Raw genomic sequence first — 57,671 nt, forward strand, 5'->3', positions numbered from 1 at the left:
GCGATAGATATCTTCCTGCTCCAGATCACCGATCGCCTCAGTGAGCTGTGCGCGGCCATCACGAATCAGACAGAGACTGCTCTTTAACTCACCACCGAGCGCCAGAGTAGCGCCTGCACCTTCAAAACCACCGGGCAGATCAATCTGGATGGTGAATGGGCCACTCATCTTCAGCAGATACGCGGTAACTGTTCACCAGCCAACCAGTCTACAACGCGTTGACCACCGAAGCGTGTCTTCATGGTAACCAGATGAGCGTTATCGCTAACCACCTCCCCAATGATGGCGGCATCGCTACCTAACGGATAATTTTGCATCACATTCAGGAGTGCTTCTGCAGATTGAGCCGGACAGATGCAGACCAGCTTGCCTTCATTAGCGATATACAGTGGATCAAGTCCGAGCAGCTCACAGGCACCTCTCACCTCGGCACGCACAGGAATATCCGCCTCCCGGATCTGCATACCGACTGCCGACTGTCTGCTCAGCTCATTGAGTGTGGTGGCCAGGCCACCGCGAGTGGGATCACGCAGACAGTGGATCTCGGGTGCTGCTTCAACCATCGCAGCAACCAGACCATGCAGCGCTGCTGAATCCGACACAATGGTTGTGGCGAACTCCAGTCCCTCGCGGCTGGAGAGAATGGCTGTACCATGATCACCGATATAACCACTGATAAGAATCAGATCACCTGCCTCTGCCCTGTCACCTGAGATCTGAACGTTATCAGGCACAACACCAATACCAGTGGTACTGATAAATACCCCGTCACCTTTGCCGCGTTCCACCACCTTGGTATCACCGGTAATAACCGGCACCCCGGCCTCTCTGCTGGCCGCTGCCATAGAGATTACGATGCTCTCCAGTTCTGCCAGCGCAAAACCCTCTTCGAGAATAAAACTGGCAGAGAGGTAGAGTGGTTTAGCGCCACTCATGGCCACATCATTGATAGTTCCATGCACAGAGAGCGAACCGATATCACCACCGGGGAAAAACAGTGGCGATACCACATGGGCATCGGTGCTCATCACCATGCGCCCTGCCGGAGCTTCAAACTGCGCGCTGTCGTTGCCCTGCTTTAACAGCGCATTATCGAAATGGCGAATAAACAGCTCATCAATTAACGTTGCCGAGACCCTGCCACCACTGCCGTGCGCCATCTCTACTACACCATGTTGGATATCCAGCCGACTCATGCGCCTGTCTCACTTTTAAAGCGGCCATAGCTGTAGTGCGCGGCACATGCACCCTCTGATGAGACCATGCATGCCCCCTTCGGCTCTTCAGGCGTACAGGCTGTAGCAAACAACTTGCACTCGTCAGGATCATTTAGTCCCCTGAGTACCGCCGGGCAGATACAGCCTTTGATATCTGCGGTTGCAATATCGGTGATAGCGAATCGTTTTTCGGCATCAAAATCTGCATACTCTGATCTGATCTGAATGGCACTATCGGGCAGGGCACCCAGCCCTCGCCACTCAAACAGCGGCCGCTGTTCAAACACATTCGCCATCAACGCCTGTGCTTTGCGGTTACCATCGGGAGTTACCGCTCGACTATACTGATTCTCCACCTCGCAACGCCCCGCATTGATCTGACGCACCAGCAACAGTGTTGATTGCATCACATCCAGTGGTTCAAAGCCTGCAATCACGATCGGGATATGGTGGTTATTACAGCAGTCGGCATAAGCGTCACTACCGATAATGGTGCTGACATGTGAAGGGCCGAGGATTCCGTTGATAGAGACCTCACCACTGGCCAGCAGGTGCGACATCGCAGGCGGTGTCTGCACATGATTGCAGTATACTAAAAAATTCTTTAGTCCCTCGGCCTGAGCAATTTGAATAGCCACCGCCGTAGGTGGAGTGGTGGTCTCAAAACCGATGGCAAAGAAAACCACCTGCTGCTCAGGATTGTTGCGCGCAATCGCCAGCGCATCGTTAACAGAGTAGACCATGCGAATATCTGCACCACGCGCCTTTGCCCTGTGCAGAGAGTCCCGCTTACCTGCCGGTACCCGCATCAGATCGGCATAGGTGCAGAGAATAAGCTTCTCAGCCTCGACCAGTTGAATTGCAGCCTCAATACGACCGGCGGGCAACACACAGACCGGGCAACCCGGCCCATGCACATATTTCAGATTCGAAGGCATCAACGCATGCAGACCGAAGCGGAAGATTGCATGTGTATGACCACCACAGAACTCCATCAGACGGTAGTCACGATCCGCCTCAACCTCCTGCTCAATCAGCGCAGCTATTCGGCGCGCCTTCTCGCCATCACGAAACTCATCGACATACTTCATGGCTCAATGGCCTTAAGCTCATCAAACAGCAGCAGGGTCTTCTCCGCCTCATCCGGATCAATGCGCTCCAGTGCATATCCGACATGGACCAGTACATAATCGCCGATCGCGACCTCATCAAGCAGCTGTGTGGAGATCGCTTTGCGGATGCCATCCAGATTGACGATAGCAGAAGAGGCAGCAGCATCCAGAGACTCAACCCGGGCGGGGACAGCAAGACACATTAGCTGTTTTCACCCGGCACGTTGACTCCAGTTTTTGCAATTTCAAGATGTGCTCTGATCCAGCCTAACCACGTCTCCATCCCCTCGCCTGTCGTGGCGGAGAGCTGAATGATCCTGATGCCGGGATTGATACGGCGGGCATAGTCACAGCAGGCAGCAACATCAAAATCGACATAGGGAAGCAGATCGATTTTATTGAGTATCATCAGGCTTGCAGCATGAAACATGTCGGGATATTTCAACGGTTTATCAGCCCCTTCAGTCACCGAGAGGATCACCACCTTGGCCGCTTCACCGAGATCAAATGCTGCCGGACAGACAAGATTGCCAACATTTTCGATAAACAGTGCACTGCCATGCTGCAGCTTCAAATCCTGGACAGCATGTCCAACCATATGGGCGTCCAGATGACACCCTTTGCCGGTATTGATCTGCACAGCTCTGGCACCTGATTTGCGGATACGATCTGCATCCAGAGCTGTTTGCTGGTCACCCTCAATGACGGCAACAGGTGTCTGATCAAGCAGCGCCAAAACCGTTGCGGTCAATAGTGTTGTTTTACCCGAACCCGGGCTGGAAACCAGATTCAGGGACAAGATGCCATGTTCACTGAAATAGCGACGATTGGCATCGGCGTACTGGTTATTTTTACTAAGGATATCCTGCTCAATCTGCACCATACGCGTCTGGCTCAAACCCGGAGCATGTGCACGGGCAGCGCCCTGCCCATAATCATGGTTGTGATCACCATGGCCATCTGCATGGGAGTGGCTGTGCCCCTCTTCATGATGATGGTGGTGATGTTCGTGACCTTCAATGGTTGCTTCGCCTTCACCACAACCGCAAACCGTACACATCAGACCACCTCCAGCTCTTTTATTCGCATCTCTTCACCACCGGAAATCTGCAACCTGTAATCGCCACAGCTTGGGCAGGCATCATAACGCTGTTGAATCTCTACATCTTTTAAACATTTGCTGCACCAGACTCTGGCAGGCAGCTCAAGCAACTCAAGTCTGGCGCCATCAGCCAGCGTGCCCTTCATCACCACATCAAAACTGAAACGCATCGCATCAGGCTCCACACAGGAGAACCTGCCCAGCTCCAGCCATACCGTTTTCACCTGAGAAAAATTCTGTTGTGAGGCGCTATCTTCAATAACCTTCAATAAACTCTCACAGAGAGAGATTTCGTGCATAGCCGTCTACCTCAAATGATGCCGTTGCAAAATTATAGTGCCACAGGCACATCCCGCACAACCCTCCTGTCCATCAAACCTGCCGACAGCATCTCCATGGCAGATGCACATTGTCCGATAACCACGCCAAACAGAGCACTTGAACTAATTTCAAGCGAAGAGGATATTGCGTTATATGAACCGCATTGATCTGATTACAAAAGCAGTCGCCATCATCGTTATCCTGACAACTGCAGGCTGCGTGTCGCTGGGGTCGAAGTTTCAACCCGTTGCGATCGGCGATCAGAGCAAGGCTGTGGTCATCTTTTACCGGCCCGCTGACCTCTGCAATATCACCGACCCGTTCTATATCAGTGCCAACAAAAAAAATGTCGCAGCCCTTGGTAATGATGCCTATACCTCGGTCACCGCTGAACCCGGCAACTACACGATCACCATTACCAATATTGTGACCCGCTTTACCAACTATCATCAGGGCAGAGAGACCTTCGACTTTGAAGCGGGAAAGATCTACTACATCAAATACCATCGCATCTGCAAACTGTTCGCTCCGGACATCAACTTTGTAGATGCGATTGAAGAGAATACAGCTCACAAGGAGCTGGTTCAGATGGGCTACACCAAACCGATGATAGAGAGCCTCTCAAACCCGAATCGATATTGAGGCTGATCAAACAGCAGGCATCAACTGCTTACACTTTCAGCATATCTCCCAGCCACAACTGCAGATTCACACTGTTGAGGCCGATCAACATATTGGCATGTAATATGCTGAATAGGAGGATAGAAAGAAGTGCTTCTTCCTGATATCCCCTTTGAAGCACTGGCCGGGCACCTTTCACTCCCCTCTCCCCTTAAGAGAGGTGCCCGGTTCTCTCTCTGCCCCCCATCTTTTTTCATCGCCATAAAAAAAAGCGACCCATGTTGCCATGGATCGCTTTCAATCAGTTGAAACTGAATTACAGCGCTTTCATCTCAGCAACAGCAGCTTTCGCTTTGTCGCCACATACTTTCTGGTTAGGCATTTTAGACTTGCCGTGTGCAGCTTTGGCAACGTCTTTAGAGGCACAAACCCATGCTTCCAGAGCTGCGTCGTCCCATACTGCGCCAGCAGCCTTCTGAGCCTGCAGGTAAGAGCCGTACTTGAAGCCGTCAACGCCACCCTGGGTGCGACCAGCAACAGTCTTCAGACCTGGGCCAACTTTTTTGGCATCAGAGTCCAGGTGGTGACAAGCTTTACACTTGCCCAGTGCGCTGGCATCAGCAGTAGCTGCCATGCCGCCCATTACGAATGCAGCTGCGGCTGCAACAAATAGTGCTTTTTTCATAAATAAATCCTCCTCTCGAATTTGGAGATGACTTGCTACGCACGCCGCCTCATGGTGTCAACCCTAAGCTTGACAAAAATAAGAGGCAGTGGAAAAGAATCCCCCATAGGGGGGAACTGACCTTCTACGGCTGCAATTCCCCCTGCAAACTGCATTTAAAACTCAACAGATCATCAGCCACATCCACGGTAATGGTGCCACCGGGCATCACTTCAGCACCGATCAGCATGCGCGCCACGGGTGTCTCCAGCTGCTGCTGGATAAAGCGTTTTAACGGGCGGGCACCGTAAACCGGATCATACCCTTCACTACACAGCCAGGCTGTTGCAGCGGCAGTGACATCCAGACCAATCTGCTGTTCATGCAGTCGCAGCCGTAACTCGTTAAGGAAGAGTGCCACCACCTCAGCAATCACCGCTTCACTCAGTGGCTGGAAGAGTACGGTGTCATCCACCCTGTTGAGAAACTCAGGACGGAAGTGGCCGCGCAGTGCCGCCATCACCTGAGTTCGTGCCGACTCGCCAATCACGCCATGACTATCGATACCATCAAGCAGATACTGAGAACCGATATTGCTGGTCATGATAATGATGGTATTCTGAAAATTGACAGTGCGACCATGACTGTCTGTCAGACGACCGTCATCGAGAAGCTGCAGCAGGATATTAAACACATCCGGATGCGCCTTCTCCACCTCATCAAGCAGCAGTACACAGTAGGGTTTACGCCGTACTGCTTCAGTAAGCTGCCCCCCCTCCTCAAATCCGACATAACCCGGAGGTGCTCCGACCAGTCGGGATACTGTATGCCGCTCCATATATTCGGACATATCAATACGCACCATATTATCTTCGGAGTCAAACAGGGATCTGGCCAGTGTACGTGCCAGCTCGGTTTTACCGACACCGGTAGGGCCAAGGAAGAGAAATGAGCCGATCGGACGATGGCGATCACGGATACCGGCGCGTGCACGCAGCACTGCATCGGCGACCGCTTTCACAGCTTCATCCTGCCCGATCACCCGTTCATGCAGGAGCGACTCAAGCTTGAGCAGCTTTTCGCGCTCACCTTCGAGCAGTCTGGTCACAGGAATGCCTGTCCAGCGAGCCACAACCTGAGCAATCTCCTCCTCACTCACCTCTTCGCGCAGCAGTCCATGCGATTGGTGACTACTGGCCTCCAGTGTAGCCAGCTCTTTCTCAAGCTCTGGCAGCGTGCCATAACGCAGTGATGCCACCTTCTCCAGCTCATACTTGCGCTCGGCCGCCTCAATCTCAAAGCGGGTCTGCTCAATCTTCTCACGCAGCTTCTGTACCAGCGTGATCGCCCCCTTCTCCTTCTGCCACTGCGAACGCATCACATCCCGTCGCTCCTGCAGATCAGCCAGCTCCCTGCGCAGCCCTTTCAGCCGCTCGGCACTGGCCGCATCCTTCTCCTTCTTCAGTGCAGTCTCCTCAATCTCCAGGCGCATTGCCCTGCGGCTGATCTCATCAAGTTCAGCAGGCATCGAATCCATCTCTGTGCGGATCGAAGCACACGCCTCATCGACCAGATCAATCGCTTTGTCGGGCAGAAAGCGATCAGAGATATAACGATCGGAGAGGGTTGCCGCAGCCACCAGCGAGGCATCGGCGATACGCACTCCGTGATGCAGCTCAAACCGCTCACGCAGACCACGCAGGATCGAAATGGTATCCTCCACATTGGGCGCATCGACAATAATCGGCTGAAAACGGCGCTCCAGCGCAGCATCCTTCTCAATATAACGGCGATACTCATCCAGTGTGGTGGCACCGATACAGTGCAGTTCACCACGCGCCAGCATCGGCTTGAGCATATTGCCCGCATCACTACTACCTTCTGTTTTACCGGCACCGACAATGGTATGCAGCTCATCAATAAACAGCAGCGTGCGCCCGTCGGACTCCTTGATCTCTTTGAGTACCGCTTTCAGGCGCTCCTCGAACTCACCTCTATATTTGGCTCCGGCCATCAGGGCGGCCATATCCAGTGAGAAGAGTTTGCGATCCTTCAAGCCCTCAGGCACATCGCCGGAGACGATACGTTGCGCCAGCCCTTCGGCAATGGCTGTTTTACCCACACCCGGCTCACCGATAAGCACCGGATTATTCTTGGTTTTGCGCGAGAGAATGCGTACCACTGAACGAATCTCGGTATCGCGGCCGATGACCGGATCGAGTTTTCCGTTTCTGGCCATCTCAACCAGATCGACACCATATTTACTCAGTGCGTCATACTGGGACTCTGGCGAATCGCTGGTGACCCGTTGATGACCACGCACCTTCTCAAGTGCCTGCATGAACTTATCACGTGAAATACCAAATTCTTTAAAGGCCCTGCCCGCATCACTTTTTTCCTGTTCACTGATAAAACCAAGCAGCAGATGTTCAACAGAGATGTACTCATCTTTAAGTTTTTTTGCCTCATCCTCGGCCTGAACAAAAAGTTGCTGCAGGCGTTGCGTGACATAGAGGGTATTGGCCTGCGAAGGGCCGAGTGCCACTTTTGGACGCTTGGAGAGTGAGGCCTGAACCTTGCCTTTAAGAAGATCGATGGCAACGCCACACTGGTCGATCAGGCGGGGAGCTAAACCATCCTTCTGCGCCAACAGCTCAGCCAGCAGATGCTCTCCATCCACCTCCTGATGTGACAGGCGTGTCGCCAGCGACTGCGCCGATGCAATCGCCTCACTCACTTTCCGGGTCATTCTGTTCATATCCATGATTCAACTCCTGCACTGCAACGGAGAACCGTTCGATATTGACCCTATAGGGTTTTAGAGGAGCAAATCCAAGGGTTAGAGAGCGCTTCCATTAACATCGGCCTCACTCACCGCCTGCAGCAATGCTTTGCGAGTGTAGGGTTTTCGCACAAATCCGGCCAAGCCGTGTGCAAACAGACGCTCCGCCGCTTCACATTCGGAAAAACCGCTGCTCAGAAGGATCGGAATCTCCGGATATCTGGCATGCATCATATGGAACGCCTGCTCCCCATCCAGCCTGGGCATGGTCAGATCAAGAATCACCAGGGAGATCTCATCACTGTGCTTCTGCAACAGGTTCAAGCCCATCTCCCCATCATCTGCTGTGATCACCTTCAACCCCTCGCGGTGCAGAATGCGGCTGGCCACCTCCCGCACCGCCGGCTCATCATCAACCAGCAGCACTGTGCCACGCAGCGCCACAGGCAACTCATACTGACCTGTCTGCTCTGCGAGAGACTCTACAACTCCACCTTTCAGTGCCGGGAAATAGATCTTGAAACAGGAGCCTCGCCCCGGCTCACTATACAGTGAGAGAGCCCCCGCATGGCTACGTACAATGCCAAGCAGTGCTGCCAGACCGAGACCACTGCCCATCTCCTTGGTGGTAAAAAAGGGATCGAAAATGCGCTGCTGAGTATCCTTATCCATGCCACAACCGCTATCACAAGCCTCAATGAAGACAAACTCCCCCTCAGCAAGCTTCTCTTTCATGTACATGCGCGAAAAATCACTGCTGCGCAGATAGACGCTACCGGTTCGCAATGTAATGGTACCCGGTTTGCCCTGCATCGCCTCAGAGGCATTGGTCATCAGATTCATCAACATCTGGGTCAGCTGACTCTTGTCGCCGTGCAGATTTGCAAGCCCCTCCTGCAGCTCCAGCTGCAGCTCCACCCGTTTGCCGATCACCGTGCCGAGCAGTTCCGAGACATCGGTAATAAGTGTATTCAGGTTCTGCTCACCCATCGTAAAGCGCCCCTTTCCCGAATAGGCCAACATCTGGCGCACCAGATCAGCCCCCTTTCTCGAAGCCTTGAAAACCTGCTGCAGATAATAACGGATTTCCCCTTCAGCAGGTGCATCAAGCAGCGCCAGTTCTGCATTGCCCATCACCCCGACCAGCAGGTTGTTAAAATCATGGGCGATACCGCCAGCCAGCACACCGACACTCTCCATCTTCTGCGCCTGCTGCAGCTGACTGGTCAACTCTTCCCGCTCCTGCTCGGCCAGCTTGCGTGCATTGATATCACGAAGGTTCCCCTCCACCCCCACAACATTGCCATCTTCATCATAACAGTAGTGCGAATTGGATTCAGCCCAGAAGCGGGAGCCATCCCGGTGTTTCAGGCAAAGTTCATAATGTTCTATGTTACCACCACTATCTGACAACGCCTGAAGATGCTTCTCTCGCCCATCCTCTTCATAATAGAGTTCAGGCGTACGTTTGCCGATCAGGCTGTCGCGATCATAACCCAGGCGTTTGATCGAGGCGGAGACCCAGATCAGCTCTCCCTCCAAATTGACGCGATAGTAGGTATCCTGCATCTGATCAAGGATCTCTTTGTACTCACTGGAGAGCTTCTCCAGCTCACCTGTTCGCCTGAGTATGCCCTGGCGCAGCTGCCGATTGAAGGTGTAGAGAATCAGAATCAAGACAACCAAAAAAGCGATGCCAATCCAGAATCGATGGGGGTAGAGATGATTATTGAGAAGGTGCGTCATTGTTGGTTTGGGCTGGTAGAGAAACCGCTCCCACTCAAGCTTTCCATCTCCAATCGGATAACCCAGAACTTCAAATTCGTCAGCGATTCGTTGCCAGCGTTTGGGGTTTGATAGGCCAACAGGAATCACACTGGCATTCATCAGCGTGATGATCTCCTCTGCCTCAAAGCGAAGGTAGTCACGTGACTTCTGCTGGGAATCATATTTCGCTTTGATCAGTTCTATCACCTCATCAACATGACTTAAGGCATACTCCCAGCCCTTGATCGTGGCGCGATGAAAACCGTCGGCTCGCCCTGCATGCTCCTCCAGCTCCTGCTCAGTGGTCAGTAACGTATCGCCATAGATATCCAGACCGTAATCCTGAGGCCTGAACATGCGATAGTGCACACCCTGCTGATCAAACAGATACGCCTCATTGCTGCTGTAACCGGGCCATGCATCAATCTTGCCGGAGACAAGATCCTCTGCGCGACCGGATGGCAGGTGAATAAAATCCCCTCTGTTGATGGCAAACTTTTTCAGCAGGGCAAACGCCTCTACCTCACGCCGCCCATCCTGCAGCATCACAATCTGCTTACCGCGCAACGCTGCCGGAGAGTTGATATCCGGACGTGTATAGATCACCTGCGCTGTATGTTGAAAAACAGAGGCCAGAACAACGATGGGACTGCCTTCAGCCCTGTCCAGAAGCGCACTGGCATTGCCAACGGCATATTGTGCATGCCCCTCCAGCAACGCCCTGACCGGATTTTTACCCGGGCCTCCCTCAATGAGTTCAACATTCAGCCCCTCATCAGCAAAATACCCCTTTTCAATAGCCATATAGTAACCGGCAAACTGGAACTGATGCTTCCATTTCAGGTGCAAGCCGACAGTTTCAAGACCGCCGTCATGAGCAGAGGCAGGCGCTGCCCAAAGCAATGGCATCATCGACAGAACAATAAGAAGTAACCTCATGGCAAGCAGGTTAGAGGCTGCGAACAGAGACAGCAACGACAACACAACGACCATGACTTCATAGCCACTTAACGATTAGGAAGTTCCACAACAAAAACTGCGACCTTGGCAACCGTTGCAGGATTGGAATTGGCGATCTCAACAATCAGATCATCCGCTCCTTCAGGGTTGTTAAAGCTGGCCTGAAACTCATGGGCACCAACCTTATAGCTACGACGCTGCTGCATCGTCTCTTCACTATCGCCATGTACCCTGACAATGCGAAAGGTCAGTGGTCCGACAGTATCGGAGACCATCGTCACCTCATACAGACCGGAACGGTTCGGCATATCAAAAAACTCACGTGATTTCTGAAATGGTGGCACATTGGCATCACGGTAGTAGAGGTAGTCAGTTTCAGTTGCATAGGTGGGCTGCGCCCCTCCCAACAGAGAGAGACTGAGGCCAAAAATCAGCAAGCCAAACAGCTTCCTCATAACCCCTCCTGAACCTCAATATCATATTTATCACAAAGATAGCGCATCTTATCTTTGGCACGATCGCCAAAACCGAGCCAGCGACCAGCCCTGGCTTTGATGTGGTGGTTGCGCTCCAGTGCCGCCTCAACAAGCTGGCGTTCAAATTCAGCCACTGCCTTCTCGGCGCGAATGCCGCTATCAGGCAACTGCTGAAACCAGAGCTGTAGCGGATCAATATCATCGCTGACAAACTGAGGCCCGGCCAGAGACGGAATCGCTTCAACCACCTCGCCAGAAGCCAGCACAACGGCTCGTTCAATCACGTTTTCAAGCTCCCTGACATTACCCGGCCAGCTGTAGCGGGAGAGCTGTTCAAGCACATCCTCGGAGAAGCCATCCATACGCTTACCACACATCGCAGCCTTGCGCAGCAGAATAGCCTCAGCCAGTTCGGGCAGATCATCAATGTGATCACGCAGCGGGGCAACTGCAATTTCAACCACATGAATACGATAGTAGAGATCATCCCGAAACAGACCTTCTGCCACATTGCGTTCGAGATCCTCACGGGTTGAGCAGATCAGACGCACATCCGAATAGAGAATCGCCTCGCCACCAAGTCGGGAGAATTCACCCGACTCCAACACCCGCAGCAACTTGGCCTGAACCTGTAGCGGCAAACCCGCCACCTCATCAAGAAACAGGGTGCCGCCACTGGCCCGCTCAAACCATCCCAGCTTGCGTTTTCCTGCACCGGAGAATGCTCCCATCTCGTAGCCAAACAGTTCACTCTCCAGCATGTCTGCGCTCATCGCAGCACAGTTGATAGCAATAAAGGGCTGCTCTGACCGGTTGCTAGCCGCATGCAGTTTACGTGCAATCAGCTCCTTGCCCGTGCCGGTCTCACCGCAGATCAACACCGTAGACGGGGCACGGGCTACCTGCTCAATCAAACCCCTGAGCTGCTGCATTACCTCCGACTCTCCCAGCAGATCGGTATTAACCTGACTCTGCAGTGCGCGCTCCATCTCCTGCTCACGCATCGCCTTCCAGCTGGTCTCCATGCTGCGGTCAATGGTGCTCTTCACCTCATCCGGATCAAATGGCTTGCCGAAAAAGTCCAGCGCCCCCAGCTCCTGGGCCCGCACTGCAAAAGCGCGTTCATCATGACCGGTAATCACCACCACAGGTGTATCAGGACTCTCTTTTCTTAATCGTGCCAGATAACCCATGCCGATCTCGGGATTATCCGGTTCCGGCGGCAGCGCCAGATCCAGCACGACAAGATCCACCCGATTGCCCGAGAGCATCTGGTCCGCCCCCTCCAGATCACCCGCCTCAAGAATCTGATATGACTCTTTCAGCAACAGCTTCAAATTCAGTCGATTGATATCGTTATCATCAACGACAAGTACCGTTTGTTTCATAAAAGATGCTCCTTTATCAGTGCATTAACGCTTATTGAGCTTCTCACTAACCCTGCCACAACGGCAGTTGCACAATGAAGGTGGAACCTTTGCCCACCCCTTCACTTTGTGCCGTAATCATTCCACCATGGGCAGTGACGATCCTGCGTGAGAGGTAGAGCCCGACACCCAGCCCGTTGCTCTTGCTGGTCGCAAAAAGCCTGAACAGTCGATTGTTAAGAAATTGAGGTGTCATGCCACAACCCTGATCGCTGATCCGCACTTCAGCCATCGCCTGATGGTCACTGTTTTCTATCACCCTGGTCTCAATGTGTATTGAGCCCTGACGCTGCATCGACTGCACAGCGTTGTCATAGAGGTTCTCAAACACCCCCTGCAGCTGATCACCATCCCCTGCAACAGCAGGCAGACGTTGGTAGTCGTCGGTAATGGTGATCGACTCCGGCCAGAGACGATCTTTCACACTGCGTTGCAGCAGTGCAACCAGATCGATCGGTGTTATCGTGAGATCAACCGGCGCGTTGGGATCATTCATGCGCTGCATCAGCGTCTGCATTCTTCCGGTTACCTTCTTAATCGCCGTCAGCATGCGCGCCACATCCTCCTCATCGAGCTTTCCGGAAGCCAGATGATGGGCAAGAAAGGAGAGATCATGCAGACGGTTTTTCAGATCATGGGAGTGCAGCTGCTTGGTGACTCGCGAGAGTGAGTCAAGCCTGGCCGCTTCAGCCTGCTGATGGGTCAGGCGGGCATGCTCCAGGCTCATGGCTGCGAATTTGGCCAGCGACTCAAGACTGGCGCGCTCCTCACTATCCATAGGCCAGCTATCCACCCTTGGCCCCAGCCAGAGGTAGGCTTCGCCTGTCGCATCGGGCAACTCAAGACAGAGGTCATAGGCCTCATGCCTGCCATCATGGGCAAGTTCATTGACCATCGGTGCATTGGCAGGAAAAGCGTACCAGCCGCCGTCGGGTCGGTTACGTTCGTCCAGTGCCACATAGCGGCGATGACTGACATTATAGATGCGCTCCAGCAGCGCTGATTCAATATCCTGCAACGGCAACTGGGCAAGGTCTCCCGCACCCAGCTGACGAATCGCTGCCAGCATATCGAGCTGATGGCGGAAAAAGAGTCGATCCAGCGCCCGCTGCATCGACTGCACCAGAGGTGCAAAACCGAAAGCTGCGGCAATTGCCGCAATCACCATCGCCCATACCGATACCGGCATACCGGTAACCAGATACACAGCCGACTCGGCCAGCATCAGCACCAGTACAAAGACGGCAATCGCCGCCAGCGTGGCACCGAAATAGGCGAATGAGTGCACCAATCGCCTGAAACTGAATATCAGGCGTAAACGTGACATCGAGGCCTCAGCTTTCAGCAAGCTCCAACCGTTGCCCTTCAAATTCAAAATCAGCCATTGCACAGTGCAGCGCTTGCAGTGATTCGCCGGCAAGCGGCAACAGTGGCAGGCGCAGCTCACTGCCCATCCAGCCCAATGCAGCACATGCAGCCTTCACCGGAATAGGATTGGCCTCAATAAACAACACACGGTTAAGCTCGCGCATGGCAAACTGGGCTTTACGAGCCCGTTGCAGATCACCATCAGCCATCGCCCGGGTTAAAGCCAGCATCGCCTGCGGGGCAATATTGGCGACCACTGAGATCACACCGTGACCACCCATAGCCATAAACGGCATCGTTGTAGCATCATCTCCGGAGTAGAACTCAATGCGCTCACCGCAGGCGGCCATGGTATGGGCCAGCTGCTCCATATTTGCCGTGGCATCCTTGATGCCAACAATATTGGCCACATGCGAAAGCCTGCCAACCGTTTCCGGCAGGATATTGGAGTTGGTGCGTCCGGGCACATTATAAACCAGCTGCGGCAGATGAACGGCATCGGCAACAGCCTTATAGTGGCAGTAGATTCCCTCCTGCGTCGGCTTGTTGTAGTAGGGGGAGATCAACAATGCGGCATCCGCACCGATCGCCTTGGCTGCAGCAGTGAGCTCAATCGATTCAGCAGTATTGTTACTACCGGTTCCGGCAATCACCGGCACACGGCCTGCCACCTGCTCCACCGCCATACGGATGACCTGCTTGTGTTCATCAAAAGAGAGCGTTGCCGCCTCACCTGTTGTGCCGGCAGGAATGACACCATCAACACCAGCCTCGATCTGCCTCTCCAGATGCTCACGGAAAGCCTCTTCATCAATCTTTCCGTTTACGAATGGTGTGACCAGTGCGGTCATCGTACCGTGGAACATGCCTGCCTCCGAATGATGACACCCGAATCAAATGCTTCGCATCCGTTGCCGGGGTCATCGCTATCTGGCTGAACTATAACCGCATCATCTGTTCGAGAAAGGAGATATATTCACCCCCTCATCGTTGCAGCACACTTCAGACGTGCAGAATTATATTCGAAATGTCAGCAATGAAGATATTGAATTTAGTGACTTCAAATATTTATGGGATTCAGGAGCGCTTATCCAACCCCTGATACTCCTCCACTTCAACATAGACCGAAGAGGGGTAAACCGGACCGATATCGACAATTACCCAGGCATCACCACGCAGGCCGAGTTCAACATCAAAGACATCACCCTCTCCGATCATCTCAAGAATCACCTGCGGTAGCGCTACCGGACCAATGCGCTCCTGCATATTATCAAAGTCGAAGAGAATCGAGTCGCTGTTCACAGCAACCACCCGGCCATGCCCCTCAACAAAGCGTGAGAAGCGTTTACTGCGCAGGCGTGGCGAAACACCGCCACCGGAGCGGACAAAATGGAACAGCACACGTGAGAGTCGGGCGACCCTGACTGCATCCGGCGTCACCTCAGCCAGAATCTCTATCAGGTTCAGGTACTCATCATGTTTAAACCAGCCACGCTCGTGACTAAACGAGAGCCACGCCTGCAGGACATCGGAGTAGGCCTGAATAAGTTCAGCATTACTGGTCTCACGCACCGAAAACCAGCCGAGAAAATCGCGCAGATGTTCAGGATCAAGCGCATCCATCGGCAACTGACCGAGATCACTTGTAGGCTCAACATCACCCTCGAGAAGGTCAGCCATATGCTGCTCCAGCCCCTCTTCCCACTCGGCAAAATCGGACTCATCGTTAAATTCCGTGTCCTGAAACAGGTCAGAGTAGTGAATCAGATACTGCGCCAGCATCTCCATGCACTGCTCCTGCGTGGAGTGCACTGCAGAACCGGAGGTAAAGCTGGCAGCCGTGCCCTGAATAAAATCATCCATCGACTCCTGAAGCGTATGTGAACGACTCATACAGGCACCACAAATACTTGAGCTTGGCAGATAATCATGGCTACTCCCTGAGATAGAGGATCACGAGCGAAGGCGAATTGTTGCCCGAAATGCCACAAATAGCTATTGTCCCGGGCCGTTTGAGAAAAGAGTTTCACTCTGGCTGATCCCAATAGAGCCGATGAAAAGTGAGGAACAACCCATGCAAATCAATGTAACCAGCGTCCGTGTTGGCAATATCCTGGAGGTCGACAGCGGCCTGTGGCGCGTCATGAAGACCAACCATGTCACACCCGGTAAAGGTGTAGCCTGCATGCAGCTGGAGATGCGCAATATCGAAACAGGCAACAAAACCAATAAGCGCTTCAACTCTACCGAACGTGTTGAACGCGTAGTCCTCAGCCAGCGCGACATGCAGTACCTCTATGCCGATGGTGACGACTACCACTTCATGGATATGGAGACCTACGACCAGATCACCCTTGATGCGGATATGCTGGAGAATGCCCTCCCCTATCTGCTGCCTGAGATGATGGTTCAGGTTGAGTTTCACGAAGAGCGTCCGTTGAATGTGAAGTTGCCTCAGACTGTGATCCTGGAAGTGGTGGAGTGTGATGCAGCCATTAAAGGCCAGACGGCGACCAGCTCCTATAAACCGGGGCGTCTGGAAACCGGCGCTGCGATTATGGTGCCGCCTTATCTGGAGTCAGGTACACGTGTAAAGGTCAATACCGATAACGGTGAATTCGTCGAACGCGCCTGATCACTGAAAGTATCAACAACAATTAAAACGCGGCCTGTTCAGGGTCGCGTTTTTTTATTTAGGGGGATACACCCTTCACATTTCTCAGCATTCGGCCAAGCACATCACGGGTAAGATGGAACTCCTCCTCACTGATATCACTATAGGCCTGCTTGAGAATCTCCATCAGCTTGGGGCGCAGCTTCTCTGCCGCCTCTACCCCCAGTTCGGTGAGGCTGGCACGCACAACACGGCGATCCACCTCATCGGTGGCGCGCACCACCAGCGCTTTTGCAGCCAGACTATTGAGCAGACGGGTGATCACCGCCTTATCCTTGGCCAGCGTATCAGCCAACTGCTTCTGGGTAAGGCCCGGCTTCTCTTCAGATTGATGGATGATCATCACCACAGCCAGTTCATCGGCAGTAATCGGATAACCGCTGGCGGCACACTGCTCGGCCAGCATCTGGCGAAAAGCGTACATCAGATGATGTACCAGATAACCCAATCCATCTTCAAAACGTTTTGGCATTGCAACAGTCATGGATGAACCATAACCACAAAGGTTGACAATGCCAATAGTTGACATCATCAATATTTTACCAATCATTCATCTTATCTGTCTAATATGCGGTTTTTCATTGAGAAGGGAGTTCCATGCGTCGATCGTTCAACCATGTCATTGTGACCAGTCTGCTATTGACCACAACAGTCATGCCTGTTGCTGCAGAGGAGATGGATCTTAAAGCCGCCATTACGGCAGTCATTGAAAAACATCCGGAGCTTGAAATAAGCCATCTGGATCGACGCATCGCCCAGAGTGACAGCCGTCGTATTGAAGGCATGCTCGACCCTGTCGTCACCGCCCGCATCGGTGCCAGCGAAGAGACCACACCTACAACCAGCAGTTTCCAGCCATCAGAAACAAGGCTCGGGCAGATCTCCGGCAGCATCAGCAAACCGCTGGCCAGTGGTGGTACACTCGGCGTCAACTTCAACTACAACCGCAGCAGTCAGGCCTATGCCCCCTCGCCACTGGCGGCGCAACTCTCAAGCTTTAACCCCGCCTATCGCAACCAGATTAACCTCAACTATCGCCACCCGCTGCTTAAAGGTAATGACCGGCCCGATTACGAACAGTCACTGATCGCCACTCAGGCAGGCGTTCGTGTGGCTGAGATGCAGCAACTGATCACTGCCCGCACGCTGGCGCTGAAAACCACCAATGCATGGTTTCAGCTCAGCTCGGATGATATCAATATCCGCATTGCCGAACAGGCCGTAGAACGGGCAAAAGCACTGCTGAACTATCAGCACACACGTGAAAAGTTCGGACTCATTGAGACTGCGGATCGGCTGCAGGCAGAAGCGCTGCTAGCGGCCCGCAAGACCGACCTGCAACGTGCTCAGGGGCGGCGCGCAGCCAGCCTGAGTAATCTCAACAGACTGATGCTGCGTGCACCCGAGAGTGAAATATCCATCCAGATTGACACAATAAATGATGTTTCAATACCCCCCATGGCTGAGGCAGTCGCCGTGGCTGAGGAGAAACGGGCTGAACTGAAACTTCTGCAAGCGCAGATGGATGCGGCAGAGGCCCAACTCACCATGGCACGCGAAGGCGATAAACTACAGCTCGATCTGATTGCCGAACTGGGAACCCGGGCACTTAGCAACACAGCACCGGCTGCTGCCGCAGGCGGTTTCACCATCAACGATCACTACGCCTCCCTCTCTGTTGAACTGAGTGAAGTCATTGGCCGCAACAGCGCCCGTGCAGCGCTGGAGAAAGCGCTACTTCAACAGCAGCGTGTTGCCGCACAGAGGGTATCCACGCTGGAGCAGATCAGAAGTGATCTATCTACAGCCATCACCTCACTGCGCTCAGGCCGACCTACACTGCTGGCCGCCCGCAAACAGGCAGAAGCTGAGCGCCGCAAGTTCACAGCTGAGATGAAACGCTACCGCGAAGGGCGCTCTGATACCGCCACACTGGTGCAGTTTGAAGGTGAACTACTCACTGCAGAGCTTAATGCCGACCTGCAGGCGCTTACCCTGCAACTGGCCGCCAGACAGCTGCTCTGGGCACAGGGCAATCTTCTGGAATCACTGCATATCGATATCGCTAACGGCAAAGGTTATTAAATCATGAAAAGCATTATCGCCTTTTTCGTTAAACGCGGAGTTCTGGTCAACCTCATCTCCGTCATTCTACTGCTGGGCGGCATCTACTCGGCCATGCAGATGCAGCGCGAGGCATTTCCGAGCATCAATTTCGATGTGATAGCCGTATCCGGTGCCTATCCGGGTGCAGCGCCGCGTGAAGTGGAGCGCCTGATGGTGGCTCCGATTGAGCAGGAGTTAAAAGGCATTGATGGCATCAATGTCATCCGCTCCACCGCTTATTCGGGCACCATGCAGATCACCATCGAGGTTGATCCGAACTTTGAGGATCGCTCCAGGCTTGTCTCTGACATCCAGCAGGCGATCAACCGTGCAGATCTGCCTGTCGATCTGCCTGCCGACCCGATGATCATGGAGGTGAAGTCTGAACAGACACCTGTGCTCACCTTCTCCATCTTCGGTGACTTCGAACCGCTGGCATTGAAACACCTCAGTGCCAAGATTGAAGATGATGTGCGTGATATTCATGGCGTTGCCAACGTCTTTGTTCAGGGCGACCGCAAGGAGGAGATCCGCATCGTCCCTGATCCTGAGAAGATGCGTCGCAGCCGTATCTCCATCCACGATATCATGGCTCTGGTCAGAGGCTGGAATATCAATGCGCCCGGTGGACGCCTGAAAGCAACCGATGGTCAAAGCATTATCCGCATCACCGGTGAATTTCTCTCGGCTGAGGATGCAGGCAATCTGGTACTGCGGGCCAATGAACGCGGTCAGGCGCTCTATCTGAAAGATGTGGCAGAGGTGACCGAAACACTGGAGAGGCCTTATCGCTACGTGGCAGCCAGAGGCGACCCGGCCATCACCATGATTGTGATCAAAAAAGGGGATGCAGATATCATCACACTGGTCGACAAGGTTCGTGCCTATCTCGACACCATCCCGCAAAAATATGGTGAAGAGGTGCATGTCAGCGCCTATAACGATTTCTCCACAATCACCCGGCTCCGACTCGGTGTACTGACCAGCAACGGCACCATCGGACTGGCACTGGTTCTGGTAATGCTGATGCTCTTCCTGCGTCCTGCTGTGGCTCTGACCACTGCATGGGGTCTGCCGATCATCTTCTTTGCCGGTATCGGCCTGCTCTATGCAATGGGTATCACCCTCAATCTACTGGTGATGTTCGGCTTTATTATGGTGCTCGGTCTGATGGTCGATGATGCCATTATTATAGGAGAAAATGCCACCTACCATATGGAGCGTGGCCTCTCCCCCGAACAGGCCGCCATTGAAGGAACCTACGAACTGATGGGGCCGGTAACCGCAACCGTACTCACCACTATCGTAGCCTTTATGCCTCTGCTGTTTATGGATGGCATTATCGGTAAGTTTATTGCCAACATCCCGCTGGTCGTGGTGATCCTGCTCGCCTTCTCGTGGTTTGAAGCGATCTTTATTCTACCCAACCATATTCGCGATGTTGCCAACGCCAACAAACACCCTAAAGAGCGGGTGCTGTTTATCTGGATTACCGCTGCCTACACCTGGTTGCTGGAAAAAGCGGTAAGACTTCGCTACCTGACCATTCTGATCACCATTGCAGCTCTACTCGGAAGCTTCGCTCTGGCAGGCACCATGAAGTTCCAGCTCTTCCCCTCCGGAGCCGAGAGCACATTCTACCTTCGCGTCACCATGCCAACAGGCACCACACTCGAAGAGATGCGAGACAACCTGAAAAAACTCGATAGCGAGGTTCGTAAGCGCATTGATCCGGCCCTCTTGGAAACCACCACGATGATCGCTGGCGAGAATAGTGCCGACCAGCGCGAAGCGCTCAAGCAGATCGGTGATCGCTTCGGCTTTGAACGCATCATCCTGATTCCATTTACCGAACGTACTGTAAAAGCGCACGATGTGATGAGCGTACTGAAAAGTGAAATCCCCCCTCTCTTCCCTAAACTGGATATCAGTTTTGCCATGGAGAGTCCCGGCCCTCCGGTAGGACGCGCTCTGCAGGTTGAGTTAACCGGTGGTGATGAAGCGACCATGACCAGAGTTGCCAAACGGCTGGTTGCGCAACTGCAGACCATCAAGGGTGTCTATGCCGTAGAGAGTGACCTTGAACCGGGAGATCCGGAGGTTCGGATTGTCATGGATCGCAAACTTGCCGCCTATGCCGGAGTTGACCTGGCCACCGCAAGCACCCATATCCGTGCCGCATTTGACGGATTGCGCGTCTCCACCATCAAACGTGGCAAAGAGGAGATTGATGTCACCATTCGCTACCCTGAACAGGCACAGCGCGACATTAACACCCTGATGAAGCTTGAGATCCCCAATCAGCGCGGCGGCCTTATTCCCCTGCACAGGATTGCCCATCTGGAGAGCAGAGAGGGGACAAGCAGTATTCGTCACAAAGATGCCCGGCGTGTGATCAATGTCTCAGCCGAAGTGGACAAGAAAAACATGACCTCAAAAGAGCTCAACGCGATTGTCCTGCAAAGCCGAGAGCAGTGGCTTGCAGATGATGCAGAGGCAGTGCATGTAAATCTTGGTGGAGAGGAGGAGAAAACGCAGGAGTCTGTACGCGGGCTCGCATTCAGCTTCCTGTTTGCACTGCTTGGTATCTTTGCCATTCTGGCCGTGCAGTTTAACCGTGTTGGTTATCCAATCCTTGTCATGCTGGCGATCCCGTTCGGCGTCATCGGTATTGTCGCTGGCTTTTTCCTGCATGGTGCCCCCCTCTCATTCATGGCCATGATGGGTTTTGTGGCATTGACAGGCGTGGTGGTCAACTCATCGCTGGTGATGGCAGTGTTTATTCAGCGCCAGATCAATGATGGCGTCCCCTGGCGCAATGCAATTATGGAGAGCGGCAGACGGCGTCTGCGTGCAGTACTTCTTACCGCCATCACCACTGTTGTGGGTTTGTTGCCAACAGCCTACGGCTGGGGAGGACACGATCCATTTGTTGCACCGATGGCCCTGGCACTCTCCTGGGGACTGATGTTCTCCACAGTGATCACACTCTTCTCCGTACCTGCCGCACTGGGGATTGCTCTGGATATCAAACAGAAAACGGAGCAGCTACTGGGCAAAGAGGTGACGGTAAAGTAATATCACAGAACAGCTTGAACATGTGGCACTGTAAATACCCGAGCGTTTTACTTGTGTATTCTAAATGTTTTTTAATGCCCTGTTCACCGCTCCATCATTGCATCCATGCATAGTTCGTCCTGTCTGGTGTCACCCTCCCCTCCCTCCCCGGCATCAGACACCCTCTATTAGAAAAGGCCCCGCATCAGCGGGGCCTTTTTTCGTTAGCTAAACATAAAAATTTTGCTTTTCACAAGAGGGGCGGGAGATGTCACAGGCATGACGTAAATTGGCCTTATACTTGCTTAGTCGGTTACAGCCAAATGACAGCAATAGATTCGGCCCATCCATCTTTCCCCACTTCCCCACAATGGGTCGGATCTAAAAAGGCCCTGCATACGCAGGGCCTTTTTACTATTACAGCGTTCTAAAGAGAGATCGGTTTAATGATGACCGCCTTCCTCTTCCAGCTCTCTGGCAAAGATGGCGCTGTTTTTACCGATAATACCAAGCAGAATGAATGAGTAGATGAAGGTGGAGAGCATAATCACACCCACCACAATCGCTGTGAACATCTCCATATGCTCAAAGGTAGAGGGGATCATCATCAGCATAACGATAGAGAGACCACCTTTGATTCCGGCAAAGGTGAGCACACCCCACCAGCGGAAATTCACATTGGTCATCTTATCGGTGCGATTGGTAATAAAGGCGAACTTGGCCATCATCGCCGCACGAATCACCGTTGTAGCCAGGAACATCACCATAATTTCGGTTTTATATTTCAGCAGCAGATCCATATCGATCATCTCTGCCATGGCGATAAATAGCATGGTATTGGCAACAATGGCCAGCAGCTGCACATCCTCTTTGGTGCGCATATGGCGATCACGCTCCTCGACTGTCGCCTTGATGGTCTGAATGGCAGTATGAATCAGTGAACGTGAAGTTTTCTCTGATACAGATTCACGCTCCAGCGCCTCCTCCTCCTGCTCAAGACGTTTATCATCATCAACCACAGATTTGGATAGAATATGGTGCACGGTCACTGTAGCAAAAATACAGGCCAGAATACCGGAGAGATGCATATGTGAGTGACCACCGAAGAGGTTCAGAAGCACATAGAAGTGCTCTGAGATCTCAAATGCGCCGTAACCGGTCAGAATCAGGATCAGCAGTTCAGCAATACGATTATCGGTTGTCTTCATCGCCATCAGACCGATATAACCGATCAGCACACCCAGCACAGCCGATCCACCAACCACCACCAGCGAGGTTTGGGCCACATAACCGGCTGTGATCTCGCCGCCATCAAGTGCATAGAGTCCGATAAATACAAATACAATCAGGGCTGTTGCATCATTAAACAGGCTCTCACCCTCACAGAGGATTTTAAGGCGATGAGGCAGCTCAAATTTGGAGAAGATACTAACCACGGAGACAGGGTCGGTAGCCAGCACCATGGCAAATAACATAATAATCGCAGCTGTGGAGAGGTTGTACTGACCAAACAGTGAATCACCAATCAACAGGGCGGTCACCACCGAGAAAGAGACAGCTACTACAGCCAGATAGAAGAGGCTCAGCCCGTGCTCCTTGAGATCCTCCACCTTCAACTCCAGTGAATCCCCAATCAGCAGGATAGGTAGTAACAAAATCACCAGTGCAGCAAAATGTTCAGCATCACCGGTGAGCATAAACAGGTCACCGAAAATAAGGTGGAACACAAAACTCAGGGCAATCAGCCCAACCGGAGAGGGTATTTTCATCTTATCCTCAAGCTGTAACGCCAGATAGAGAATGGCGGCAATCGACAGTACTGTAATAATCATATTCGGGTCCCTCCGTCATGAGTGTAAATTTGATTGAGCAAAAACCAGGCCATTTTCATCCCATTTACCCGCAACAGTTTTGCATTGGCTCAATAAATGCAACAAAAGCGTGCTTCAAGTCTGTGTTCCTGTTCGAATAGGCCTATGCCTGAATCGTCGAAATCATCTGCACCAGAGTCGACTGCCATCAAATGGAAACAGCATCTCATGCTGCAGCCACCGGTTGCACCTGGCGGCTGCATCTGGGTACACGCCTGCTCGGTAGGTGAAGTCGGTTCGGTTGCACCGCTGATCAGGGTGCTGCTGGATAAGGGGCACCATGTGCATCTGACAGTAGTGACTGCAACCGGTTTTGCACATGCCCATCGCCTGCTCGGAGCAGAGATCTCTGTCTCCTATCTGCCATGGGATCTGCCCACCCTGTTCAGCCGTTTTCTACGCAGATTAAAACCTGCCCTGCTGCTACTGGCTGAGACCGAATTCTGGCCGGGCATGTTGCGCGCCTGCCACAAACAGAGGGTGGCGGTAATCGGTATCAATACGCGTATCTCTGACCGCTCCTTCCCGCGCTACCATGCCAGCCGTATTTTCTGGAGATCGGCCTTAAAACCTGTATCACTGTTTCTGGCTCAGAGTGATATTGATGCCGAGCGGCTGATCGCGATGGGTGTTGATCGTGAAAAGGTTCGCGTTGCAGGCAACCTCAAATACGCCATCACAGCCCCCGCAGTTGATGCGACCCAACTGCGTAAGCAACTTGATCCCGGCGCCAGTCGTCCGATCCTGCTGGTAGCCAGCACACATGAGAAAGAGGATGAGAAGATTCTCGATATGTGGCCGGCATGGCACGCCTGCTGCCCCGATCTGTTATTGGTCATTGTGCCGCGCCATCCGCAGCGCTTTGATCAGGTGGCAGAGAAAATCAGCGCGCGCGGATTAAAGCTAAAGCGCTGGTCTGCACAGACAGATGGAGATACCTCCTCCCCTGATCTGGTGCTGATTGATGCGATGGGGCTACTCGGCAAGCTCTATACCGTAGCCGATGCCGTGATTATTGCCGGCAGCCTGACCAATATCGGCGGCCATAATCCGCTGGAAGCGGCCATCTGCGGGCGCGGTGTAGTCACCGGCCCCCATGTACAGAATTTCCGTGAGATTATGGATGCGATGCGTTGTGAGGATGCAGCCATTGTTGCAGCCGATGATAGCGAACTGGAGAAGGTTATCTGCCGACTGCTCACTCATCCGGAGGCGTTGCAGCAGCTCAATGGCAGTGCAGCACTCTTTATCCGCGACAAAAGCACAGTACTGGCGCGTATCATGGCTGAGATAGAGCCACTACTGGCCGGACTGGAGAGGCAATCTTGAGCGACATGCACAGTCGCATCGAGCGAATCTGGTGGAGCAGAGGTGAACCACCGCTGCTGCTGCGCCTTTTTGAACCGCTCTACCGGGTTATCAATAACATCAATCTCAAGCGCCGCGCCACGCAACCGGCTGAGCCACCACTGCCACTGATATCGATCGGCAACATCACTGCCGGCGGCAGTGGCAAAACGCCCTTTGCCATCTGGCTTGCTCACGCCCTGAAAACAGAAGGTTATGCTCCTGTGCTGCTCTGTCGCGGCGATGGCGGAAGTAACACCATGCCGACGCTGGTTGATGAAGCTGCAGATCCCGCCATCGTCGGTGATGAAGCACGTCTGCTTGCCGATGCCTCGGGATGCCCGGTCATTGCTTCAAGAGATCGCATTGCCGGCACTCATATGGCTGCCGAACTCGGTAATATCATCATTCTCGATGATGGCTTCCAGTACCGCCATCTGGCGCGCAGCTGTGACATTGTACTCATACCCTCTGAAGGGGTTGGCAACGGCCACCTGATCCCTGCTGGCCCCCTTCGTGAGCCTGTAGCGGCACTACAGCGTGCCGATATTGTTGTCCGTACCGGTGATGAAGATGAGCAGGCCAGTTGTTCGCCTTTAAGTGCAGATCGCGAATGGCGCTGGCAGAGCCAGCCCGCCGGTCTGATCGATATCATGAACAGCGGCGCTGAAGCACCCGCCAGCCTCTATGCCGCCACAGCCATTGCCCGGCCACAACGCTTTTTCGATGCGCTTGGCAAAAGCGGTTTTGAGCTAACCGGTTCAAGATCATTTCCCGATCACCACCGTTTCACTCAATCCGAGGTTGATGCGCTTACGCAACATCCCGATGTCGCGATCACCGCTAAAGATGCGGTCAAACTGGTTCCACTCTGGCCTAAAGATAAGCCACTCTGGTTGCTTAAACTGCAAGGCAGTGGTGAACCGGGTTTGATTGAGGAAATCATCCAGCATCTAAAAAAAGAGCCATAAAAAAAACCGCCACAAGGGCGGTTTTTTTTATAAGCTGCTTAGTATCAGGCTTTAGAAACGATCAAGAACCTGCTCATTCACGACAATCTCATAATTATCACGAACCGATGCCATCCAGCGCGCGAAACGAGCCTGACCCTTGGCTTTTTTCAGCGAGGTGGTGACTGATGCCTTCTGCGCCTCAAACTCTTTCTCTTCAGGTGCAATCACCTTCTCAACGCGAACAGCTGCAATACCCTGTGGCACACTCAGACTGCTATCCACCCAGCTACCGGCAGGAGCACGGAATGCCTGCGCCAGCAGATCACGGGTCAACCAGCTGGCCTGATCACCAACACCGTTACTGCGAATCTGTTTGGAGATGAATTTAGCCTGACCATATTTCTGGGCCAGAGTGTCCAGTGATTCACTGCTGCCACGAATCTCATCTGCCAGCTTCACAGCCAGTTTGCGTGCTTCATCGCGACGGGCATCTTCCAGAGCACTGGCAGCCACCTTGGCAAACTCCATCACTTCAGGCTCAATGCGTTCCAGCACTTCAAAGGCAATATAACGCCCTTTGCCTGCATCAAGAATTTCAACGGCCTGGCCTGGACTGGTGGCAAATACTTTACTGCGAACTTCTGCGTCATAGAGCAGTGGCTGCGCAATTGCCTCATCAATACTTACCGGATCAATATTAACAACCTTCAGATTCAGGGATTCAGCAGCCGCTTTGAGTGTGCCCTCCATACCCAGCGCATCATCAAGGTCCTGTGAAATCTTGTAGGTCTCATCAGCAGCACGGCGCTCTACAGTCTCAATACGCAGCGCCTCTTTCACCGCACTGAAAGCTGTTGTTTTCTCTGCACGAACATCATCCAGCTGAATCAGATGGAAACCGAATTCAGTTTCAACGATATCGCTGACATCACCCTTATCCATTGAGAAGACAACCTGATCAAAGGAGGCAGTCATCACGCCCTGTTTAAACCAGCCCAAATCACCACCGTTACTGGCAGACGGGTCGTCAGAGATATCTCTGGCCACAGTGGCAAAGGGCTCACCCGCCTTGATGCGGGCCTCTGCTTTCTCGATCTTCGCACGCGCTGCAAGGCGCAGCTCCTGAGAAGCATCACCGCTCACCCTGGCGAGAATATGCGATGCCTTACGGCTCTCCTCTTCAGTGTAATCAGCCTTGCGCTCCTCATAGATTTTACGCAGTTCAGCATCGTCGACAATCATATCCGCTGCAACTTCAGCCGGATTGATCTCCACGGCAGTAAGTTTGATACGAACCGGCGACATATAGCTCTCTTTATGAGACTCGTACCATGCTTTGGCAGCAGCCTCATCCACTTTTGCAGCCTTGATCAGGCTATCGGGATCAACCACAATGGCAGAGAGTACACGCTGCTCATATTCACTGTTAAAGGCCTCACGAATCTCCTGCTCGCTGACCTGAGCGGAATCGGCAACCGCATTCTGCACGGCATCAACCATGATATTGATGCGCATCTCGTTCTCAAACTCCTGCGGTGACGCAAAGCCCATGTTACGGGTAAGAATCTGATAGCGCTGTGGATCAAAGCGACCGGCAGCCTGGAAAGACGGATTGGACTGAACCGCGTCCAGCACCACAGCTTGCGGTGCAGTCAGGCCAAGCTGATTTGCCGTATCGATCATAATATAGCGATTCACCATGGTCTGCACGGTGGTCTCTTTCAGATTCAGCGAGTTCATCAGATCCTTGGAGAACTGTGCACCGAGCATACGTCGGTAACTATCGAGCTGACGATTATAGGCCGTATAGAACTCATTCTGGCCAATCGGTTTCTCATTGATGGTCGCTACAGGCGGATTCTGATCGCCGGTGAAGTAATCACCAACGCCCCAGAGTACAAATGAGAGCGCGATACCGCCAAGTATGACTTTCGCGATCCAGCCTTGCGCATGATTACGCATCGATTCGAGCATGATAAACCCCGGTTAAAAAGTTAGGGGAAACAACAGACATTAAATCTTATGGTTCCCCTGTAAAAATAAGGATTCGGGACGCTACCGAAGCAAGCTAAACAGGGCAATGGGTGTTGCCCTGTTTAGCGCGATAGTGAAATCAAACCAGAGCAATGGGGGTGCTCTGAATGGTGCGATAGTGAAAATTAATCAGGGTAATGGGGGTTGCTAAAAAAATGTGCGACAGTTCAAATCAACCGTCTCAACAACATTGAGGCAATGTGGTCAGAAACAGCCAGTTCCTTCACCTCTAACCTCGTGGCGACTCATCAACACTTAACAGACATGGAAAATCGACCAGGATCGAATCAAGCGACCGAATCTCCTGAAAACATTTAACATTTACAGGGAGTTCCTCTTTATAGGGAGCTCCGGAACCACCTATCCAGATGTCCATCTCTTCGGGAACAGCTGAACAGAGATCAAGCACGAATTTGCGAGAATGCCTTAACGCATATGCAGAAGTAACCGAGATCCCAATCACTGATGCCCCAATATCCCGGCTTGCCTCAAGCAGCTCGGAGATGGGAACCTGTGCCCCCAGGGAGAGACTTCGAATGCCATGAAATTTAAGCCACAGCTCTACCATCTGGATTCCAATCGTATGAATTTCACCTGGTGGTGTAGCCAGTATGATATCGATGGGGCCTTCGCAGAAGGTAGGAATATCAAGCGTCTCCTTGTTAAGTACGCCCTGAACAACATCAGAGTAGAGATGCTCCTGATATATCTTAATAAGGCCATGCGACCATGCAACACCAATATCATGGTTAACTTTTGCGAGTGTATCCTCAATAAAAGCGATAACACCGTGGGTGATCAATGCACGCTGCAACAGATAGTAGACACGATCCCGATCATTTCGCTGCAATGCAGCTATGATCTCCTCAGAAAGGGGTAACTGAAGCTGCTTTGCTATTGGCTTGCCTTCTATCGGATTGCTTCCTGCAACTGCCAATAGTGCATATTTCGGGCGCACACCTGAATTGATGAGTCGTGAAGCTTCCCGAAGAGAACGAATCTGTGCTGTTGAATATAGCCGCTCCTTGCTGCTATTTCGCTGCGGCTTAGGAAAGCCATAGCGCGATTCCCACTTTCGGATCGTCTCCTTGCTCAGGCCGGTTTCCAACGAAACTGCAGTGATATCGTGTTTATATTGGCTCATTTAACCTCTATCTCTTCCATACTATTGATTATACATAAATCGTTTCAAACATATACCTGTTTAGTCACTGCAACCAATCTGGTTGAGGGAGTTTATTGACTCTGGAGATGAACGATTGTTGTTGATGAGAAAGATATTTACTCAAGACTGCTTCAAATGGGCCAAGGTGTCTAAACTGCACTCCAACTGAAGTTCCCGATTCAGATTGGCCCCTCCATCGAACCATCGCCTCAACACGAATCTTGCTGCCACAAATATTTAACGTGCAGTTCATGCATGCACCGGGCACAACTGATAGTTGCTTATTCGTTATAAGCCCAATGCCTCCCAAAGAAATGTCGAGCATCTGAATATGATCGTTCGCCTCATGTGAAGATAGTTGAACATGAATCAAATCTTCGGGTCTCACCCTCAAATGCTCTCTCTTCTCTCTGAGAGAAACATCCACTGAGCGGACTGCCAGTTTCATACGGCCATGATTATAGCTCAGTGCACTTAACCGAATAACATGTTCACCATCCACTCCCGGAGAGAGAACCTCTCGGCCACTCTCGGAGACAGCAAATATCTTAAATACCCCCGGAGGGGCCTCAACTTCAATATACTCATCAGTAGATTGAACATATCTGGCCTTTGTAGAAACGGGCATCTCCTGGAAATAGTTTTTTAAGATCATCTCACCACGCTCCAGCCACTCGATCTTACTATCAGCAACAATGCGCTTAACCTTTTCTGACTGAAGTTCACTGCTCCATTTTTGCTGATAAGCCACAACAATACTTTTCTGAAGAGCTGCAAAACTGGTCAACTGTGAGGAGAGGCTCTCTAACAGTTGATCTGCATTGGAGCGATGTTTTTTTGAGGCATATTGAAAGTTCACCCACTGGCATTTAAACAGGGCTGAGAGAATATGTTCAGCAGAAATATCGGATATCTGCAACGATTCCGCTAGTTTGATAACAGAATGTGGTGGCGCCTTCCCCTGTAACAGCTTGATCAACAATAAACGGTCCGATGGTTTGATTGAGGGTATCTGGTGATCGATCTGTTTGCCAAACAACTCGTCTAACATGCTCACTCTTCACGCATGCTTAAATCACCTGCTGTCTGCTGCAGACATTGCTGAATCAGTTGCAGCGCCTGTTCCGGCGCAAACGGTTTATCAATACGCCAGATAAATGCATCATCAACGATAGGATCTACAAACTCAGAGGAATAACCCGACATCACAATAATCGGAAGTTGGCTATTCTCTTTATGAATGGCGCTGGCGAGCTCAAAACCGCCCATCTCCGGCATCACGGCATCAGTAAGCAGTAACGAAACATGCTGCTCTGTGAAGGTACGCAAAGCCTCCTTACCATTGTTCACCGTTATCACCGTATAGTCGTAATCCTGTAAGATATCCGACATCACCTCACAGAGCATCTCATTATCATCCGCGATCAATATCACAGCCCCATCGGTTGACACATTTGATTGCTGCCTGATTTCGAGACCATCTCGCAGGGGCTTCATCTCTTTGTATGCAGGCAACGAGATATGAAATGAGGTTCCCTTCCCTTCGGTGCTGATGAGTTGGATCTGCCCCCCCATCGCAGCTACTGAACCATAAGCTGTCGAGAGGCCAAGGCCAGTGCCCTCCCCCTGCTCTTTGGTGGTGAAAAATGGTTCAAACACCTTATCCAGCAACTCATTCGGGATACCACAACCGTTATCGTGAATAGCTATCAGATTATACTTTTCCGACGCTCCAGAGTCTAAATTCACCTCATCCAGATCAGATGCTATTGCAATCTTTATTCTTGGCGCCTCTATGCCTCTCAAAGCATGCGAAGCATTGATCACCAGATTAAGTAGCACCTGCTCAAGCTCCACGCGATCACACTTCACCCATGCTTGCTCTTCACTCAAGTCTAATTCAAACTCAATGTTTGACGCGATGGCTGCGGAGTGCAAAAGCTGGAACTGACGAACAAACTCGTTGAGTTCGACTACCGTAAGTTTTTTCGGTGTCTGCCTGGAAAATGCCATCAATTGCCTGATCATCTCTGAGGCTGAATCGGTCAGCATCTGAATCCGTTGTAACTTTTCCTGTGTCTTATCTGTGAGTTCCGGCTGCCTGTTGACCAGGTATAGGTTGCCTGAAATACCGGCAAGCATGTTGTTAAAATTGTGCGCGATACCACCGACCAGTGTTCCGACACTCTCCAGCCGCTGAGCACGTTGCACCATCTCTTCAGCTGCCATACGTTCAGAAATATCATAAAAGATTCCGATGTAATATACGGGATCACCATGTTCATAGACTGGGTGGATAGCCAACTCTTCGATATAGGTCTCACCGCTTTTCTTGCGGTTGGTAATCCGGCCACGCCAGTGGCCACTATTGTTCAAATCTGTCCACATTCGTTCGTAGAATGTGCGATTATGTTTTCCCGAACTCAATATCGATGGCTTACGCCCTATAACCTCTTCCTTACTATATCCCGTGATCTCACAAAATGCTTTATTCACATCAAGAATGGTGGTGTTGGCATCAGTAATGATCACACATTCAGAGGTAGACTGAAGCACTTGTGATGCCAGATCCAGCGTACTCCTGACACGAACATGTTCTGTGATATCACTTAATGTGAAAGAGAGGAATCCATCACCATCTAAAACCGGGGGAGTAGCTTCAGAGGCTATCCCCTGCACCATCACCACTCTCTCCGATGTTCCTGCGTCATTCTTCAGCTTTAGTTCCATCTTATGGGAATCCGGGCGCTTGAGCAGCACACGGAATATGTTCCGTAGCAATAATTGGTCTGCTTCATAAAACAGATCAAATATATATTTGTGCTTCAACTCAAAAACAGGAATACCTGTCCAGGCTGCCAATGTCTCATTACAAATTTTGATCTTGCCGCCATGATCAACGGAGAGATATGCAACCTGAGCATGATTGTAGAACCAATTCAATTGCCTGTTCAGCTGCTCAGTTCTCTCCTGTGTCTCCCTGAGCTCCTGATTTTGCATCTCCAGCTCTGTCTGATAGATCAAAAGCTCTTCCTCAACATCAGTTAATTCACGACCAATCAACTTATCTCTGATGGATTCACTCGCCTTTTGCCTCAGCTCGGCTTCAGAATAGTCACGCACACAACACCTCAAATCCAAGCAGAGATGACTTGCTCATCATTGATATCACCACACCGGAATAGATGCCTGGCGCTATATTGTATGGACTAACCTTGAGCAGGTATTGATTACCCTCTTCACAGCCGACATTAACCTTTGTGGTGCGATGATACTGATTTGATTCATTAATCACCGACATGATATCGATATTTCTCAGTTTGTTAGCCAGCTCTGAGAACGGCCTGTCTATATCACTATCCCTGATGTTGAACATTTGACGGGCCTGATCAGTAAACCTTCGAATATCGAGATGTTCATCCAAATAGATCACTGCCACATCCATACTGTGGATAAAGTTATCAAGATCGTTATTGGACTCAGTGAGATCCTGAATCTTCTCCTGATACTCAGCATTTACCGTAAACAGCTCTTCATTCACCGACTGCAGCTCTTCATTGGTGCTCTGCAGCTCCTCATTGCTGGCCAATAGCTCCTCATTCGTCGCCTGCAGCTCCTCATTTGAGGTCTCCAACTCCTCAACAGTCGCCTGCAGGGTCTCCTGATTCAACATCAGAGACTGCTCCAGATCAGCAATGCGCTGTAGCATGGCATGATTTGGATCATAGGCAGCAATTTCTGTATCAGCATGCTCTGGATTTTCCTGCCGTTGCAGCCACATACAAAAAATTTGTCCGACACCACCTTTGCCTTCAATCAGCTGTGTTGTCATGCGAATCGTTTCTAAGCCGCCTTGTGACTGCACCTGAACATCAGTAGTAATTCTACCATGACTCTCCTTCTTCAACCTGTGGATTGAGGTTGTTAGCGGGATGGAGAGGCTCTTATGAATCATTTTTGCAAGATCGTTTTTGGCTCTACCACTAGGGTAGCGTAAAAAAACGCCTGTATCTCCAGATGTATGAATAATCTCCAATGAGGGGTTAAATAGCACCGCAAAATCAACAAATGAGCTGGTAACTGCATCAAGATATTTCTCAAGCATACGGCTATAACTCAAATCATGTGAATCTGTTAACGCAGCGTAATGGCCACGATCAGCAAGGCGTGACCCTTCATCCGATTTTTGCATGGAAAGTATCGGCTCAGCCAGCCTCCTGATGCCTCTGGATTGAAAAATTTTCAGTGAGTTTTTGCCTGGCTCAAACAGATCTATCTCTTCGCCAATGCTTTCGCTATTGCCAAGCAGAAGCGTACCACCTGTCACCAACGAGAAATTGAACGTCTGCATGGCCCGCTTTTGCAGTGGTGCTAAAAAGTAGATCAACAGATTTCTGCAGCTAACAAAATCAATATTCGTAAATGGAGGGTCCTTGATCAGGTTGTGTTGAGCAAAGACGATAGGCTCTCTCAATGCACCGGAAACCTTGTAGCCTTTCTCATCGTGATGGAAATATTTTGATAGAAGTGCTTCTGGAACATCCTGAGATATCCCCTCGGGATATTCACCCTGACTGGCCCGAACCACTGCCTTCTGATCAATATCGGTGGCAAAAACCTTCAACCTCAAATCACGCCCTGAATCTTTAATGGCCTCTAAAAACAGAATGGTCAGTGAATATGCCTCTTCTCCACTTGAACATGCTGCACACCAGATACGGATCTCAGACTGACTCTCGGGCAACCGCTCGATAATTTCAGGGATAACCTTATTTCGTAGTGATTTAAAGACATCTTCATCTCTGAAGAAACTTGTGACACCGATCAGAAGTTCGTTATAAAGCAACTCAGTTTCAGACTTGTGATCAAGCAGATAGCGGTAATAGGCATCAACATTTTCGCACTGGCATATCTGAATCCTACGCTCAATTCGGCGCAGAACCGTGGTCGGCTTATAGAGTGAAAAATCTACTTTATGATTCTCTCTAATCACTGAAAAAATGCGACTCAGTGATGTCTGTGGCACACCTGTTGCAATTGTTCTCTGCTGACCAAGTGGATGCTGAATATATGAGAGAATCTTTTCAGGCATCATCTCTGGAGTCAAAACCAGATCGACTGCGCCAGATGCCATAGCACTTCGAGGCATACCATCAAAAGCAGCCGAATATTCATCCTGAGCAATGGTTAGCCCGAGCTGATCCTTAATCGCCCTTAAGCCGTTGGTGCCATCACTACCGGTACCAGATAACACAACCCCAATCGCTTTTGGGCCCACATCTTCAGCCAGCGAGGTCATAAAAATATCGATAGGAAGGCTCAAGCCCTTTTGCGGCTGTTTCTCAGCAAGCACAAATTTTCCATTGAACAACTTGAGACTTTTACTCGGCGGAATCAGGAAAATAGTGTCGCCTTGTACTTTCATTCCCTCCCTAATCTGGTGCACCTCCATATCAGTCCACTTGGATAAAATATCTACCATCATACTTTTATGATCAGGAGAGAGGTGCTGTACTACAACAAACGCAAGCCCTGTATCCGATGGCATGCTCTTAAAAAAGCGCTCGATCGCCTCAAGGCCACCTGCGGAAGCACCAATACATACAATATGTGACTCCCGTTCCATGTTCGTTTTATTCACTGCCCTTTCCTCGCGGTTTCATTATGGGTTATTACAGTCGCCACAGACGGTATAGATCACGCGTTGTTTAGGGTCTGTGATAAGACCTGTCTTAAGTGCCAAATCAGCATCCACCCAACTAAAAGCAACGTTAATCCTGTTGCACATGCTGCAACGCCTGATCAAATTGCTGTTTTGTGAACGAATGCCCGAAAAATGCACAGGAGGGCTATTGGGCTCGGTAGCCAACAGATAGTGATCCAGTCTTAATAGGTTCTCATCATCAATGGAGATCTGCATCTGCATAAATCGTTTGATTTCAGGGCTATCACAGCGATAAGGCTTGTTGGCTTGATGGTGAATATGCCATACATGATCCAATATAAGTCTCAAGTACATACGGGTAGTATCACTGGCTATATACGAAAAAAGATTTTGCCCGATGATCTGTGGTGAAACAAGCTCTTCACCCCCATTTTCAATAGCAAACTTATCCCAATCAGCACCAACCTTTGCAATGGTGTAATGCCTATCAACCCAGTAACTGGATATTAATTGTTGCGGCGATCCAACATCATCACTGCTCATGCCTGCTCCATAATTGTATTAGACAAATACAATATATTAGAAACTATATATTATAATCCTTACTTTGTCTAGGACATTATAGGAATGGTCAGATGTACAAGCAAAGAGACAATGGCTTTGAACTTCGCCGTTCATAGCAAAGGACTCACTCGCACCAAAGGAAATATTTCCTGATATTATTTACCAACAAAAAAGGGCGGCCCTTTCGGAACCGCCCTTTCTATTTTTATCAGTGATGAAACGACTGATATAAAACCAACTCAGATGAGTGGTTTTACATACCCATGCCGCCCATACCACCCATGCCGCCCATATCTGGTGCGCCACCGGCTGCCGGTGCAGGGATATCTGCAATCATCGCTTCAGTGGTGATCAGCAGGCCAGCAATGGATGCTGCATACTGCAGTGCAGAACGGGTTACCTTGGTTGGATCGATAACACCCATCTTCACCAGATCGCCGTACTGTTCAGTCTGTGCGTTATAACCGAAGTGGCCAGTACCGTTGGATACTTCATTAACAACAACAGATGCTTCGCCGCCACCGTTGGTAACGATCTGACGCAGAGGCTCTTCGATCGCACGACGGATGATTTTCACACCGGTATCTTCGTCATGGTTGATGCCCGATACATTATCCAGCGCTTTACGTGCACGAATCAGTGCAACGCCGCCACCGGCAACGATACCCTCTTCAACAGCAGCACGGGTTGCGTGCAGTGCATCATCAACGCGATCTTTCTTCTCTTTCATCGCTACTTCAGTCGCCGCACCGACTTTGATCACTGCAACACCGCCAGCCAGCTTGGCCAGACGCTCCTGCATCTTCTCTCTGTCGTAATCAGAGGTGGTATCTTCAACCTGCTTGCGGATCAGCGCAACGCGGCCTTCGATTGCACTCTTGTCACCGGAACCGTCAACAATGACAGTAGTATCTTTGCTGATCTTCACATTGCCAGCAGTACCCAGATCTTCCAGGGTGACATTTTCCAGCTTCAGACCGAGGTCTTCAGAGATCACTTTACCACCGGTCAGGATAGCCATGTCTTCCATCATCGCCTTACGACGATCGCCGAAGCCAGGTGCTTTAACCGCTGCAACGTTCACAACACCGCGAACCTTGTTCACAACCAGCGTAGCCAGCGCTTCGCCTTCAATATCCTCGGCAATAATCAGCAGTGGTTTGCCGGTACGGGCAACCGCTTCCAGAACTGGCAGCAGCTCACGCATGTTAGAGATCTTCTTCTCAAACAGCAGGATGTACGGGTGATCCAGAGAGGCTTCCATACGCTCTGTGTCGGTTACGAAGTAAGGAGAGAGGTAACCGCGGTCAAACTGCATACCCTCTACAACGTCAAGCTCTGTCTCCAGACCCTTGGCCTCTTCAACAGTGATCACACCCTCTTTACCAACCTTGTCCATCGCATCAGCGATGATCTGGCCGATTTCAGAGTCGCCATTGGCAGAGATGGTGCCAACCTGAGCAATCTCTTCCTGGTTCTGTACTTCATTGGAGAGGTTCGCGAGCTCTGCAACTACAGCAGCAACGGCTTTATCAATACCGCGTTTCAGATCCATCGGGTTCATGCCTGCAGCAACTGCTTTCACGCCCTCTTTCGCAATAGACTGAGCCAGTACAGTTGCAGTGGTGGTGCCGTCACCTGCGATATCCGCAGTTTTGGAAGCCACCTCTTTTACCATCTGTGCGCCCATGTTTTCGAACTTGTCTTCCAGCTCGATCTCTTTGGCCACAGAAACACCATCTTTAGTGATGGTCGGTGCGCCCCAGGATTTATCGAGAACTACGTTACGGCCTTTGGGGCCCAAGGTTACTTTTACTGCATCAGCAAGTTTATTCACGCCGATCATCATCTGAGCGCGTGCGTCTTCACCAAAACGAATGTCTTTAGCCATTCTTCAATCTCCTATTCAATCTTATAATTCGTTCCGCATTAAGCGGTTAATCTCTGAGACCCCGCCCACGACGGGCGGCAAATCTTCGATTTGTAAGGAAGCTGAAAAACATGTTTTCCGCTCCCCCTCCAGGCAAAAGTTCAGGAAGAACTTTTGCGTATCAATCAATTACCCTTCGATTACGCCGAGAATGTCGTCTTCACGCATAATCAGGAACTCTTCGCCATCGAGTTTGATCTCGGTACCGGCATATTTAGAGAAGATCACCTTGTCGCCGGCTTTTACATCCAGCGGACGCAGGTCGCCGTTCTCCATGATTTTTCCTTTTCCTGCTGAAATCACTTCGCCTTCAACCGGTTTTTCCTTGGCGGAATCCGGGATGATAATACCACCTGCGGACTTCTCTACCTCGTTCAGGCGGCGAACGATTACGCGATCATGCAAAGGACGGACTGTTGTTGCCATCGATGTTTCTCCTTTCAATATATAATATGGAAACTGGTATATAGGAATCGGCCATGACCGATTCAACTCCCTTTATGGGGACAGGCTGAATTCGATTCAACCCCCCAAGCGCAATTTTCTGGCACTCTCCAAAAGGGAGTGCCAATAGTGGGAAGATGACCTCTGCTGTCAACGCCTGTTTAATGTATAACCTGATAAGTTGACGGTGCCTCTCCAGAGCCCTACAAACCACCTATGTCAAAAGGAAAGTCTGTTACGCATGTTTGAAATTGCACTGATTACACTCATCAGCCTCTGCTGCATCTCCATGCTCTGGTTCACACTCAAGACAGGCATCTCACCCATGCCATCTTCGGGAAGAGCCTGTCGCACCATACTGAAAGCCAGCGAGCAGGCTTCAGAAGGGGCTATGATTGATCTCGGCTCCGGCTGGGGAGGCCTGCTCTTTGCTCTGGCACGGAAATATCCCGACCGACCGGTAATTGGCTATGAACTCTCATGGTTGCCGTGGATCTATTCTCAGGCCTATAGAGTGATCTTCCGCTTGAAAAATGTATGCATCTATCGAAAGGATTTTTTAACCGCACAGCTACCCCAGGCTGCCCTGCTCATCTGTTATCTTCATCCCAAAGGCATGCAGGCGCTGCAGAAGAGGCTCTCTTCAGATGGGCAAGCGCAAAACTCCATGCTGATCAGCAGCACCTTCGCCCTGCCCGATCATCAACCCGCAGAAACCCTCCGGCTCGATGACCTCTACAACACACCGATCTATCTCTACAGATTATTCAACCCAAAGCGTTGAGTGTGATCAGCCCGGCCAGTCGAACATCAGGCGAACACGGAAGCTTCGCCCCTTTAACTGCCCATCGGTTAATTTTTTCAGAGCAATCTTCACCACTTCACGACTGACCGCCACATATGCCCAGTTATCCAGGATATGAATCTTGCCAACCTGCTTGCCGGTGATACCACCTTCTCCGGTCAGAGCGCCGAGAATGTCACCTGGACGCAGCTTCTGTTTTTTACCACCTCCAATCTGCAGGGTCGCCATGGCCGGTTTGGCCGGTCTGTTGTCCAGCACACTCAGCGGCGGCAGCGCCTCACTGCTGATGGGGCGTTTGATGTAATCACTGAGCATGGTCAGCTTGTAATCGTTGCCGTTATGCAGGGTGAAAGACTCACCTTTGCTACCAGCACGACCTGTGCGGCCAATGCGGTGCAGATAGGTTTCAGGCTCATGTGGAAGCTGAAAATTAATTACCGCATCCAGCGCATCGATATCGAGCCCTCGTGCCGCCACATCGGTAGCCACAAGGATGGAGGTGCTGCGATTGGCAAAACGCACCATCGTCTGATCTCGATCCCGCTGCTCCAGATCGCCGTTCAGCGCTAAAGCGCTGAAACCATGCGAGATAAGCTCATCCGCAATCTCCTGCGTCTCACGCTTGGTATTGCAGAAGATCACGCACGATTCAGGCATGTGCTCCAGCAGCAGAAGACGTAGCGCGATCATCGACTGCTTAAAATCGCCCGTCTGATAAAAGTGTTGTGAAATCGTATTGCTATCGTGTGTGGACTCCACCTGCACCAGCACCGGCTTGCTCATGATGCGATTGGATATTGCTTTGATCTGATCAGGAAAGGTGGCGCTGAACAGCAGTGTCTGGCGCTGCTTGGGAAGCCGGCCAACAATGGCATCAACTGAGGCCTGAAAACCCATCTCCAGCATGCGATCAGCCTCATCAAGCACCAGTGTTGTCACGCCATCGAGCTTCAACGTACCGCGCCCCAGATGATCTTCGATACGGCCGGGGGTGCCGACAATAATATGGGCCCCGTACTCCAGTGAGCCGATCTGCGGGCCAAACGGCATGCCACCGCAGAGGGTGAGCACCTTAATGTTCGAGATCGTACGCGCCAGCCTGCGAATCTCTTTAGAGGCCTGATCAGCCAACTCGCGTGTAGGGCAGAGCACCAGCGACTGCACATGCAGCTGCTTCACATCCAACCGGTTCAACAGCCCAAGCCCGAATGCCGCCGTTTTTCCCGAGCCTGTTTTGCCCTGCCCGATCACATCACTGCCCGCCAGAATATGTGGCAGACTCTCGGCCTGAATCGGTGTCATCTCCTCATAACCGAGAGAAGAGAGGTTCTGCAGCAGATCGGCATGCATGTTCAGTGTTGAAAAAGGTGCGTGGCTCAATGGACTATCCTGTATGGTTCAATGTTGGGCAGAGAAACAGATCAACCCAGCCGCGCACTATAGCGGCAGCAGGCAGTGATTGAGAGTTAATTCATGTTAACCGTCGAGATGATGCGATGATGCAACCGCTATTTTGACCAGCTGAAACTCTCTATTGCCGGTTTTTCGGCTGTTTTTTCTGCCGTTCTCTTCGGTGTTTTGTCGGGTCGGTATTTCAACTGCACGCCCTTGATGAAGTTGCGTAGAATCTGATCCTTACAGACACGAAAATGTCTGTTGTCAGGCTTGCGGAACAGTGCGCTCAACTCCGGTTTGGTAATGGGAAATCCCCCCAGCGCCAACAGCTCCAGAACACCTTCATCTTTCAGATTCAGTGCGATACGAAGCTTTCTGAAGATGATATTGTTGTTCAGTCGCAGATCCGGCTTGGGCTGTGGCCCCTCTTTTTTGCCGCGCCGGTCATTGATCAGGCCATCGAGAAACAGCGCCAGCTCACCCTCAGAGCACTCCACAAAAGCGGGATCATCATCCTTTTTCAACCAGGCGCTGACCTGCTCCCGTGTCACCTTAAGATCAGCCAGAGCAAACAGGGCCATCATCTTCGAATCGTCGAAGTCGAAGGCGTAGCGGATTCGGCGCAGGATATCGTTATTGGTCATCGGTAATAATCCTCAATGCTCTGCAGGGAGCGGCCGTAATGGTAATTGATCTGCTCCAGTGTGTAACGGTGCTCAGTCGCCACCGGGCAAGCCAGACGGGAGAGGCACTGCTTTTTGCAGCTGGAGCCCTCCTGCAGGCGATAATCGAGACAGCGTTGCAGGGATAGTTTGCTATCAGCCAAAGCATCTGCAGGACAGCCTGACAGGCACGGCTTGTCGCTACAGCTGTGACACGGAGAAGCGAGCGCCACACTTGTAGTCGGCATAAAACCTGTGTCAGCCAGAACTGCCACCCGATAGGCAAACCACGAACCCCAAATCTGATTGATGCCGATGCGAAACGGGGAGGCATGATGCCATCCTGCAAGCTCTCCCAGAGCCTGCAGTGGCACGACTTGCTGTGCGTTCGGATAGATAATCTCGTATCGAAGTTCAGGAACAGCTTTTGTAAGCCATTGCACAACCCGATCAACCGAAAAGCAATCGATTGGATCAGTTGCAGCTCTGAATTCAGAGGCCTGAAGCGCCTCCCACATCCCTCTGCCACCGTGGCCGATAAGAATCAGCTGACTGTAATTGGTAAAACCGGCTACCTGCCCGGCAAGTGCCGCCTGCATCGTTTCCGGAAGCTCGCTAAGGTTAAACACAGCCTGCATGTTCAAACCATTGCTGTTGAGCAGGTCAAAATTCGGGGTGATTTCCATAGCCCCAAACTAGTCAGTCAACCTGCATAATTAAAGCAGACTCAAAATTCACTGATATAATAAGAGTAGGAGGTGTATATGATGTCACCTATCCATGGGCTCCACCCTTCGGGCGGCCATGCAGCCGTCTCCTTTTACTGTCGTGTAAAATGATGTTTAAACATCCCGGACCACTGGCGCCCCTGTGCATGACTGCAGCATTCTTAGGCCCACCAGCCTGGGCAGCATGGTTTCTGATTGCCGCCTGTCTGATTGTCAGCTTTGTGATTTTCAAACTGATCGGACTGCCCCACTGACCCTTAAAAAGAAGCAGCGAAGCTACTGCTTAACCGAAGGCGGTGGAAATCAGAGCGTAGCAGCTCCATAGATAGAGAGAAGCAGGACACTGGCAGCACCCAGAATAAGAATAGCGAGCACGATCTTTTTGGCGATGCGATACCATGCGAATTCAGTAAGTTTTCTGCCTGTCTTCTCCTGCCAGTTGGTTGCAACAACCACAGCGATAAGAATACCAAATACGAGAAAGAGTCCAATTGCATTATTCATGGCCGCACTCTAAGCAAAAATCAGCCCCGGTGGAAACATCCCGTTACAGCATTCTCACTACGAGTGTCTGTTCATGTTGAGTTAAGGATCAGACATTACGTTTCGCCCAATTCGATTTCCGGGAGAATGCAGATGCAACACTCTATTAAGGTATGGGATATTCTCGTGCGCCTGTTTCACTGGTCGCTGGTGCTCTTTTTCAGCCTCGCCTATCTCACCGGCGAAGGAGACCTGGAGACCATACATGCGCTAATTGGATATCTGATTGCCGCACTGATTGGCTTGCGCCTCATCTGGGGGATTATCGGCACAAAATATGCCCGCTTCTCCAACTTCATCTACCGTCCCGCCGAGGTTAAAGCCTACCTTCAAAGCCTGATGAGTCGGCACCCTAAACACTATCTTGGCCATAACCCTGCCGGTGGCCTCATGGTAATAATCATGCTGGTTACACTCGCCCTGATCACCTGGACGGGACTGGAGACCTATGCTGCCGAAGGCAAAGGGCCACTGGCCAATATCTCACTTGAGGTGAGCAGCGCTTATGCCGATGACCATCACGGTAGCTGGAGCGGTGGTCGCGGCGGCGATGAGTTCTGGGAAGAGGTGCATGAGTTTACTGTCAACCTGATGCTGATACTGATCTTTGTACATATTATCGGGGTTGTCATCTCCAGCCTGCTGCACGGTGAAAACCTGCCACGCGCCATGCTTACCGGCCGCAAGAAGATCAAGGAAGATAAGCGACTCAGCTAAGCAGAGACCTGTAAATCGCCTCCATTTCACTATCGAAACAGGCCAGAATAATCTCTTTCGGTTTATCATGATCTTTTTGAAAATTAAGGATCTCCCGCACAGCTACCCGGGCGGCTTTCCGGGCAGGATAACCAAAGGCACCTGTGGCAATGGCAGGAAAAGCGATCGACGCCATCCCCTTATCAGCGGCCAGCGTCAGTACACTCTGATAACAGCTGGCCAGTAGCTCAGGTTCACCATAAATCCCGCCCTGCCAGACAGGACCAACCGTATGGATCACCCATTTGGCAGGCAGATTGTATCCTCGGGTTAACTTCACATCACCAGTAATGCAGCCACCTATTTTCCTGCACGCATCCAGCAACTCTGGCCCCGCCATACGGTGAATCGCACCATCCACTCCGCCACCGCCAAGCAGGCTGTTGTTGGCTGCATTTACAATCGCATCGACTTGAAGTGTGGTAATATCCTGCTTTACAATACGAATATCGGACATACGCCCCCCCTTCTGCTCCACTATTATAGTCAATAAAACTAAAATGTGCAGCGCCCTCGAAAAACAGTCTCGATATGACTAGCATTTACTGCTCTAAAACTCTGGAGGAGACCATGCAACTTGCACTGAGCACCTGGCAAGAGGTCGAGTCTTACCTCGAACGCTCTACCGCGATTATCATTCCGATCGGTTCAACCGAACAGCATGGCCCTAACGGTCTGATCGGCACCGATGCCATCTGCCCGACTCGCATCGCCTCCGGCATCGAAGAGAAGGTGGAGGTGCTGGTTGCCCCGACCATCAACTACGGCATGGCACAACACCATATGGCATTTCCCGGAACGATCACGCTTAAACCATCGACATTGATTCATCTGGTTCAGGATGTGGTGACCTCATTGCAACAGCATGGTTTCACCCACTTCTACTTCATCAATGGCCATGGCGGCAATATTGCGCCTGTCACCACAGCTTTTTGTGAGATTTACCATGCATCAGGCACTAGTAACGCCACAACGCCACGCTGCAGGCTGGCCAACTGGTGGCGAGATGAGGTCATCGGCAAACTTGCTGCAGATCTCTACGGTGAGGCCGAGGGGCACCACGCCACGGTCAGTGAGGTGGCATTGAGTTATTTTGCCCATCCGGAAGCGGTCAAAGATGTGGCTATGTCGCCTGAAATTGCACCCAACGGTGAGATCTACGATGCGGTCGATTACCGGAGAAAATTTCCCGATGGCCGCATCGGTTCCAACCCGGCTCTGGCCACGGTTGCAGATGGTGAAAAATTTTACAGGCTTGCTGTTGATTCACTTGCTACCGACTATAAGGCATTCACCACAGGAGACGCATCATGAAATGGCTGGATGAACTACCCTATATTGCTCTGATTGCCATCGCAGTGCTGATGGCCATGCTGCCATTCCAGCCGGAACCGCATCTCAGTGAAAAGCTGAAAATGCTGGCTGATGGCACGCTTGCCAAACCGCTGGATATCTTTGATCTCTTCTGGCACCTGCTGCCGACCATTCTGCTGGTCATAAAGTTTCTGCGCTCAAGAAAGAAGAACGACGCATGAGCGGTTGGGGTTGCCCGCACGAGGTTGAAGGCCTGTGTCGCAGGGTGCCGGGTAAAAAGTGTGATCCGGGCATGAAGGGGTGCACCCTCTCAGGCCGCTTCACATTCAGCAGCAGTGAGAAGAACATCTCACGTCGACTCAGGGAGAGTCACTCTCATAATGAGGATCAGAAAAAGAGCAAATAGATCAATCGAGCGGGGTTGCTTCAGCCTTCTCTTCACCTCTGAGTTTCACCCACAGGCTTTTTATCCTCTCCTTAAAAGCTTGATAAAAGGGTCGTCCTAAAAGTAACAGGCTGACAGCAAAACTTATCTCGGCAGCAACCAGCAGCGCAGTAGCAGTCACTGCGACTCTGCTCGCATCGGCCTCCATGACAAAGGGCACAAGCAACATCAACCCCCACAACAGCCATGAAGCCCAGAAGAGGAATAGCCCGATGCTACGCTTGAGCCGACTCAACCTTTCACTCATGCGGGATCAGAAGCCTTGTCATCACTCTCCTCATGACCGCCATCAAACCAGATCGTGCGGGTAGGATACTCCAGCCCATCCAGTGGCAGCAGGCTCTCAAGCTCAGCTACGCGATCACGACGACCATGCGTTTCAGGATGCTTGGCAATCAGGAATGAACAGATATCACAATACTCTTCGATGGAGATATCATAGGTGCCGATACGGCGCCCCAGGGCAATAATCTCCTCTTTATCCGAGCCGATCAGCGGCGGCAGAAGCGGCAGGTCGGAGGCATCATAGATGGCATGGATATTAGCCAGTGTCTGACTGGCAACCTGACCCAGCGAATCGCCGGTCACCAGAGCCTGTGCCTTCTCCTGATGAGCAATTTTGGCCGCAGAGCGGATCATCTGACGCTTGTAGATAATCATACGGTAGTCAGCCGGCACATTGGCAATGGCATGGCGCTGAAACTCTTCAAGATCGATCAGGTAGAGCTTCACCCTGCCCTGATAGATGGAGAGCTGCCGTGCCAGATCCCTGATTTTGACAAAATCGCGATTGATGGTGCTGTTATAGAGGTGAACCAGCACCACCTCCATACCGCGCTTGATCATGGTATAAGCGGCAACTGGTGAATCGATACCACCAGAGAAAAGCACCACGCCACGCCCGGAGGAGCCGACAGGCAGGCCACCGATACCGGTAATCTTACGGGTATAGATATAGGCCTCTTTCAGTCCGATCTCAACACGTACATCAATCTCGGGATCATTAAGGTTCACCGCCAGATTCAGCTGGTTTTTCAAAAAACCGCCGATCTCGAAATTGAGTTCCGGTGTTTTAATCGGAAAACGTTTATCGCTGCGCTTGGCGGTGACGCGGAAGCGCCTACCCGCCACATCAGGGCCGAAATCGGCAAGCACAGCCGCTTTGGCAGCCTCCTGCATCGCAGTAAGATCGAGCTCACACGATTCGGCCACCGAGAAGTTGCGGATGCCGGGAATCAGTGCGAGCAGATTGATCAGCTCATCGGAGACCGACTCAACATCAGCTGTCATACGGCCATGCTCACGGTGAACACCACCTGATTTGATTACAGGCTGAATAACACGTTTTATATTCTTCGCCATGCGGCGCTCAAATACAGAACGGTTCTTACCTTTGAGAGAGAGCTCTCCGAGATGAAATAGTAATTTTGGCATGGGCGGCAGCCTAACCGCAGTTCTTGCAAGTTGCAGCGATTTGATGGTTTCAGTAGGATAATTTCCTGTTCTGCTTGAATCATTACTCTGGGAAGGGGTTAATTTGGAACTTACAGGCACGTACAATTTACTGCTGGTCGCTGTCTCAGTCATGGCGGCCATCGGTTCATCCTTCGTAGCCCTCTCTACCGTCCCCCGTATCTATTCAGCCGTTTCTAACCAGCGTTCTCTGGCATGGGTCGCAGCCTTTGGCCTTAGCCTTGGCACAGGCATCTGGACTATGCATTTCATTGCCATTTTAGCACTGCAGATGCCCATTCCTGTCCGGTTTGATATCGCTCTTACCGCGATCTCACTACTACTGGCCATCATCGCCAGTGCTATTGCCATCGCCCCACTGCGTTCCGGCGGCAATCTGAAAACATTCGCACCTAAAACACTGTTTATTGGCACCATGATGGGACTCAGTGTGGCTGGTATGCACTACACTGGCATGGCGGCTTTGAGGATGAATGCGAGCATGCATCACGATTCAACCATCGTGGCTCTCGCTATTGCCATCGCAATCATCGCCTCAACTGCAGCGCTGCTGATCGCCAATCGCCTGCGTGATACGCGCATATTCAGTCAACTACCCACCAAAGCAGCGGCTGCCATTGTGATGGGTTTTGCCGTGTCCGCCATGCACTACACCGCCATGGAGGGGATGCGCTTCTATGAACTGGTTACACCTCATCATTTTACCGAGGTGATTGACCCGCTGATTCTGGCAATCTTCATCCTCATCGTCGCATTTCTGATTCAGGGCGGCATCATCATCAGCGCCATTTTCGATGAGGCTTTTATGATTTCGGAGAGTGCGGCCATCGCCATGAAGCAGCGTGCGGATATCAACAAGTCGCTCTCTGAAATTTTATCTCTTGCTCTGGAAAATATGACCCTTTCTGAAACCTTGCAAAAGGTTCTCGATGTATTGCTCTCCATTGAGTGGCTGGCTCTGGATAAAAAAGGCAGCATTTTCTTGGCGGACTCAAAAAGCTCATGCCTGAAAATGGTCGCAGAAAGAAACCTCGGCGATGATCTGAAACAACTCTGCTCCTCTGTTGAGTATGGCCGCTGCCTGTGTGGTTTGGCGGCAGAACGTAAGACGTTGATTTTCAAAAGTAATATCGATGCTGATCATGTCACCCGCCCTGATGGCATGGAAGATCATGGTCACTACTGCGTTCCCATCCTCTCCCCTGCCGGGCTTCTGGGCGTGATTAATCTATATGTTCAACCTGATCACGTGAAAAATTCGGAAGAGACAACTTTTCTGACAGCAGTGGCTGATGCCATTGCAAACATTATTCAAAACAAACAGCTGGAATCTCAAGCCGATAAAATCTTTAAAGCTATTGATCAGGCTGGCGAAGCCGTTGTGATTACTGATTTCAATGGCACCATTGAATACGTCAATCAGGCTTTCTGTAGCAATACAGGTTATAGTGAAGATGAGGCGATCGGCCAGAACCCCTCCATCCTCAACAGCGGCAATCAGGAGAAGCTCTTCTACGAAAAAATGTGGGAGACCATTCAATCCGGCGAGGTTTGGCAGGGTGAGATTATCGAGAAACGTAAAGATGACACCTTCTATCCCGCCATGCTGACCATCTCTCCGATTCGAAACAGCAGCGGTGAGATCACCCACTATGTCGGTATTCATGAAGACCTGAGCGAACATAAAACGCTGGAGGCGCAGTTCCGTCAGGCGCAGAAGATGGAAGCACTTGGTACGCTGGTCGGTGGCATCGCCCACGATTTCAACAACATGCTGGCTGGCATGGTCGGCAACCTGTTTATGGTCAAAAGAAAGATGAAGGGCATGCCCGAATTAACTGAGAAGATTGAGCGGGTTGAGAAGGTAAGCTTCCAGGCAGCAGAGATGATCAAACAGATGCTGATCTTTGCCCGCAACGAAGAGGTGGAGATGAGTCAGATCTCAATCACCTCATTTATTAATGAGGCATTCAGGCTGCATCAGATCGTTATTCCGGAAAATATCCATATGGATAAAAAAATATCCGGCAGAGAGCTAATGATCAAAGGCAATCCTACTCAGCTCCAGCAGCTTCTTCTTAATCTATTGGGCAATGCTATAGATGCCGTAAAAGAGTCTGATCATCCAACCATCTCCTTTCTCATTGAACATGCCCATTTTGATCTGGAACAGCAAAACAGCCATATTGATGCTAAGCACAATGATTACGTACACATGATGGTTCGCGATAATGGACACGGTATCGAGAAGGCACACCTTGAACGCATTTTTGATCCATTCTTTACCACCAAAGAGGTGGGCAAAGGGACCGGACTGGGGCTCTCCATGTCGATGAGCATCGTCAAATCACATGACGGCTTTATTGAAGTAGAGAGTAAATCCGGCATTGGAACTGAGTTTCATATCTACATCCCACTGATCTCAACAAGTTCCCACCATATCATCGGTGATGCATCGCCACTGGAGATAGCTGATGGGCAGGGCGAAACCATTCTGGTCGTTGATGATGACGCTACCCTGCGAGAGACAACTGCTGAAACACTGGAGAGCATGGGATACAAAGCCTTACAGGCAGAAAATGGCAGGAAAGCAGTTGAAATCTACAGATCCAACGTGATCAACCTTGTGCTTCTGGATGTGGTGATGCCTGAAATGAGTGGCCCAGATGCAGCCCGTGAAATCCTGACTTCTGACCCGATGGCCAACATCATCTTTGCCACCGGATACGACAAAAACGATTCACTGCAAGCATTGATAGGCATTGAAGATATTCCTGTCCTCTCCAAGCCGTTTGAGATCATGGAACTGAACCACGCTATCCGTCTGCTGCTGGACTAACCAGCCAGAATCTCCTGCTTGGCCTCCAGCTCTTCCCAACGCTCATAAGCCAGCCCGAGCTTTGATTCCAGTTCATGCAGCCGCTTCTGATCCTTTTGAAAACCCTCGGCATCACTGCTGAAGTAGTCCGGCTCACAGAAGCGGGCTTCGATCGCCCCCTTCTCCTCTTCCATCATCTCGATATCAGCTGGCAGGCCATCGAGTTCGCGCTGCTCTTTATAGGATAGTTTATTTAACTTTTTCATGGCTTTCACAGTAGCCTGAACCGGAGCCCTCTTTTTATCCTCTTCTACCTCTTCTTGAGCCTTCTCAAGCTGGCGCGCTTTCCAGGCCTGATAATCAGAGTAACCACCCTCAATCGGAATGATCACACCATCGCCCTCAAAGGCCAGCACACGCGAAGCAACGCGATCCATAAAAGCACGGTCATGGGAAACCACGATCACCGTCCCCTCATATCTGGCCAGCGCCTTCTCCAGCACACTCAACGTGCCGATATCAAGATCATTGGTCGGCTCATCCAGCACCAGAAGATTGGCAGGTTCCAGCAACAATCTGGCCAGCATCAGGCGCCCGCGTTCACCACCGGATAGCGCGGCCACACGCGAATTCAAACGCTCTTTATCAAACAGGAAGTCCTGCATATATGAAACGATGTGGCGCGGCTCATGACCACCGATATGCACATAGTTACCACCCTGTGGCAGCAGTACATCCTTGATCCTGGTTTCAGGATTCAATTCGCGCATCTGGGTCAGGAAAGCCGGAGCCAGGCGCACGCCATGGCGCACCCTGCCGCCATTGGGATTCAACTCTCCGAGCATAATATTGAGCAGTGTTGTTTTACCGATGCCATTGGGTCCAATCAGGCCAACACGATCGCCGGCCATAATTTTATGGCTGAATTTTTCACAGATTGTGGTCTCACCAAAGTTGTGTGAAACCTCAACCGCCTCCATCAGCATCTTGCCGGGTTTAATGCCACTGGATACGCGCAGATCAACATCACCACCGCGCATACGCCGACTCGCTCGCTGCTTCCGCAGATCCTCCAGCGCCCGTGCCCGCCCCTCATTGCGTGTGCGCCGGGCCGGAATCCCCTGCCTGATCCAGCGCTCTTCACCGGCCAGAAGCTTGTCGAACTTGCGATGATTGCTCTCCTCCTGCGACAGCAGTTCCGACTTCTTCTCGAGATATTCTGCATAGGAGCAGGGAAAATGGGTCAAGTGACCACGATCAAGCTCGATAATCTCTTCAGCTACCGCATCGAGGAAATAACGATCATGGGTGATAAACAGAACAGATCCCGGAAAGGTGGCGACAAAATCCTCCAGCCACTCAATCGATGCGATATCGAGATGGTTGGTCGGCTCATCCAGCAACAGCACATCCGGCTCTGAGACCACAGCTCTGGCCAGTGCCACGCGGCGCAGCCATCCGCCGGAGAGCTCCCCCACATCGCGATCAGCATCCAGTTTCAGCTTGGAGATCGCCGTCTCAATACGGGTATGCAATTTCCATGCTCCGGCATGTTCAAGCTCTGCCTGCAGGCGCTCCACCTCCTTAAGCAGCTTCTCCGAGCTATCATGCTCAAGTCTCTTCAGGGTCTCATGGTACAGTTCGAGTGTAGCTGCCACGCTGCCAAGACCCTCGGCTACAACATGGTATACGCTAAATCCGGCATCAAAATGGGGAGCCTGCGGCAGATAGGCAACTCTGGTTCCTGAACGCAGCGTCACATCACCGTGATCCGGTTCAACAAGGCCAGCCATAATCTTGAGCAGCGTCGATTTACCCTCACCATTACGACCGATCAAACCGGTGCGCACACCACGCCCGATGCTCAGGCTGATACCGTCCAGCAGCACCTGTGATCCAAAGGCTTTATCGAGATGGTTGAGGGTCATGATTGGCATGGGCGCATCATAACCTTGAATGCAAAAAAAAACGCCCTGCATTTGCAGGGCGCCTTATTACCAGCCTGAGCCTGAGCTTGGTTACCGATATCTGCACTCACCGTTGCCCCTTGGGCCATCACCTGAACGCATACCTTTACCCTTGCGCTCCATTCTCATCTGAGTGGCTTTTTCACGCTGTTCAGGAGTAAGCATGGCATGCACCTCTGCACGCACTTCACTGCGATGGACGACCATCTGTTTCACCAGTTCAGCTTTCTCGTTGGCCAGCCTTGCCACCTGTTTGGCGTAATCTTTGGCAGATGGATCAAGCTTATGCAGGGCATCACGATTCTTCTGCATCGCTTCATGAATGGCCTGACCTTCGCCGCGTCCCTGCTCATGAATCTGCTTAAACTGATCACGCTGGGTATCACTTAGATTGAGTTTTTCAGCCATTCTCTCAGCCCGCCGATCCATATTGCGTTCACCATCCGGGCCACCGAATGCGTAGGCCATATTAGCACCTGCAATAAACAGCGCTGATGCCACAACAAAAAACAGAGCTGTTTTCAGACCGCGCTCCTGTTTCATTACTTTCTGCTCGTTCATAATCAACTCCTTGCGAAATATCTATGCGCTATCCGGCGCATTTCGAATACTGAACCTTTCACTGCAACGTTGAGCGGGAGTTACGCAAAGGGTGCGCAAATCAATGTAAAGGAATCGTAAAAGCAGCTTCCCGATGGTGTTTTTTATGGCAATATGGCGATATGGCTATTCTGATGATTGATGACGATATCGAACTGTGCGAACTGATGCAGCGATTCCTTGCCGGTGAAGGCTTTGAAATCGCCTGTGCCCACAATGGCAACAGCGGCCTTGAGCAGGCCAGAACAAACGATTTCGAGCTGCTGATTCTCGATATTATGATGCCGGGAAAAAACGGTATGGATGTGCTGCGTGAGTTGCGTGGTTTCAGCACCGTGCCGGTGATTATGCTCACCGGCCGGGGCGAGGAGATGGATCGCATTATCGGCCTGGAACTCGGCGCAGATGATTACCTGCCAAAGCCATGTAATCCGCGTGAACTTGCAGCCAGAATCCGGGCCATACTGCGCAGAACCGAGCAGCAACCCGAACAGAAGAGCAGTTCAACCCATCAATTCGGCAACATCGAATGGCAACCGCAATCGCGCACCATCTCCGAATCCGGAATTGCGCTGGATCTGACCGCTACCGAGTACAATATCCTCGTAGCCCTGATGGAGAAGGCCGGTGAAGTGGTTTCGAAACAGGAGTTGAGCAAGGTCGCGCTACGTAAACATTATGGGCCATTCGATCGTACGCTCGATGTTCATATCGGCCATCTGCGCAAAAAGCTTGCACCACTGGCCAGTGACCAACCACGCATCAAAACCGTGCGCGGCATCGGTTGGCTGTTTGTCCCTGTTGAATAGGAACTAAAACATGCGTCTGTTCTGGAAGGTATTCCTGTTGCTTGTGGCAACACTGGTTTTGACAGCTGCCATCTCCGGCTGGCTAAGTCAGAAATGGCTGGAGGAGAACCGCTCAATCGAATTGCAGATGAGCGCACTGGCTGCGCCAGGTGATACGGCTGTAGTCCTCTACCTTGATGGTGGCCCCGCAGCCTACCGTCAGTGGCAACGCCATACCTTGAGAAGAGACCAGCACATTCACGGGGTTCTGCTTGATGAGCACGGCAATAATCTGCATATGCGGCCGCTGCCGCCCGAACTGCAGGAGCTTTCCCAACAGGTGATCAGGCAGCAGACGCGAATCGAAGTGGTGAATCCACCGCTGCTGGCCGTTGCTCTGCCAGTGAGCTACAAGGGCGATACATATTACTGGGCTGCGTTCACACGTCTGAGACCTGAAAGCATGCAACATAGCGTCAGACAATCCCTTGTTGTACGTCTGAGTGTTGTGCTGCTCGCCATTGCACTGATCAGCTGGCTGCTGACACGTATGTTTACCCGTCCGATCCGCACACTTCAACAGACCACCGAGCAGCTCGGCGCCGGATTGCTGAATACAAGAACAGATCCATCTGTGGCCTCCCGTAGCGATGAGCTGGGAGCATTGGCACTCAGTATCGATAAAATGGCTGCGCAGCTGGAGTCACTGCTTGGCAGCCACAAACAGCTTTTGCGCGATATCTCCCACGAACTGCGCTCACCACTGGCGCGACTGCAAGTAGGACTCGAGCTGGCAAGAGGTGCTGCCGGAGAGCGTGCACAGGAGGAGCTTAACCGCATTGAGAAAGAGGCCAACCTGCTCAATGAACTGATTGGCGAGGTATTGACACTGGCCCGCATCGAACAGGGCGCGGTTGCAATCCAACTGCAGCCGCTGCATCTGGATGAGATCATGGATGAGATTGTTGCGGATGCGGCTTTCGAAGCCCAGGCGCATCACAAGCATATTAGCCTGACAGAAAAAGTGGCCTGCCAGATCTCGGGTGACCGCTTATGGATCACACGTGCACTGGATAATGTGGTTCGCAATGCGATCAGACATACACCTGCCGAAAATTGTGTTGAGGTCTCTCTGAGCAGGGCCGATGAACAGATAAAGATTGAGATTCGCGATTTTGGTGATGGTGCGGATGAACTGCTGCTGGACAGGCTGTTTGAACCGTTTGTTCGTGGGTCAGAGGCGCGTGAGCGTCATACCGGCGGCAGAGGGCACGGACTGGGACTGGCCATCGCCAAACATGCGGTTGAGCTGCACGGTGGCACGATAAGCGCGGCAAACCATCCAGAGGGTGGGCTTGTGGTTACAATTACCCTGCCCTCTCCGATGGTCTGAGAAGCATCAACCGTGACCGATTGGCAGACCTGCTGCCCGATAAACATAGGACCAGAAACCGGACTCGCGCACAAAGTAGTGCGTATGTTGATGGTAGCGAACCAGCAGTCCGCCTGAATATGAGTGTACGATAAAATTCAGATTGCCTGAAAATCGATCTGCGATTTTTTTTGCCCGGATGCCGTCCATCATGCACCTCCAGATTAAGCTAGAATCTCAACAGGACTTCCTTGCCCTGCTTCTTCCTACACTCTTATCTATCGCATAATTCGTGCCACTGTTTACATATAATAAATACAAGGCCTGGTAATCACGGCAGACTTCAATGGCGGACTTTTTTTCCTGCAAAAAGGGAATTTCATGCCCTCTGTTGGTTTCAGCGCTCTCAGGAAGGAGATATAAAAGTGCGCATCCAACAGATCATTCGAACAAAAAAAAGAGGAGGCAAAAGCCTCCTCTTTAAACATTCAGAACAGCTTCCTGAAATTACAGGCTACTCAAACGCTTGATTGCAGCCGTCATCTCTTCACGTTTGGCTTTGGCCTCATCCAGATCCGTGCGGACCTTGGCCACCACCGCTTCCGGGGCACTGCCGCAGAACTTCGGATTGGCGAGTTTGCCTTCGTTCATGGCGATATCTTTATCGAGTCTGGCAATGTTCTTGTTCAGACGCGCTGTCTCCTCTTCGACATTGATAAGCCCGGCCAAAGGCAGATAGACCTTGGCATAAGCCAGCGGTGCAACAGCAGCGCCATCCACCTCACTATCAGCATCCTGCCACGCCACCGACTCCAGTTTGGCCAGACTCATCAGCAGCTTTTTCTCTGCTTCAAGATCGGCCTGAACTTCAGCACCACAGGCGATAATCGCATCGATACGTTTACCCGGTGCCACATTCATCTCACCGCGCACCGAACGGATCGCTGAAACCACATCCATCACACGGTTGATACGCGTGACAGCCTGCGCATCAGAGCTGTAACTCTGAGACCAGTTATCGGTCACCAGACGTGCATCCGCACCATGCAGCTCCTGGAACAGGGTTTCGGTGATGAACGGACAGATCGGGTGCAAAAGACGCAGCCAGCCATCAAGAGCTGTCAGCATCACAACCTGAGTCTCTGCTTTGGCCGCTTCATCGTCGCCATAGAGCGCAACCTTGGCCGCTTCCACATACCAGTCGCAGTAGCTGCCCCATATGAAGTTATAGAGCGTGCCGGCCGCCTCATTAAAGCGGTAATCGGTCAGTGCCTGCTCAACATCCGCAGTACAACTGTTCAGCTCACTGAGAATCCAGCGATTCACATCCTGAGTTGGCGCAATGGAAGCATCCGGTTTGGCCTCGCCACGATTCATGAATACAAAACGTGCCGCATTCCAGATCTTGTTCATAAAGTTTCGGTTGGACTCAATGCGTTTGATATCAAGCTTCACATCACGACCCGGTGTCGCCATATGTGCCAGCGTGAAGCGCAGCGCATCAGCACCGTAGTCACCGATAATCTCCAGCGGGTCAATCACGTTACCCTTGGACTTGGACATCTTCTGCCCCTGCGCATCACGAATCAGCGCATGGATATAGATGTCTTTAAAGGGAACCTTACCGGTAAACTTCATGCCCATCATGATCATGCGGGCAACCCAGAAGAAGATGATATCAAAACCGGTGACCAGCACATTGGTGGAGTAGAACTTCTCCATCTCCTCCGTATTCTCTGGCCAGCCAAGGGTTGAGAATGGCCACAGCCCTGATGAGAACCATGTATCCAGTACATCCTCATCCTGACGAATCTTTTTCGAGCCACAGCCGCCGCAGCACTCAGCCGTTTCCCGGCTTACTGTAATATGGTCGCAATCCTCACAGTACCAGGCAGGGATGCGATGTCCCCACCAGAGTTGGCGTGAAATGCACCAGTCCTGAATATTGCGCATCCACTCGAAATAGGTCTTCTCCCAGTGCTGCGGCACAAATTTGATGTCGCCATCTTCTACAGCAGCAATGGCAGGTTCTGCCAATGGTTTGATATCGACATACCACTGATCGGTCAGATAAGGCTCAATCACCGCATGTGAGCGATCACCACGACCCACCTTGTGCTGATGATCCTCCACCTTATAGAGCAGACCTTCAGCTTCCAGATCAGCCACCATACGCTCACGCGCCTCGTAACGATCCAGACCATGATACTGCTCAGGAATCCAATCCTCCTCAGCGATATGGGCGCGATTGGTGAAGATATTCAGCAGCGGCAGATCATGGCGTTTGCCGACATCATAATCGTTAAAATCGTGCGCCGGTGTAATCTTCACACAACCGGTTCCAAATTCAGGATCAACATACTCATCGGCAATCACCGGAATCGTACGATTACAGAGTGGCAGGATAAGCTGTTTACCAATCAGATCCTTGTAGCGTTCATCATCAGGGTGTACTGCTACCGCACCATCACCGAGCATGGTTTCAGGACGTGTAGTAGCCACAATCACATGTTTGCTTGGATCATCGGCATGCGGGTACTGGATATGCCAGAAGTGGCCCTGCTCCTCATCATGCTCAACTTCCAGATCAGAAACCGCAGTTTCAAGCACCGGATCCCAGTTGACCAATCGTTTACCACGGTAGATCAGGTTCTCTTCGTAAAGACGCACGAACACTTCACGAACAGCATCAGAGAGCCCTTCATCAAGGGTAAAGCGTTCACGACTCCAGTCACATGATGCACCGAGTCGCTTGAGCTGAGAGACGATGGTGCCGCCGGACTCCTCTTTCCACTCCCATACACGGTCAAGGAAACGTTCACGTCCCATATCACGACGATGCAGTCCCTCTTTATCGAGGATGCGCTCAACCACCATCTGCGTTGCGATACCGGCATGATCCGTACCCGGCTGCCAGAGCACCGATTTCCCCTTCATACGCTGCCAGCGAATCAGCATATCCTGAATGGTGAAGGTGAAGGCATGCCCCATGTGCAGACTACCGGTCACATTTGGCGGTGGAATGACGATGCAGTAAGCATCATCGCCGTCTGCCTTCGGACGGAAAGCATCTGAACTCAACCACTGTTCATTGATGGCAGGTTCAACCGCCTGTGGGTCATAAATTTTAGCAAGCTCGTGCTGGCTCATGGAGGTTCCTCGGTACGTGTTACAAATTAGACGGCCATCCTACGGCCTGCTTACATTCGAGCAAGTAAAGGACTGCCTCCTCATCTGAAGTTCCATACAGCAGATTAATCAGGGCGATAGAACATCAATCCTGTCATCAAACAGCTCATATGATCTCTGACGTGCGTGCTTAACCCTTTGGCCAGCCACATATTTCCCGGCGATAAAACCTCCACCATGCCGACAAACGCTCTGCTCCTGCTCACACGGTAGCCGAGCGGTTCGGACAAGTTGATACCACCCTCAGCTTCATAAAGTGCTGTCACCTCAAAACTATCGTTACCGATAAACAGTCGCCCTCGATATACTTCTCCGGCAGAAAACCATGGCGATGCACTCTGTCCATCAGCCTCATAGGTGATCTGGACCTTCTCCTTATCATCAATACTTTCCAAATCATCGGTACTGATCACCAGTTTAGCCTGATCACCGCAACTACATGTCAAACCGTGCTGCTCTTCACCCACTGACCAACCCGATCCCAAATCAACATGTTGGCCTGTTTCACCCGTGGTACATCTGCCATTGAGCAATTCACCAGCTTTACTCAGTGTGTAGCTATAGCTCCCCGTAGTCGTCTCATTAGAAACGGGCCCAACACTTTCGGCGGTAGTCGTAGTCCAGCCACGATCCACGTCTGACACCCTGTATTCACCCAGCCTGAAACCTGAATCGGGAAGGAACTGACTACGATCCTGCACAGCCAGATGATCAGCTTTATTCTCAATGCCGTGAGGCACTGCCATACGAACTGTGCTTACTCCACAGCCAGTTATGAACAACAGCGTAAAAAGCCTTAAGAAAACAGTAGTAATACGATGATTAAGCATAGACTTCTCCTATCTTTCTGCCTGTGAAAGTTAAGTCATCCAGGAATCAACCAGGAAAACCCAAAGAAAACTGCCTCTTTCAGGAAAAAAACAAAGCCATATTATTGCATCTGTTTTCGACATAAAGAATTACGAATAACAGTGACCGTCTACTAGCTTTCGGAGTATCGGACAAAATTTGTTATTGAATGAGAGCTGAAATAATGGTGTCGCCGATACCGAAGTTTACGGCTGGAAAGGAAGCCTCTGGGCTCTGCAGAGAAACTGCATCAGCGACTCTCCCGCTTTGAAGTAGTCGCAGGCGATATCGGCCAGCTCCGGCTGTTCAATCAGGGCGGGGGCAATGTCGCTGAGACCGA

General features: G+C 51.5%; 51 protein-coding genes (2 of these 51 cut by a window edge). 14 read left to right on the forward strand and 37 right to left on the reverse strand.

Annotated features, from left to right (window positions below; all coding sequences use genetic code 11):
• The 6 genes in view from F3F93_RS05505 to hypA are tightly spaced (at most 2 nt apart) and all read right to left on the reverse strand, a layout consistent with a single transcriptional unit that may run on beyond the window.
• A protein-coding gene (locus F3F93_RS05505) for a carbamoyltransferase HypF (RefSeq protein WP_176958164.1) crosses the window boundary here: on the reverse strand, positions 1 to 168 show its start. 1,008 nt of this gene lie to the left of the window's left edge; only the first 168 of its 1,176 coding nucleotides appear in the window; its start codon is at positions 166 to 168; its stop codon lies off the left edge, out of view.
• Between the two features lie 2 nt (positions 169 to 170).
• Entirely contained in the window at positions 171 to 1,196 is a 1,026-nt protein-coding gene (gene hypE, locus F3F93_RS05510) for a hydrogenase expression/formation protein HypE (RefSeq protein WP_176958165.1), read from the reverse strand.
• Positions 1,193 to 2,308, reverse strand: coding sequence for a hydrogenase formation protein HypD (hypD, locus tag F3F93_RS05515; RefSeq protein ID WP_176958166.1), 1,116 nt, complete (start codon positions 2,306 to 2,308; stop codon positions 1,193 to 1,195). The genes hypE and hypD overlap by 4 nt, the downstream gene beginning before the upstream one ends.
• Positions 2,305 to 2,532 carry a HypC/HybG/HupF family hydrogenase formation chaperone gene (locus tag F3F93_RS05520; protein WP_176958167.1) on the reverse strand — a complete coding sequence of 76 codons (228 nt, stop codon included), beginning with the start codon at positions 2,530 to 2,532 and terminating at the stop codon, positions 2,305 to 2,307. Before F3F93_RS05520 ends, hypD begins: the two co-directional genes overlap by 4 nt.
• Positions 2,532 to 3,389, reverse strand: coding sequence for a hydrogenase nickel incorporation protein HypB (gene hypB, locus F3F93_RS05525; protein ID WP_176958168.1), 858 nt, complete (start codon positions 3,387 to 3,389; stop codon positions 2,532 to 2,534). Before hypB ends, F3F93_RS05520 begins: the two co-directional genes overlap by 1 nt.
• The gene (gene hypA / locus F3F93_RS05530; RefSeq protein WP_176958169.1) at positions 3,389 to 3,730 is read right to left on the reverse strand and encodes a hydrogenase maturation nickel metallochaperone HypA; all 342 of its coding nucleotides are present in this window, start codon (positions 3,728 to 3,730) and stop codon (positions 3,389 to 3,391) included. Before hypA ends, hypB begins: the two co-directional genes overlap by 1 nt.
• Positions 3,731 to 3,905: 175 nt before the next feature.
• Here hypA and F3F93_RS05535 point away from each other — a divergent pair, with 175 nt between their 5' ends.
• Positions 3,906 to 4,394: a DUF2846 domain-containing protein gene (locus tag F3F93_RS05535; protein ID WP_176958170.1), complete on the forward strand. Its 489-nt coding sequence runs from the start codon at positions 3,906 to 3,908 to the stop codon at positions 4,392 to 4,394.
• Between the two features lie 295 nt (positions 4,395 to 4,689).
• Here the strand turns inward: F3F93_RS05535 and F3F93_RS05540 are convergent, their stop codons facing one another.
• The 8 genes from F3F93_RS05540 to F3F93_RS05575 all read right to left on the reverse strand — a co-directional run bounded on the left by F3F93_RS05540 (position 4,690) and on the right by F3F93_RS05575 (position 15,710).
• Positions 4,690 to 5,058 (reverse strand): cytochrome C, encoded by a 369-nt coding sequence (locus tag F3F93_RS05540; protein ID WP_176958171.1) that lies wholly within the window; start codon positions 5,056 to 5,058, stop codon positions 4,690 to 4,692.
• A 124-nt stretch (positions 5,059 to 5,182) separates the two neighbouring features.
• The gene (clpB, locus tag F3F93_RS05545; RefSeq protein WP_176958172.1) at positions 5,183 to 7,801 is read right to left on the reverse strand and encodes an ATP-dependent chaperone ClpB; all 2,619 of its coding nucleotides are present in this window, start codon (positions 7,799 to 7,801) and stop codon (positions 5,183 to 5,185) included.
• 75 nt (positions 7,802 to 7,876) lie between these two features.
• A complete protein-coding gene (locus tag F3F93_RS05550; RefSeq protein ID WP_176958173.1) occupies positions 7,877 to 10,525 on the reverse strand; it encodes an ABC transporter substrate-binding protein in 2,649 nt (882 codons plus the stop codon).
• Positions 10,526 to 10,593: 68 nt separating this feature from the next.
• Complete coding sequence (locus tag F3F93_RS05555; RefSeq protein WP_176958174.1) at positions 10,594 to 11,001, reverse strand: hypothetical protein; 408 nt, start codon at positions 10,999 to 11,001, stop codon at positions 10,594 to 10,596.
• Positions 10,998 to 12,410, reverse strand: coding sequence for a sigma-54 dependent transcriptional regulator (locus F3F93_RS05560; RefSeq protein WP_176958175.1), 1,413 nt, complete (start codon positions 12,408 to 12,410; stop codon positions 10,998 to 11,000). Before F3F93_RS05560 ends, F3F93_RS05555 begins: the two co-directional genes overlap by 4 nt.
• 46 nt (positions 12,411 to 12,456) lie before the next feature.
• The gene (locus F3F93_RS05565) at positions 12,457 to 13,776 is read right to left on the reverse strand and encodes an ATP-binding protein (protein ID WP_176958176.1); all 1,320 of its coding nucleotides are present in this window, start codon (positions 13,774 to 13,776) and stop codon (positions 12,457 to 12,459) included.
• A gap of 7 nt (positions 13,777 to 13,783) precedes the next feature.
• On the reverse strand, positions 13,784 to 14,683 hold the full coding sequence (gene dapA, locus F3F93_RS05570) for a 4-hydroxy-tetrahydrodipicolinate synthase (protein ID WP_176958177.1): 900 nt from the start codon (positions 14,681 to 14,683) through the stop codon (positions 13,784 to 13,786).
• Between the two features lie 211 nt (positions 14,684 to 14,894).
• Entirely contained in the window at positions 14,895 to 15,710 is an 816-nt protein-coding gene (locus tag F3F93_RS05575) for a hypothetical protein (RefSeq protein WP_176958178.1), read from the reverse strand.
• Between the two features lie 181 nt (positions 15,711 to 15,891).
• Here F3F93_RS05575 and efp point away from each other — a divergent pair, with 181 nt between their 5' ends.
• A complete protein-coding gene (gene efp, locus F3F93_RS05580; protein WP_176958179.1) occupies positions 15,892 to 16,452 on the forward strand; it encodes an elongation factor P in 561 nt (186 codons plus the stop codon).
• 58 nt (positions 16,453 to 16,510) lie between these two features.
• Here the strand turns inward: efp and F3F93_RS05585 are convergent, their stop codons facing one another.
• Entirely contained in the window at positions 16,511 to 16,975 is a 465-nt protein-coding gene (locus F3F93_RS05585; RefSeq protein ID WP_176958180.1) for a MarR family transcriptional regulator, read from the reverse strand.
• 113 nt (positions 16,976 to 17,088) lie between these two features.
• Between F3F93_RS05585 and F3F93_RS05590 the strand changes: the two genes are divergently transcribed.
• Both F3F93_RS05590 and F3F93_RS05595 read left to right on the forward strand, forming a co-directional pair.
• Positions 17,089 to 18,576, forward strand: coding sequence for a TolC family protein (locus F3F93_RS05590; protein ID WP_176958181.1), 1,488 nt, complete (start codon positions 17,089 to 17,091; stop codon positions 18,574 to 18,576).
• Positions 18,577 to 18,579: 3 nt separating this feature from the next.
• Positions 18,580 to 21,675 carry an efflux RND transporter permease subunit gene (locus tag F3F93_RS05595; protein ID WP_176958182.1) on the forward strand — a complete coding sequence of 1,032 codons (3,096 nt, stop codon included), beginning with the start codon at positions 18,580 to 18,582 and terminating at the stop codon, positions 21,673 to 21,675.
• Positions 21,676 to 22,097: 422 nt separating this feature from the next.
• Here the strand turns inward: F3F93_RS05595 and F3F93_RS05600 are convergent, their stop codons facing one another.
• Positions 22,098 to 23,486, reverse strand: coding sequence for a cation:proton antiporter (locus F3F93_RS05600; RefSeq protein ID WP_176958183.1), 1,389 nt, complete (start codon positions 23,484 to 23,486; stop codon positions 22,098 to 22,100).
• Positions 23,487 to 23,630: 144 nt separating this feature from the next.
• On the opposite strand from F3F93_RS05600, the gene F3F93_RS05605 reads away from it, so the two are divergent.
• Together F3F93_RS05605 and lpxK are read left to right on the forward strand one after the other, a co-directional pair.
• Positions 23,631 to 24,854 carry a 3-deoxy-D-manno-octulosonic acid transferase gene (locus tag F3F93_RS05605; RefSeq protein WP_241696996.1) on the forward strand — a complete coding sequence of 408 codons (1,224 nt, stop codon included), beginning with the start codon at positions 23,631 to 23,633 and terminating at the stop codon, positions 24,852 to 24,854.
• Positions 24,855 to 24,859: 5 nt separating this feature from the next.
• Positions 24,860 to 25,843, forward strand: a complete 984-nt coding sequence (gene lpxK / locus F3F93_RS05610; RefSeq protein ID WP_241697007.1) for a tetraacyldisaccharide 4'-kinase — start codon at positions 24,860 to 24,862, stop codon at positions 25,841 to 25,843.
• Positions 25,844 to 25,894: 51 nt separating this feature from the next.
• Here lpxK and F3F93_RS05615 read toward each other — a convergent pair whose 3' ends face one another.
• The 8 genes from F3F93_RS05615 to groES form a co-directional block, all read right to left on the reverse strand.
• Positions 25,895 to 27,799 carry a SurA N-terminal domain-containing protein gene (locus tag F3F93_RS05615; RefSeq protein ID WP_176958185.1) on the reverse strand — a complete coding sequence of 635 codons (1,905 nt, stop codon included), beginning with the start codon at positions 27,797 to 27,799 and terminating at the stop codon, positions 25,895 to 25,897.
• 289 nt (positions 27,800 to 28,088) lie between these two features.
• Complete coding sequence (locus tag F3F93_RS05620; RefSeq protein ID WP_176958186.1) at positions 28,089 to 29,003, reverse strand: cobalamin-dependent protein; 915 nt, start codon at positions 29,001 to 29,003, stop codon at positions 28,089 to 28,091.
• A 64-nt stretch (positions 29,004 to 29,067) separates the two neighbouring features.
• Positions 29,068 to 30,075, reverse strand: coding sequence for a PilZ domain-containing protein (locus tag F3F93_RS05625; RefSeq protein ID WP_176958187.1), 1,008 nt, complete (start codon positions 30,073 to 30,075; stop codon positions 29,068 to 29,070).
• Between the two features lie 2 nt (positions 30,076 to 30,077).
• Entirely contained in the window at positions 30,078 to 32,147 is a 2,070-nt protein-coding gene (locus F3F93_RS05630; protein ID WP_176958188.1) for a PAS domain-containing sensor histidine kinase, read from the reverse strand.
• A complete protein-coding gene (locus F3F93_RS05635; RefSeq protein WP_176958189.1) occupies positions 32,140 to 34,665 on the reverse strand; it encodes a chemotaxis protein CheB in 2,526 nt (841 codons plus the stop codon). Before F3F93_RS05635 ends, F3F93_RS05630 begins: the two co-directional genes overlap by 8 nt.
• 21 nt (positions 34,666 to 34,686) lie before the next feature.
• Positions 34,687 to 35,232: a hypothetical protein gene (locus tag F3F93_RS05640; protein WP_176958190.1), complete on the reverse strand. Its 546-nt coding sequence runs from the start codon at positions 35,230 to 35,232 to the stop codon at positions 34,687 to 34,689.
• 274 nt (positions 35,233 to 35,506) lie between these two features.
• Positions 35,507 to 37,144: a chaperonin GroEL gene (groL, locus tag F3F93_RS05645; protein ID WP_176958191.1), complete on the reverse strand. Its 1,638-nt coding sequence runs from the start codon at positions 37,142 to 37,144 to the stop codon at positions 35,507 to 35,509.
• A gap of 168 nt (positions 37,145 to 37,312) precedes the next feature.
• On the reverse strand, positions 37,313 to 37,609 hold the full coding sequence (gene groES / locus F3F93_RS05650; protein WP_176958192.1) for a co-chaperone GroES: 297 nt from the start codon (positions 37,607 to 37,609) through the stop codon (positions 37,313 to 37,315).
• Between the two features lie 259 nt (positions 37,610 to 37,868).
• Here groES and F3F93_RS05655 point away from each other — a divergent pair, with 259 nt between their 5' ends.
• Positions 37,869 to 38,411: a class I SAM-dependent methyltransferase gene (locus F3F93_RS05655; protein ID WP_176958193.1), complete on the forward strand. Its 543-nt coding sequence runs from the start codon at positions 37,869 to 37,871 to the stop codon at positions 38,409 to 38,411.
• Between the two features lie 6 nt (positions 38,412 to 38,417).
• Here F3F93_RS05655 and dbpA read toward each other — a convergent pair whose 3' ends face one another.
• From dbpA to F3F93_RS05675, 4 genes are all read right to left on the reverse strand, one after another.
• Positions 38,418 to 39,812, reverse strand: a complete 1,395-nt coding sequence (gene dbpA, locus F3F93_RS05660) for an ATP-dependent RNA helicase DbpA (RefSeq protein WP_176958194.1) — start codon at positions 39,810 to 39,812, stop codon at positions 38,418 to 38,420.
• A gap of 128 nt (positions 39,813 to 39,940) precedes the next feature.
• Complete coding sequence (locus F3F93_RS05665) at positions 39,941 to 40,471, reverse strand: DUF1456 family protein (RefSeq protein ID WP_176958195.1); 531 nt, start codon at positions 40,469 to 40,471, stop codon at positions 39,941 to 39,943.
• Complete coding sequence (locus tag F3F93_RS05670; protein WP_176958196.1) at positions 40,468 to 41,175, reverse strand: hypothetical protein; 708 nt, start codon at positions 41,173 to 41,175, stop codon at positions 40,468 to 40,470. The genes F3F93_RS05665 and F3F93_RS05670 overlap by 4 nt, the downstream gene beginning before the upstream one ends.
• Before the next feature lie 345 nt (positions 41,176 to 41,520).
• Positions 41,521 to 41,721, reverse strand: coding sequence for a hypothetical protein (locus F3F93_RS05675; RefSeq protein ID WP_176958197.1), 201 nt, complete (start codon positions 41,719 to 41,721; stop codon positions 41,521 to 41,523).
• Positions 41,722 to 41,853: 132 nt separating this feature from the next.
• Between F3F93_RS05675 and F3F93_RS05680 the strand changes: the two genes are divergently transcribed.
• Positions 41,854 to 42,477, forward strand: a complete 624-nt coding sequence (locus F3F93_RS05680; protein WP_176958198.1) for a cytochrome b/b6 domain-containing protein — start codon at positions 41,854 to 41,856, stop codon at positions 42,475 to 42,477.
• Here the strand turns inward: F3F93_RS05680 and F3F93_RS05685 are convergent.
• Positions 42,470 to 42,973, reverse strand: coding sequence for an O-acetyl-ADP-ribose deacetylase (locus F3F93_RS05685; protein WP_176958199.1), 504 nt, complete (start codon positions 42,971 to 42,973; stop codon positions 42,470 to 42,472). The genes F3F93_RS05680 and F3F93_RS05685 overlap by 8 nt on opposite strands.
• 113 nt (positions 42,974 to 43,086) lie before the next feature.
• On the opposite strand from F3F93_RS05685, the gene F3F93_RS05690 reads away from it, so the two are divergent.
• From F3F93_RS05690 to F3F93_RS05700, 3 genes are read left to right on the forward strand one after another with little or no spacing between them, the layout of a single operon-like run.
• On the forward strand, positions 43,087 to 43,830 hold the full coding sequence (locus tag F3F93_RS05690) for a creatininase family protein (RefSeq protein WP_176958200.1): 744 nt from the start codon (positions 43,087 to 43,089) through the stop codon (positions 43,828 to 43,830).
• Positions 43,827 to 44,051, forward strand: coding sequence for a hypothetical protein (locus tag F3F93_RS05695; RefSeq protein WP_176958201.1), 225 nt, complete (start codon positions 43,827 to 43,829; stop codon positions 44,049 to 44,051). Before F3F93_RS05690 ends, F3F93_RS05695 begins: the two co-directional genes overlap by 4 nt.
• Positions 44,048 to 44,236, forward strand: coding sequence for a hypothetical protein (locus tag F3F93_RS05700; RefSeq protein WP_176958202.1), 189 nt, complete (start codon positions 44,048 to 44,050; stop codon positions 44,234 to 44,236). The genes F3F93_RS05695 and F3F93_RS05700 overlap by 4 nt, the downstream gene beginning before the upstream one ends.
• Position 44,237: 1 nt before the next feature.
• On the opposite strand, the gene F3F93_RS05705 is transcribed toward F3F93_RS05700, so the two are convergent.
• A complete protein-coding gene (locus F3F93_RS05705; protein WP_176958203.1) occupies positions 44,238 to 44,522 on the reverse strand; it encodes a transporter suffix domain-containing protein in 285 nt (94 codons plus the stop codon).
• Entirely contained in the window at positions 44,519 to 45,709 is a 1,191-nt protein-coding gene (thiI, locus tag F3F93_RS05710; RefSeq protein ID WP_176958204.1) for a tRNA uracil 4-sulfurtransferase ThiI, read from the reverse strand. Before thiI ends, F3F93_RS05705 begins: the two co-directional genes overlap by 4 nt.
• 103 nt (positions 45,710 to 45,812) lie before the next feature.
• Here thiI and F3F93_RS05715 point away from each other — a divergent pair, with 103 nt between their 5' ends.
• A complete protein-coding gene (locus F3F93_RS05715) occupies positions 45,813 to 48,587 on the forward strand; it encodes an MHYT domain-containing protein (protein ID WP_176958205.1) in 2,775 nt (924 codons plus the stop codon).
• On the opposite strand, the gene F3F93_RS05720 is transcribed toward F3F93_RS05715, so the two are convergent.
• Positions 48,584 to 50,503, reverse strand: a complete 1,920-nt coding sequence (locus tag F3F93_RS05720) for an ATP-binding cassette domain-containing protein (protein WP_241696997.1) — start codon at positions 50,501 to 50,503, stop codon at positions 48,584 to 48,586. The two genes, F3F93_RS05715 and F3F93_RS05720, sit on opposite strands and share 4 nt — an antisense overlap.
• 81 nt (positions 50,504 to 50,584) lie before the next feature.
• Positions 50,585 to 51,094 (reverse strand): Spy/CpxP family protein refolding chaperone, encoded by a 510-nt coding sequence (locus F3F93_RS05725; protein ID WP_241696998.1) that lies wholly within the window; start codon positions 51,092 to 51,094, stop codon positions 50,585 to 50,587.
• A 161-nt stretch (positions 51,095 to 51,255) separates the two neighbouring features.
• Here F3F93_RS05725 and F3F93_RS05730 point away from each other — a divergent pair, with 161 nt between their 5' ends.
• Together F3F93_RS05730 and F3F93_RS05735 are read left to right on the forward strand one after the other, a co-directional pair.
• Entirely contained in the window at positions 51,256 to 51,942 is a 687-nt protein-coding gene (locus tag F3F93_RS05730) for a response regulator transcription factor (protein ID WP_176958206.1), read from the forward strand.
• A gap of 10 nt (positions 51,943 to 51,952) precedes the next feature.
• The gene (locus F3F93_RS05735) at positions 51,953 to 53,314 is read left to right on the forward strand and encodes an ATP-binding protein (protein WP_176958207.1); all 1,362 of its coding nucleotides are present in this window, start codon (positions 51,953 to 51,955) and stop codon (positions 53,312 to 53,314) included.
• 6 nt (positions 53,315 to 53,320) lie between these two features.
• On the opposite strand, the gene F3F93_RS05740 is transcribed toward F3F93_RS05735, so the two are convergent.
• The 4 genes from F3F93_RS05740 to F3F93_RS05755 form a co-directional block, all read right to left on the reverse strand.
• The gene (locus F3F93_RS05740) at positions 53,321 to 53,506 is read right to left on the reverse strand and encodes a hypothetical protein (RefSeq protein WP_176958208.1); all 186 of its coding nucleotides are present in this window, start codon (positions 53,504 to 53,506) and stop codon (positions 53,321 to 53,323) included.
• A 294-nt stretch (positions 53,507 to 53,800) separates the two neighbouring features.
• The gene (locus tag F3F93_RS05745; protein WP_176958209.1) at positions 53,801 to 56,443 is read right to left on the reverse strand and encodes a valine--tRNA ligase; all 2,643 of its coding nucleotides are present in this window, start codon (positions 56,441 to 56,443) and stop codon (positions 53,801 to 53,803) included.
• 104 nt (positions 56,444 to 56,547) lie between these two features.
• Positions 56,548 to 57,228: a hypothetical protein gene (locus F3F93_RS05750; RefSeq protein ID WP_176958210.1), complete on the reverse strand. Its 681-nt coding sequence runs from the start codon at positions 57,226 to 57,228 to the stop codon at positions 56,548 to 56,550.
• 309 nt (positions 57,229 to 57,537) lie between these two features.
• Positions 57,538 to 57,671: the end of a DUF2461 domain-containing protein gene (locus F3F93_RS05755; RefSeq protein WP_176958211.1), read on the reverse strand. 553 nt of this gene lie beyond the right edge of the window; the window shows 134 of its 687 coding nt (coding positions 554-687); the start codon falls outside the window, past its right edge; its stop codon occupies positions 57,538 to 57,540.

This window comes from Mariprofundus sp. KV (assembly GCF_013387475.1).
Taxonomy (GTDB): domain Bacteria; phylum Pseudomonadota; class Zetaproteobacteria; order Mariprofundales; family Mariprofundaceae; genus Mariprofundus.

What these genes read in the sequence shown, in the direction of transcription:
- F3F93_RS05590 (WP_176958181.1), top strand. Translation starts at nt 17,089, where the DNA reads ATGCGTCGATCGTTCAACCATGTCATTGTGACCAGTCTGCTATTGACC.
- F3F93_RS05595 (WP_176958182.1), top strand. Translation starts at nt 18,580, where the DNA reads ATGAAAAGCATTATCGCCTTTTTCGTTAAACGCGGAGTTCTGGTCAAC.
- F3F93_RS05740 (WP_176958208.1), bottom strand. Translation starts at nt 53,506, where the DNA reads ATGATGGACGGCATCCGGGCAAAAAAAATCGCAGATCGATTTTCAGGC.
- F3F93_RS05535 (WP_176958170.1), top strand. Translation starts at nt 3,906, where the DNA reads ATGAACCGCATTGATCTGATTACAAAAGCAGTCGCCATCATCGTTATC.
- dapA (WP_176958177.1), bottom strand. Translation starts at nt 14,683, where the DNA reads ATGTTCCACGGTACGATGACCGCACTGGTCACACCATTCGTAAACGGA.
- efp (WP_176958179.1), top strand. Translation starts at nt 15,892, where the DNA reads ATGCAAATCAATGTAACCAGCGTCCGTGTTGGCAATATCCTGGAGGTC.
- F3F93_RS05575 (WP_176958178.1), bottom strand. Translation starts at nt 15,710, where the DNA reads ATGAGTCGTTCACATACGCTTCAGGAGTCGATGGATGATTTTATTCAG.
- F3F93_RS05685 (WP_176958199.1), bottom strand. Translation starts at nt 42,973, where the DNA reads ATGTCCGATATTCGTATTGTAAAGCAGGATATTACCACACTTCAAGTC.
- F3F93_RS05680 (WP_176958198.1), top strand. Translation starts at nt 41,854, where the DNA reads ATGCAACACTCTATTAAGGTATGGGATATTCTCGTGCGCCTGTTTCAC.
- F3F93_RS05670 (WP_176958196.1), bottom strand. Translation starts at nt 41,175, where the DNA reads ATGGAAATCACCCCGAATTTTGACCTGCTCAACAGCAATGGTTTGAAC.
- thiI (WP_176958204.1), bottom strand. Translation starts at nt 45,709, where the DNA reads ATGCCAAAATTACTATTTCATCTCGGAGAGCTCTCTCTCAAAGGTAAG.
- clpB (WP_176958172.1), bottom strand. Translation starts at nt 7,801, where the DNA reads ATGGATATGAACAGAATGACCCGGAAAGTGAGTGAGGCGATTGCATCG.
- F3F93_RS05565 (WP_176958176.1), bottom strand. Translation starts at nt 13,776, where the DNA reads ATGTCACGTTTACGCCTGATATTCAGTTTCAGGCGATTGGTGCACTCA.
- hypE (WP_176958165.1), bottom strand. Translation starts at nt 1,196, where the DNA reads ATGAGTCGGCTGGATATCCAACATGGTGTAGTAGAGATGGCGCACGGC.
- F3F93_RS05520 (WP_176958167.1), bottom strand. Translation starts at nt 2,532, where the DNA reads ATGTGTCTTGCTGTCCCCGCCCGGGTTGAGTCTCTGGATGCTGCTGCC.
- hypA (WP_176958169.1), bottom strand. Translation starts at nt 3,730, where the DNA reads ATGCACGAAATCTCTCTCTGTGAGAGTTTATTGAAGGTTATTGAAGAT.
- F3F93_RS05555 (WP_176958174.1), bottom strand. Translation starts at nt 11,001, where the DNA reads ATGAGGAAGCTGTTTGGCTTGCTGATTTTTGGCCTCAGTCTCTCTCTG.
- lpxK (WP_241697007.1), top strand. Translation starts at nt 24,860, where the DNA reads ATGCACAGTCGCATCGAGCGAATCTGGTGGAGCAGAGGTGAACCACCG.
- F3F93_RS05695 (WP_176958201.1), top strand. Translation starts at nt 43,827, where the DNA reads ATGAAATGGCTGGATGAACTACCCTATATTGCTCTGATTGCCATCGCA.
- F3F93_RS05605 (WP_241696996.1), top strand. Translation starts at nt 23,631, where the DNA reads ATGCCTGAATCGTCGAAATCATCTGCACCAGAGTCGACTGCCATCAAA.
- F3F93_RS05640 (WP_176958190.1), bottom strand. Translation starts at nt 35,232, where the DNA reads ATGAGCAGTGATGATGTTGGATCGCCGCAACAATTAATATCCAGTTAC.
- F3F93_RS05560 (WP_176958175.1), bottom strand. Translation starts at nt 12,410, where the DNA reads ATGAAACAAACGGTACTTGTCGTTGATGATAACGATATCAATCGACTG.
- F3F93_RS05600 (WP_176958183.1), bottom strand. Translation starts at nt 23,486, where the DNA reads ATGATTATTACAGTACTGTCGATTGCCGCCATTCTCTATCTGGCGTTA.
- F3F93_RS05550 (WP_176958173.1), bottom strand. Translation starts at nt 10,525, where the DNA reads ATGAGGTTACTTCTTATTGTTCTGTCGATGATGCCATTGCTTTGGGCA.
- F3F93_RS05725 (WP_241696998.1), bottom strand. Translation starts at nt 51,094, where the DNA reads ATGAACGAGCAGAAAGTAATGAAACAGGAGCGCGGTCTGAAAACAGCT.
- hypB (WP_176958168.1), bottom strand. Translation starts at nt 3,389, where the DNA reads ATGTGTACGGTTTGCGGTTGTGGTGAAGGCGAAGCAACCATTGAAGGT.
- F3F93_RS05625 (WP_176958187.1), bottom strand. Translation starts at nt 30,075, where the DNA reads ATGTTAGACGAGTTGTTTGGCAAACAGATCGATCACCAGATACCCTCA.
- F3F93_RS05585 (WP_176958180.1), bottom strand. Translation starts at nt 16,975, where the DNA reads ATGACTGTTGCAATGCCAAAACGTTTTGAAGATGGATTGGGTTATCTG.
- F3F93_RS05615 (WP_176958185.1), bottom strand. Translation starts at nt 27,799, where the DNA reads ATGCTCGAATCGATGCGTAATCATGCGCAAGGCTGGATCGCGAAAGTC.
- F3F93_RS05705 (WP_176958203.1), bottom strand. Translation starts at nt 44,522, where the DNA reads ATGAGTGAAAGGTTGAGTCGGCTCAAGCGTAGCATCGGGCTATTCCTC.
- groES (WP_176958192.1), bottom strand. Translation starts at nt 37,609, where the DNA reads ATGGCAACAACAGTCCGTCCTTTGCATGATCGCGTAATCGTTCGCCGC.
- F3F93_RS05620 (WP_176958186.1), bottom strand. Translation starts at nt 29,003, where the DNA reads ATGAGCCAATATAAACACGATATCACTGCAGTTTCGTTGGAAACCGGC.
- F3F93_RS05730 (WP_176958206.1), top strand. Translation starts at nt 51,256, where the DNA reads ATGGCTATTCTGATGATTGATGACGATATCGAACTGTGCGAACTGATG.
- F3F93_RS05745 (WP_176958209.1), bottom strand. Translation starts at nt 56,443, where the DNA reads ATGAGCCAGCACGAGCTTGCTAAAATTTATGACCCACAGGCGGTTGAA.
- F3F93_RS05750 (WP_176958210.1), bottom strand. Translation starts at nt 57,228, where the DNA reads ATGGCAGTGCCTCACGGCATTGAGAATAAAGCTGATCATCTGGCTGTG.
- F3F93_RS05675 (WP_176958197.1), bottom strand. Translation starts at nt 41,721, where the DNA reads ATGAATAATGCAATTGGACTCTTTCTCGTATTTGGTATTCTTATCGCT.
- F3F93_RS05700 (WP_176958202.1), top strand. Translation starts at nt 44,048, where the DNA reads ATGAGCGGTTGGGGTTGCCCGCACGAGGTTGAAGGCCTGTGTCGCAGG.
- F3F93_RS05735 (WP_176958207.1), top strand. Translation starts at nt 51,953, where the DNA reads ATGCGTCTGTTCTGGAAGGTATTCCTGTTGCTTGTGGCAACACTGGTT.
- hypD (WP_176958166.1), bottom strand. Translation starts at nt 2,308, where the DNA reads ATGAAGTATGTCGATGAGTTTCGTGATGGCGAGAAGGCGCGCCGAATA.
- F3F93_RS05655 (WP_176958193.1), top strand. Translation starts at nt 37,869, where the DNA reads ATGTTTGAAATTGCACTGATTACACTCATCAGCCTCTGCTGCATCTCC.
- F3F93_RS05720 (WP_241696997.1), bottom strand. Translation starts at nt 50,503, where the DNA reads ATGCCAATCATGACCCTCAACCATCTCGATAAAGCCTTTGGATCACAG.
- F3F93_RS05690 (WP_176958200.1), top strand. Translation starts at nt 43,087, where the DNA reads ATGCAACTTGCACTGAGCACCTGGCAAGAGGTCGAGTCTTACCTCGAA.
- F3F93_RS05665 (WP_176958195.1), bottom strand. Translation starts at nt 40,471, where the DNA reads ATGACCAATAACGATATCCTGCGCCGAATCCGCTACGCCTTCGACTTC.
- groL (WP_176958191.1), bottom strand. Translation starts at nt 37,144, where the DNA reads ATGGCTAAAGACATTCGTTTTGGTGAAGACGCACGCGCTCAGATGATG.
- F3F93_RS05540 (WP_176958171.1), bottom strand. Translation starts at nt 5,058, where the DNA reads ATGAAAAAAGCACTATTTGTTGCAGCCGCAGCTGCATTCGTAATGGGC.